Below are 57,671 nucleotides of genomic sequence, written 5' to 3'. Positions count from 1 at the left end.
ATGTCTGTGGCGATGCCAGGGAAGTAGATTCATCCAGCTTGGTTTCGTAAAATCGACAAGCAGCATACCCCAATGAATAGATCATCGTTGCATTTGAACTAGCTCCAATCACTGCACCCGCCAAGGGTACATTTCGCAGCAAGCCTAACCCCGCAGCTTTTAACAAACGACCTCCACCTAAAGCCAAGCCAAAAATTGCTAAAATTTCACCTTTACGGGCAGGATCTTTTAAATCTAGCCCGTAGACAGATGCAATTTGATAAAGCATTTCTGACTGCAATTTTGTTGTGGCTGTTAAATCAATTGCCAACAATGCCACTGCTATTCCTGGCAAAAAACTAGTGGCTAGTCCAACTGTGGCTGCTTTAGTTGCTTTTTCCACCATGATTCGGTGAGCAAGCTGGCTGGGTGATTCATTTGGATACTGTTTCTTGAGCTTGTTTACTGCCGCTTCTGCTTGTTCCAAATCAACAAGGTTAGTATCGCTAATCAGCCAATTGAGATTTAATACTCCAGATAGTTTTCTAATCAGCCAATTTTCGCTGAGGCGATTCACAACCTCACCGCTGGTTTGAGTTGTTTGCTCAATGAACTTGTGTGTTTCTTTCGCTGTTGCTTCTCCCACCCCGATTGCTGTGTCTAAAACTGCTTGGCCAGTCTCAGCAACAGTTTTAATCAAAGACTCTACTATAGACGGTTCATTTTCTATTGATGATTGAGCCTGGATTTTTACTTCTGAAGTTTCTCTGGGTGAATTAACTAATTTATTCACTTCTATTTCTTGGGGTTTATCTGCCATTGCTTGACACCATCTTGTAAAGCCTCTCTTTTTTGGTTGTATCGAAGTTTGAGGGGCTTGACATCTCCCGACAAGTACAAGTTATAGATCAACAATTCCTGTGACGCTTTTACCGAAAGTGACCTAACTCCCATAAAATAATCGCGTTGAGTATGGCGTTGAAATGGTCAATCTAGATACAGGTACTGTGTTTGCGTTTATTTCTGAAGGCTCACCTGTACGTTATGAATTACGACAATATGTACATGGGCAACAAATGGTAATTACTCAAACAGCGTTGAAAGAAGTCACTGATATTATTCAATGGTCAGGCGGAGTATCAGAACAGACCAGAGCAAGTAGATTATTGCAAAGATTAAATATCATACCTGACAATACCTCAACTCTAGCTCTAAACTTACAGCCGACTAGAAGTTTGGGGACAAATGATATCATCATTTTAGGAACAGGGGATCAGTTAGGAATTGTGACAATGACAGCAGATGCTAAAGCGGTCAGAGCAGCACTTTCTCAGGGTGCAAAGTTCAATGTGTATATCCATCTGCCTTGTCCTTTAAGAGGAAATTAATTATGCAAATTACTATTGCACCTTATCTTTTAAGTACCTATAAGCTGATTCAGTGTGCTTTTCCCAACGGAATAGAAGCACAAGACTATTTACCACTGTTGGCATTGCTTGATGATGAAATGTCAGATCGAAATTTGGCAGAAGTCGTGGCTCACTACACAACAAAACATTATGGCGTTGTTCTAAATGATGTGTATCGTGTGAGAACAACTGATGTGCCAAAGGCTGAAACTATTGATAAGGTGAAACAGCGTTTGCTTGTTTGTGGTTATGAAGAATGGCTCAAAGAATCTGAATAGCACTCATCTCTCACCTCTATTTCTGGTTGGGGTTTGTCTGTCATTGCTTACTTCACCCTATCCTCTCGCCTCTAGCCCTGTACCCGTATCAGCTTGACTTTCTAAAAAGTCGTTATCTTTAAGAATTTCATAGAGATTAGTATCTTGCTCTAGCAAACAAGCGTGTCCACAATTGGGCAACACTACAATCTTGTTATTTGGTAAGATGTTCGCTATTCGGTTGACTTCACTTACAGAAGGCAAAAGGCGATCGCTAGCACCAGCAATCAACAAAACTGGTTGAGTTAAGCAACTTAACTGCTCCTGATCAACATGAAACTCTCGCAGTAAAGACAACCGCCAAAGAACGGTTTTTTCCGGGACAGAACGCATAGTTTTCAACAAATCGTGGCGATCGCTGCGAGAAATGCGTTGCAAAGATGCTAGAAACGGCAACAATGCAAGTGCGCCAATATCATACAATCCTGATGGAATTAAGTAAGTTAGCTGGGATGCCCAACTTAACCAAGGGCGAAGACGAAAGGCCGAAGCTGGGTTAATTAAGATAATTCGCTTAAATAAATGGGGTGCTTGGATTGCCACTTTCATTGCCAAGCAACCACCAAAGGACTCACCACACAAGTAAACTGGCCTCTGAGAGCTTTTTTCTAATTCAGCGTCGATCAAGTCCAGTACACTCTTGGTGAGTACATCCCAAGTGTTCAGGTCTTTCCGGGGGAGCGCCAAACAACGGACATCAAAGCCAGCTTCTAATCCTGCGGTTTGCGATCGCAATAGTTGACCAGTTCCATCCATTCCTGGCAAATATACCAGCAACGGATACTCTGGCTGTACTCGTTTAGGAGTTAGAAAACAAGGGTTTAGCTCAACTTCTGTGATAGTCATTAGTCATTGATATAAAACTTTTGAACTGCTGATTGTTGCTTATAAAAGCTTCAGTGCTTTTGATTTTAATAGCAACCTTGACGCAGTAAATTACTAATTTCGCCGTGACAGTGTTCTGTCAGTTCAGCCACAACAGTTCTGGCTTGTTTGCCATGATATTTTTTATGATGTTGGGGTGTAATCCAATAAGGACGACCGATTAACACCGCAACCCGACGATAAATTACCAAAGGATGCCAACCACCTTGATTAAATAAAGGTTCTGAAGGGTCAAATACGCTCAAAACCTTTAAAGGGAAGCCATTCGTGTTTACCTCTTCTAAGGAGGCGATCGCGATCGGCAAAATAGCTAAATCCTGCACATTGGCTCGTAATGCCAAATGGGCAAATCCCCGCTGAAACTCACCCACCTGGCTTGGCTGAGTAAATTTCACCATTGGTGTAGTCCCTTCTGGAAATACTCCCACCATCTGCTTGGACTGCAATAGCACCTGTGACTGCGAAAAAAAGCTTTGCTGGCGGTTTTGAGTTTCTTCCAAGGGAAAACACCCCAATTGACCGGTGACAATCTCTCGCATGATTGGAACTTGTCCCATATAGTGATGGCAAGCAAAGCGAATTGGATTCGATAACGCCGCCATTAAAATCAGTGCATCCATAAAGCTGCGGTGATTGCTGACTACCAAGACGCTGGCATCTCGGGGAATGCGGTCTTCGTAATAGCGGAACATTTGCGTTGAGAATGCCGCCACCAAAGCGCGAGAAATCTCTAGGGGGCTATTTCCACTCATACCTAATCAATATATTTTCCGGTAAATATGGCAATTCGTCTTAATTTAATTTTTACATTTCTTTACTGTTGCCATGACCGTCTTAAGATAGAAATATCTAATCTCCAAAAGTAACTAGATTTTCTGGGTTCTCAATTATGTATTCTTGAACACAAGAATATCTAATATAAACTATTCAAAAAAATTATGATTAGTTTATTTCCATTTTTTAGGTAAAAATGAGTTTAATTGATGCATATTAAAAAAAAATTTTGGATTTGAGAAATTTGCTAGTATGAATATGTTATTGGAAAAAATAGTAATAATGTTGTATAATTACCTGGTTTTGTCTTTTGTCGAAAAAAGGTAAGATGTAAAACGTTTTAATAAGTTAATTTTTATTTTGCATGAATCTAGTGAATAAAAAAGAAAAGACATTTGCGCTGACCACACCCCTATATTATGTAAATGATGTCCCTCATATCGGCAGTGCTTACACGACGATCGCAGCCGATGTAGTGGCGCGATTTCAGAGGCTACTAGGGCATCAAGTATTACTAATTACAGGTACAGATGAACATGGGCAAAAAATTCAGCGATCGGCAGAAAGTTTAGGCAAAGCACCACAAGAGTTTTGTGATGAAATTGTCCCAAGTTTCGTGAGTTTATGGCAATTATTAGACATTCAATACGATCGCTTTAGTCGAACTACTGCACCTCGTCATGAAGCGATCGTTAAAGAATTCTTTGAGCGAGTCTGGGAATCTGGTGATATTTACCAGGGACAACAACAAGGCTGGTACTGCGTATCCTGCGAAGAATTCAAAGAAGAACGGGATCTGTTAGAAGGACACCGTTGCCCAATTCATACTAACAAAGAAGTGGAGTGGCGAGACGAACAAAATTATTTTTTCCGCTTATCCAAATATGAAACCAAGCTGACAGAATTTTATCAATCTAAACCGGATTTTATTCAACCAGAAAGTCGGCGCAACGAAGTTCTCAGCTTTGTCAATCAAGGACTGCAAGACTTTTCCATTTCACGAGTGAATTTAGATTGGGGTTTTCCCGTACCAGTCGATCCCAAACACACCCTTTATGTCTGGTTTGATGCGCTGCTAGGTTATGTCACAGCATTACTTGAACCAGATGCAGAACCGACTTTAGCAAATGCTTTAGAAACATGGTGGCCGATTAACCTGCACCTAATTGGTAAAGATATTCTGCGCTTTCATGCAGTTTACTGGCCAGCAATGCTGTTATCGGCTGGCTTACCCTTACCAGAGAGAGTCTTTGGGCATGGCTTTTTAACTAAAGATGGTCTAAAGATGGGCAAAAGTCTGGGTAACACCCTTGATCCTGTGGCATTAGTTAAGAGCTATGGTAGTGATGCCGTTCGTTATTACTTCCTTAAGGAAATCGAATTTGGCAAAGATGGAGATTTTAATGAAGTTAGGTTCATTAATGTTGTGAATGCAGATTTGGCAAATGATTTAGGTAATTTGCTCAATCGCACTTTGAGCATGGTGAAAAAGTACTGTGCTGAGAATAAAGTACCATCAATCGGCAATGAAGCGATTCCTGACGAAAATCCTTTGAAAGCCATTGGTTTACGTCTAGAGGAACAGGTGAAACAAGCATACCAGGAGCTAGCTTTCAGTCAAGCTTGTGAGGTTATCCTTTCACTGGCGCAAGCCAGTAATAAATTTATTGATGAACAAGCTCCTTGGTCATTATATAAACAGGGACAGCAGGAGTCAGTGGAAAAGGTTCTCTACGCAGTTCTAGAATCAGTTAGACTGGCAGCTTATCTGCTATCCCCAATTATTCCGAACATTAGTAGCGATATTTATCAGCAGCTAGGCTTCAGAATAAATTTTAACGATCAAAAACAAAGTTCAGTTACTGCTCCTTTTGCAACCCATGCTACATGGGGTCTACTATCGAGCAAACAACAGTTGGGTAAACACCAACCTGTTTTTCAGCGAATAGAACCCCCGAAAAACGATTAGTCCTTATCAAACTCTGATTTTGTTCAATCTTTTATTTTCTCACAAAATTTATCGTGGCTGAATTTAAATTAGCCGCAGAACATTATCATAAGCCGCTGTGACTAGCATCTAAAAGTTGGTAATTTGTATCAAAAATAACAGGGATAAAAATTGAGGTATCACAACGATGTTGAATAATTTGGAAAACGATTCAATATTTACCCCAGAACAAGTTTTGGAGAATCGGGGTAGGGTCGCCATATTTATTGATGGCTCAAATTTATTTTATGCTGCACTGCAACTAGGGATTGAAATCGATTACACGAAGTTATTATGTCGATTAACAGGAGGTTCTAGATTACTGCGTTCTTTTTTCTACACTGGTGTAGACCGGACAAACGAGAAGCAACAGGGGTTTCTGCTGTGGATGCGTCGCAATGGCTATCGAGTCATTGCTAAAGATTTAGTCCAGCTACCAGATGGCTCTAAAAAAGCTAACCTGGATGTAGAAATAGCAGTAGACATGATGGCACTAGTAGATTCTTATGATACCGCAGTTTTAGTCAGCGGTGATGGAGATTTGGCTTATGCAGTAAATTCAGTCAGCTATCGTGGCGTGCGGGTAGAAGTTGTGAGCTTGCGTTCGATGACTAGCGACAGCTTAATTAATGTAAGTGATCGCTACATTGATTTAGAAGCCATCAAAGAAGATATTCAAAAAACCCCTCGCCAAAGCTATCCATACCGCCCGTTATCTGGGATCGGTTTTTTGGAAGACCCCAGAACTAGTGATGGACACCTAGAAATCCAAGAATAATGGCATATCAATTTCATAAAAGAGGGAGATGGGGTAAGAGAAAAATTCAAAATTTCTCCTCCACTCCCTCCTTTCTTATTTTACCTTTGGCTTTTTTCTTGGTATTTGGTTTAATTGCCTGTGGGGGCAAATCCCCGCCAGCTTCTCAACAAAATACTGCGGCTTCATCTAATCCAGATAGCAATTTGACTTTCTTTGATGTCACCCTAGAACAAGCAGATGAAGTGGGAAGACCAATTTGGAAAGTCAGGGCTAAAACCGCAAAATACACCAAAGAAAAACAAATTGGTCAGGCTGAAAGTCCTTATGGTGAACTATATCAAGATGGTAAAATTGTTTACCAAATCAAGGCAGATGTAGCAGATATTGAACAAGATGGGAAACAGTTGTTTCTAAAAGGTAAGATATTTGCCACAGATCCTAATAATGGGATTGTGTTGCAAGGTAATGAATTAGAATGGCGTCCCAAAGAAGATTTGTTGATTGTTCGTAACAAGATTAACGGCATCCATAAAAAACTACAAGCAGTAGCGCAGGAAGTGCGAGTTAAAACCCGCGAACAGCGGATGGAATTTTCTGGAGGAGTAATAGCAAATTCTATCGATCCCCAGATGCAAGTGAGAACTGAACATTTAATCTGGAATATTAAAGAAGAAAAACTGATTGGCGATCGCCCCCTAGAAATTGACCGCTACAAAGATAATAAAATTAGCGATCGCGGTAAGGGAAATTCAGCCGAAGTCAACTTAAAAACAAAAATTGCCACTGTTCAAAAGAATGCTCAACTAGAATTACTAGACCCACCACTGCAAATAGCTAGTAACTCTATGACTTGGAACATGAACGCAGAAACTGTCACCACAAACTCACCTACGCGAATGTTCCAGCGTGCCGAAAATGTCACAGTGACAGCTAATCAAGGTGAAATGAAAATACCGCAAAAAACCGTTTATTTAACAGGTAATGTCAACGCCGTTGGTCAGCGTCGCCAGTCTCTAAGATCCAATACACTAACTTGGTATTTAGACAATAAGTTAGTTGAAGCTCAGGGAAATGTTGTTTACCGACAAATTGATCCCCCATTAAATTTTGTGGGTGAAACAGCAGTTGGTAATCTGCAAACAGAAAATATTCTTGTCAAAGGTGGCAGTTCTAGCGGTAGGGTAGTAACGGAGATTATTCCTCAAGAAAGAGCCAAGCGTTAGCAGTAAAATTAGGTGAATGAAGCCCACCTTCACCCAGAAATTTTGGGTTGGTCGAGTACTAGACTAGGATCTTAGTAATACAAGCCTTTTGATAGCCCATGAATGGATCAAACCGATTAGGTAACGAATCCTTGCCAACATCCCAGCAAACAGAACATTCTCACTATCACGATACAGACCACGAGCATACAGATCGGACTCATGGGACTGGAGAGTTGGCTCATCCTCACATCCATAGCGAAGAGTCTTTACGGCGAATTATCAATCGATTATCGCGTATAGAAGGACATGTTCGAGGTATTAAGTCAATGGTGCAGCAAAGTACCCCTTGTCCTGATGTTTTACTGCAAATTGCCGCAGTGCGAGGCGCATTGGATCGAGTCGCGCGAATTGTTTTGGATGAACATTTAACTGAGTGTATTGCTAGAGCCGCACAAGAGGGTAATATTGATGTTGAAATTAAACAGTTAAAAGCTGCTTTAGATCGATTTTTACCTTAAAAATTAGAAAATAATGTATAATGCATTTGCAAAACTGCTAATACACTAGCAGCGATACATCAAAATTTAATAGTGCATCGTGACATTCACCCCAGCAATATCATATTGTGAACTGGTAGACAAGCGATTTTTATAGACTTTCTTTTGTTCACTTTTTTTAGAAGGTAACGAGGTAAAATCTTATTTTATCAAATAATATGCTGTGCAACAATGATGGTTTTTAGCTAGACTATGATTCTAAAAAACTATCAATTTCATTATTCTTTAATTGGAACTCTAGATAAACCACTAATTCTTTTTTTGCATGGCTTCATGGGTAACATTGATGAATTTGATGAAGCCATAAAATTACTATTTAACGAATTTTCCTATTTAACACTTGATCTCCCCGGACATGGCAAAACTCAAGTTTTGGGTGAGGACGAATACTATACAATGGCAAATACTGCTCGTGCTTTAATCAACTTACTGGATGAGTTAAAAATTGCCAAATGCTTTTTAGTCGGTTATTCAATGGGTGGAAGATTGGCTTTATACCTAGCCCTGAATTTTCCAGAACGTTTTCATAAAGTTGTGCTAGAGTCAGCTTCCCCAGGTTTACCAACAGCAGAACGATTAGAACGGATTAAACTTGATACACAAATAGGTAGAAAATTAACAAGAATTTTTGAAAAAAGTGATTTTGCCGCTTTTTTATCAAATTGGTATAATCAACCAATTTTTGGTTATATAAAAAATCATCCAGAATACGATCGCATGGTAGAAAGTCGGTTGCAGAACAATCCACATGAGTTAGATAAATCACTGCGCTTTATGGGTACTGGATGCCAACCTTCTTTATGGGAAAAGCTAAAATGCAATACAATTCCCATGCTTTTACTAGTCGGTGAATCTGATAAAAAATTTATATATATTAATACAGGAATGGCTAAAATATGTGAATTTGCTAAGATAAAAATAATTAGCAATACTGGACACAATATCCACTTTGAAAATACTTTGGCATTTGTGGAAAATATCAAAAGTTTTTTCTCCACAGCAAGTTAAAAATTAGGATAACTTCACTACTTCTTTACTGGCTTGCTGGAAGGAGTTGGGGATGGGGTCAAATTCGGGGCTATTGGTTGTTTAGCTGCGGTTAATTCTTCTTGCAACATTTTCTGATAAACTTTAGGCAAAGAGTTACTAACAGAATTAGTTTCTATGCCATATCCCAGACTTGTCCAGGTGGGAGAGAGTCGCCGCAAAACATCATTTAACTTTCGCTGACGCAACAGTTGAGAAATATTAATTCCCCAAACTTTAGAATCATTTAACCAACGGTAAACTACTACATCTTGATATTCTGCTTCAAAACTATAAGTAGTCCAAAACATCATCTGCATCGGCTTTGGGTGATAACGAGGGGCTAAACGATACCAAGTAATGTTGATAATTTGATATCTGCCAGCAGCGGTAGAACAATTACCTGTGTTGGGACCTGTGATAATTGTGACGCATATCTCAGGATGTCGGCTGAGGTCGTTGACTTGCTGTCCACCGTATAAGAGCGAATAGGGACGGTTTCCACTAGCCTCACTTGCCGAGATGGTTCGCATTAAAGCGCGAATATAAGGGTCGCCCTGTTTCATGACCAAAGGCGGCTGTTTACTTTCAAAGATGGGATCGGAAGGCGATCGCAAGTCTCCAATATACCATTGCAACAAATACACAAAGCCGAGAAGCGCGGCTATTGGGCCAATAAGTTTTTCAACACCTTTGAATTCAAAGCCTTTCAGAGTCTAACTCCTTCAAATTCACTCTCTTTGCTAACAAAAATCATCGACGAACTGATTCCAGTAAAGTTCACACCTGATTGTTATACCAGTTCTGTATGAAGATCCGCCTTATGAACCCCCCTGTAGTCCCCCCAAGGCATCGGGGGGACGGCATTAGCCGGGGGGTAAAATATATTGCAGCTTTATCAAGAAACGGCATTAGTTATTATTTCCGATTTGCTCATTTTTTTTAGGAATTAGCAAAAAAGAGTATAAATACAGGAGTTTGTAAGTAACTGAGGTACAAAATGCAGGACTCACGCATCAAATATAAAAAGTTTCTACCTCCTGCCTCAAAACCCGTAGCTTTGTACTTCATACAAAAGAAAACTACTGTAAGTATAGCAAGCGAGATATTCTCAAAAATCTTGAATAAGTATAAATTAAATTGCTTATAGTAGCATCTGCTGTCAGTAATAATTGCTTCCTTACTCAAATCGGGCGATAAGTCGATACAGCCTCATTGCAAAGGTTTCGATTTAAGTTGACACCGATGCACATCTGTGATGCTCTACAGTCTATATTACAACCGATTGAGAACTGCAATCAGGGAGATTGGGTAATTAATGAGTCTTTTTCTCTAGCCCCGCGTCAACTTCGTATCTTAAAATACCAGGAATTTTCTGAAGACACCGTAGATAACAAATGTTACTGTGGTCTAGTTGAAAACCAAGAGGCAGATAGCCTTTACCAATATTGAATCTGCTTTGTGTTTTTACACAATAGTCATAGTCATGGGCACAATATTCAAGTAGCTTGAAATATGAAAATCACTCCTATTCACCACCAGTTTGAAAAACTATGGTTAACCGTTTTACTTCCGTGAGTACTGCTCTCACACTTAAGGTAGTTGGAATAATCTGCATTTTGTCCTTTTTCGTTGACTTTTTGATTCTGTTGTTACCCTTTCAACCCACCGATCGGGTATGGCAAATCAATTTGGGAACAGCGCTCGTTGATCGAGGAATTGTTCCTCTAGTCGGTTTGGGGCTTCTATTTGCTGCCTATTGGATTGAGAATGCTGATGCAGCAAGCGATCGCCCTCAAGGTATCGATTTAAGATTTCCCGCCGCGATTATCTCAAGTATTTTAGGGTTGATGTTCTTGCTGATTTTTCCCCTGCACCTAAATAACGTCAATCAAGCCAAGACTCAAACACTCAACCGAATCACCCAAGAAGCAGATCAGGCAGAAAATCAACTGAACACTCGGTTATCGCAATTGCAAGCACAACTGAATACTGATCAAGGAAAAGCGCAACTAGACCAGTTGCGAAACCAAACCAAAGCTCAGTTTAGTGAAATCCTCAAAGATGACCAAAAATATAAGCAAGCAATTGAAAGCCCTCAAATTCCCGCAAATATAAAAGAGTTACTGAAGAAGGCTAAAACAAATCCCCAAGTACTTGACAAAGCTATCGAACAACAAACAGATATTCAAACACTGCAAACTCAACAACTGAGCCAACTTCGCCAGCGCCGAGACGAAGCACTGCAACAAGCTAAAGATACTGCTTGGAAGTCTGGACTGCGGATTGGTATTAGCAGTTTACTATTGTCCATTGGCTACATTATCATCGGCTGGACAGGCTTAAGAGGTAGGGGTGCTGTACAAGGTGGTAAACCTAGAGCTACCGCACGCTAATCCACTATTTGCATGGCAGTAGGATGTATCCAAAAATTATTGACGGATTATACTGCCATGCGCCTGATAGCTAATAACAATAACAAGGCAATTATCACTGAGTAAAATCGCTATAAAACTTGAGTAATGTTCTCAATTTACATACTGACATATAACGAAGAACTAGATATTGCTGCTTGTATCGAATCGGCAATGTTATCAGATGACATCATTATTGTGGATTCATGCAGTAGCGATCGCACTGTGGAAATCGCCAGTCGCTATCCCATCCGCGTTGTCCAACACGCTTTTGAAAGCCACGGCCACCAACGTACCTGGATGTTAGAGTCTATACCCCCGAAGCATCAATGGGTTTACATTCTCGAAGCTGACGAGCGCATTACACCAGAACTGTTTGCGGAATGCGAAAAGGCAAGTCAAAACCCAGATTATATCGGTTACTACGTGGCTGAACGCGTCATGTTCATGAATCGTTGGATTCGCTACAGCACACAGTATCCCCGTTACCAAATGCGACTCTTCCGCCACGGAAAAGTGTGGTTTACAGACTACGGTCATACTGAGCGAGAAGTTTGTGAGGGTGCAACTAGTTTTTTAAAAGAAACATACCCACACTACACTTGCAGCAAAGGTTTGAGCCGCTGGATTGATAAGCACAACCGTTATTCTACGGATGAGGCTCAAGAAACATTGTATCAGCTAGAACAGGGTAAGGTTAACTGGCAAGATTTATTCTTTGGCAAATCGGAAGTAGAAAGACGGCGTGCCTTGAAGGATTTATCTTTACGTTTGCCCGCCAGACCGTTGCTACGGTTTGTATATATGTATTTTATCTTAGGTGGATGTTTAGATGGACGTGCCGGAGTCGCTTGGTGTACATTGCAGGCATTCTACGAATACCTGATTTTGCTCAAAGTCTGGGAAATGAAGTATCTACCAAAACCTAATTTAGATGCAACAGCAATTTTGGTACAAGAGAGTACGCAACAGTTGCAGTGCGCGGATTCTGAAACTACACAGGTTGATGTGGCGTGAAGGGGGCTGGAGATTAGAAGGATTTCCTGTATAGCGATCGCAAAATCATAGGGCGTATAGATATGCTACACAGATCCTTAACTTCGTAAAAGTTGTCAGGGATCTTGTTTTTCATAATTCAAGACTAGATAAAAAAGACTTCCAAATAAAAAACATCCCAAATTGTCTAGTGGGATGGGTGTCTCCATTTCTTCTATATTCAGGGCAAGCAGAATACTCACCCCACAAGATGGATAATTTATTTCTTGGAAATCCCTAAAGCACCTGCCTGATTGCGATTGCCTTCTCGCTTCTGAGAAAGTGCGAACGGGTTGTGGCAGCAAGCGCCTTATGAGTTATTAGTCATGGCCAGAGCGATTAACTAATGTGGAGCAAAGCTGCCTTATGGCAGCTTTGCGAAAGTGCTTGCTGATTTATTTATTGGATCTCCCTTAAGAGATGGGGCTGGAATTAAAGAGTAAGGAAATTCAAACCTGCTGCATACCAAGAACTACCATCTAAACCTACGTTATCAAGAAAGTTGCCTATAGTTGCATACGAATCAAATGTAGAATTCGCAAAGCTCTCATAATCAATGTAACCACCATTGACCTTGCTGGCATCTTCATCAGTAAGTGCGGTCAGAAAAGATAAGTTTCCAATGTCCATGATTTACTCCTAAAATAATAACCTTTGAAGTAACGAAAGCAAATACAAGAAGATTGTTATTACTATTCTTGTATGTTTTGTTTTTAGTTGCTTTCAATACTGTTGCTCGCTTGTTTAATAAATAAGATAAAGAAAAATATTTGATGAATCAACCATCTTTTGTGTATATACAGATGCAACTATAAGCATTACTATTTACATAATTGTGTACCGGAATATTCAGAAAAGTGCAATTATAGCGATTCTATTTGATTTATGAACTTACTTGTGGAGTCAGGCAATCTGACTTTTCCCGTTATCTCCTTGATTGAGCGATGTCTACAACGGGCTGCGCCAACGCTTACTATACCCCTAGCCCAAAATCCTATTCTCTGCTGATTTATTATCATTAATCTTAATTTATTGAGAATAGACTCTAGTCTGAAACCCATGCTATTTCGTGCTTTTAAGACTTAACGGGAAAAGTCAGTTATAATTAGATGCTTAAAAATTAATTTTTTGGACAATTTATTCTTTGGAAGTCCCTTATTACAGGCAATTCCTTTAGCAGGACAGGTATACAAAACTCTCAAACAGCTTTTAAAAACAATACTGAAAGATTCTAATGGCAAGTTTCCCCAGGTAATTTTGGTAGAGTATCCTCGTCAAGGAATTTGGGCGATCGCTTTTGTTACCGATGCAATCAGCAGTGATATCCAAGCCCAGATGTCTCTTCCTGTACTAAGTGTCTTTATCCCCACCACCCCAAATCCGACTACCGGATGTACGCAGTCGTTCCTGAAGACGAAGTGGTGATCCTCTCCATGTCGATTGAAGACGCCTTTAAAATAGTTGTATCAGGTGGCATTGTCGCCCCCAATACGCCTTTGGTTTTTTCCAAAGAGTCTACATTGGAAGTGAAACACGACAAAATCAAGCAGCAGGTTATTCCCGTTGAAGAAACTTAAAATCAATCTGGCATAGTCACAAGCAAATGCGTAATGTTGTTGTTTAACTGTGCCAAAATTGATAGGCTTGTAAGTTTGTCTTGCCCAGTTAATCAGTTCTTGCACAATCACCCCTCAGTTTTATGCAACCTCGTAAACCCCAGCAAATTGCTCGTGAATTGGCGCTTTTAAGCCTTAGCCAATTGCCAGTCAACCCAAAGAAATTAGATAAATTGGAAGACGATCAACTAGTATCCAAGTTAGTACTAGGTGCAGTACGCACTCTGACCTCAGAAGTACAAGATACCCTCGATAATGCTGCAGGTGAACTGCAACGCAGTAACGATCGCCTTTTAAGCAGCCAAACTCGCGCCTCCGACCTCAATACTGCCAGAACAATGCTCCAAGAAGCGATCGCCTGCACCCAGACAGCAATCAATCAGTTGGGTACGGCAGTTGATTTCCCAGTATTGATTCAGTTAGCTAATCAGGACAAGGGAGTTCGGAATTACGCTAAAGAGCTTGTAATTAGCGTCAACGAAAATCGACACATTATAGATGAACTCATTTCTGCTGCCTTAGTAGATTGGCAAGTAACTCGCCTCGCCCAAATTGACCGCGATATCTTGCAAATCGCCGTAGCAGAAATGAAGTTCTTAGGAGTTCCAGACAGTATCGCCATCAACGAAGCTGTGGAGCTAGCCAAACGCTACAGTGGAGACGATGGTCATCGGTTTATTAACGGTGTTTTACGCCGAGTCACTGAGCAGAAAAAAACTGCGTAGTACTGCTGCGGAATTCATAATTTCTATACTGCCGTGGAAAAAAGTCTATAGCCGCTTCTGCGGCTTCCTCCAAGCGAAACTTCTCACTTTGGGAGTAAGGGGAAACGCTGCACAATCGCAAAAAACTCTCTGTTATAACAATTCTCCTCAAACTGGCGCTGAAAGGTGAGGATAACCCGGAAGTTTTCACCCCAAGAAAAAGTGCAAAGTTAAATTAAACTCATAACTTATAACTTATAACTCATATAACTAATACTGCTGCAATGGTTTTTAATTGGTTCCGTCGTCAACCTAACGATTCCTCTAACACTCCCTCTGATAAGAAACAGGAAGAAACTCCTCCTGCACAAAAACCCCAACCAGAGCCAGCCGAAACCTCAACACCAACTGCTGAAACTGCACCAGACACAACGGCAGACTTATTGGCATTTGCGAAAGCAGCCTACAAAAATATTCAGCAAAAACAGCAAGTTGAGGTAGTAGAAACCCCACCTGATTCAGCAGATACCTTAGCATCATCAATACAACCTGAAACCGCAGAAACGGTAACTGCGGAAATCACTGAAGCAGAAGCAACTGAGGAACCTGCTAGTACAAACGTAGAAACTACACAGGCAGAAGTTATCCAAGCTGTTAGTGAGGAAGAAATTACAGAAGATTCCTCAGTGGCAGCAATTGCTGATCAGCCAGATGTTTCCGGTTCAGAACTCACGGCAAGTGAAGTTGAACCAACACCCACCGAACCACTAGCTAACTTATCCTTCTTAGAACGTGCGGCGGCAGAACGGCAAGCAAAGCTAGAACAACTAATAGCCACCGCCATAGAAGTTCCAGAACCGGAGGTAGTACAGCCAGTAGCGACAACCTCAGAAACAGGAGAGGAAATTCCCGGATTGGTATTTGATGATGGGTTTGTCTGGTCGGCAAAAGTTCTAGCAGCTCAAGGTAGAAGTGCAGAAGACGTTTCTATTGAAGAAATTACCTGGCTGAAAAAGCTCCGGCAAGGATTAGACAAAACTCGCCGTAGTATTCTCAATCAACTGAAGGCGATCGTTGGTCAAGGGCCGCTAAACCAAGCTGCTGTGACGGAAATTGAGGCATTGCTTTTGCAAGCGGATGTAGGTGTAGAGGCGACAGACTTTATTATCAATGCCTTACAGACAAAACTTCGAGAAGAAGTTACTGCACCTGAAGAAGCGATCGCTTACCTGAAAAAAATCCTCCGGGATATGCTGGATGCACCGAGCAAAGCATCCCAAAAAACTACCTTTACCCCAGAAAAAGAAACCTTGAATATTTGGTTAATTACTGGGGTGAATGGTGCGGGTAAAACCACCACCATCGGCAAAATTGCCCACCTGGGACAAAAATCTGGCTATAAATGCTTGATTGGGGCAGCAGACACATTTCGCGCCGCCGCCGTGGAACAGGTGAAGGTTTGGGGTAGTAGAAGTGGCGTGGATGTAATTGCCAATCCGGGAAAGAATACAGATCCGGCAGCAGTTGTATTTGATGCGATCGCAGCCGCCCAAGCGCGTCAAACCGAATTGCTTCTGGTAGATACAGCTGGGCGACTGCAAAACAAAAAAAATTTAATGGACGAACTCGGTAAAATCCGGCGAATTATCGATAAAAAAGCCCCAAATGCCAAGGTAGAATCACTATTGGTTCTAGATGCCACTTTAGGCCAAAATGGACTGCGGCAAGCCGAAGTTTTTTCCCAAGCTGCCCAACTCAGTGGTGTTGTCTTAACTAAGCTAGATGGCACTGCCAAAGGCGGCGTTGCTCTTGCCGTTGTGCAGCAGCTAGGTTTACCCATTCGCTTTATTGGTGCTGGCGAAGGAATTGAAGACCTACGCCCCTTTTCGAGCTATGAGTTTGTCGAAGCTCTCTTGAGTGGTTAGTTGAAAAATTTCGAGTTAAAAATTTTTCTTAATAAACTTAGGACTTACGCAATACTGTATGATTCTTCTCTGGGAGACACTGCGCGTTGGCGTAAGCCTCTGACAGAGAAGGAGATTCGATAAATTAAGCTTTTTAGCTATTTTTTCGTAAGTCCTAAAGCTGATAAATTTAGGCATGACTGATCTGTTATTATCACTTGAACTAACTAGAAATAGCTCAAGTCCTAAAATTATGAATTTGTCACAATAAATGAGTGACTTTTGCTAAAATTTCTAGCTAATGCCCTTTTTTAAGTCTTAAAGGGCCTTTTTAAATGTAGTAGTACGGTATTTATAGCGGTTCCCAATTGCATGGAATACAGACCTAACCCCCAACCCCTTCCCTTGAAGGGAAGGGGAGTAAGATTCAAAGCCTCTCTCCTTTTAGGAGAGAGGTCAAAACTGTACTGCACCTAAGCGAGAACCGCTATAGTGCGACATACAAAAGCCCTTAGACTTTCATCTTGCAGCAATTAAAAAAGGAATAGAGACGCTCACCCTCACAAATACAACTATTATATTGTGGGATGGACAGCAGTCTCAGGGGTGAGCAGTGCGTTGGGGAAGCAGCGCGGGTCATTTCAGTGCTGCGGGAGGTTTTCCCTCCATAAATGTCAATGTCTGATATTGGCTATGGCGACTTGTACCCCTCCGGGGAAGCAAGCTACGTGCAACGTCTCTCGATAGGTTTGAATTGTGATGGTTAAATGAAAATACTCTTTCTGGCTTTTGACTTAAAGTTTTTGGAAGATATTTCTTCTATTTTTAGTGTCATCTCTTCTATTCATATCTTACACTTACCAAATGACTCACTTCTAGAATAAATTATAGGCTAATGGTTTAACTCTGTTACATCTGACTAAGAAGATAGAATTGCTTCACTTTTATCTCGTTTGGATGGGTTTAAATTTTGCGTATTCAGCAACTCAAAATTCACAAAACGAGAAATTAAAAATGGAAAAGCTCAATCTTGGCAATTATCCCAGCAATTATGGTATACAAATTAAGTATTTGAAAACTTATTTACATATTCTCAGGTTTGGGAACGGGTGTAAGTCTGTTTTTTAGCAAATAAAGCTCGATTTGAGTGCTTATAGAGGTTTTCACTCAAAAGACTTCTAGTCTCCTAGTTGCTTCTGCCCAAACAGTCCCTCTGAAAGCGTTATATCATGTCCGTATAATTAGTTATAATTCCCACAGTCATTGCACCCCACCCCTTAATCCCCTCCCCGCTCTTCGGGAGGGGAGACAAAGCGTAGCTTTGGCGGGGTGGGGTGATTCGGGTTTTATAAGTAATCAAGTGGACATGATATTATAAATTATTCTTTGAATAAAGTATTTTTATGACTTTAGAGATATGCTTTGGTAGTTAAGTTATGAAAAAATGAAAAGCTTTCTGATATATCAGCAAAGCTAGTAATTTTTACGGGTAGAATTTGGACTAAAAATACATGATTTGAAATTACTAATATTCCATCAGAAATACAATAAGCAAATAAAATTTGTCTGTTACGTCTTTATACTCTTGCTAAAATGGCAAGTCTTGTCTAAATATGGTTTAGCAATGCCAAAGCCAAAAGATTTATAAGTAATCTAAAATCTGCCAATATAAAGTGCAATAATACCTGTGCCTGTGTCTCAACTGCCCTCTCAACCCACTGATAATAATAGTAGTGCCACCACAGATGTCACACCAGTCGTGGCACTCAAAGAACTCGTGGCAAGGTTGCACCGGGAACAGAACAAAATTCAAGATTTGCTAAGTTCTTTAGGATTTGCCCTGAGAAGTTTCAATAATTTGAATCAGTTTTTGGAACTGATTCCGCTGATGGCAACAAGAGTCACAGATGCAGACGGTAGCGCCCTGTTTCTCTACAAACCTAATGGTCAAGTCAGGTTAGAACAGTTACATTGGCAAGATAGTGGCCAGCGCAAGAATATCCGCAAAGCGCTAGAAATAGCCAGTAGTCAAATCACGCTTTTGCCCAATACTGCCCCCCTAACGAAAGCCACGGGGATTTTGGATGACCAGATGCATCGCTATTTGGGGCCAGATGTGCAAATCTTTGGTACGGCGATTCTGGTAAAGCATACAGAACGGGGATGGCTCTATGTCTTGAGCCGCGATCCAGAATATAGTTGGACAGAAACCAGGCAAAAGTTAGTTAGGTTAGTGGCAGACCAAACAGCAGTAGCGATCGAAAACGATGAACTAGCTGTAGAACTAAGAAAAAAAGAACGCCTAGACCAAGAACTAGAAATTGGCGCAGAAATTCAACGCCGACTTCTACCACGTCAATGCCCTACAATTCCTGGTGCAGTTTTGGCAGCACGCTGTAAACCTGCCAATCGGGTCGGCGGAGACTACTACGACTTTATTGCTACCAATCATAATAAGATTCAGCCCAAGATCAAACGTGGAACCGAAACTAGTTGCTGGGGTTTGGTTATTGGAGATGTGATGGGCAAAGGTGTCCCTGCTGGGCTGATTATGACGATGATGCGGGGAATGCTACGAGGAGAAGTTCTACATGGTAATTCCCCCGCCAGAATTCTACAAAACTTAAATAGAGTTATGTATGCGGATTTGGAAAATTCCCACCGCTTTGTAACGCTATTTTACTCAGAATATAATCCCCATAGCCGAATTCTGTCTTATAGCAATGCGGCACACAATCCTCCCTTGTGGTGGCACGCAGCTACAAAAACTGTCACCCGTTTAGATACTTTGGGAATGTTAATCGGTTTGGATGCTAACAGCCAATATGAAGATGCCCAGGCACAGCTAGAGCCTGGAGATACAATTATTTACTATACAGATGGCTTAACTGATGCCGCTGCTGCTGGTGGCGATCGCTTCGATGAAGACAATTTTGTTGCTGGTTTCAATACTGCTTGTAAATACTGCAATGGGCCAGAGGAGATTGTGGATTACCTATTTGACCAAGTTCAGCAATTCATCGGTGCTGATAAGCAAAACACCGATGATATGACACTAGTTGTTCTGCAAATCTTATAATCATTGGCTATTTATACTCGCTCAAGTCATGAGTCAATGCTTGAGTTTATGGTGACAGAAGATTCACCACAGTGATTCCACTAAATTTAATTTTTTATTTCTTTTTCTTTGAGTTTCCGTAGCGATCTCTCAAACCTTTGCACATCAACCTTTTTTGGTGACTGTTTGTATTTAGCCTTTAGGATAAAAATATAAAAAATGATCGTTAGAATACTTTTCTGTTCAATTAAAAACTATATATTTTGCACATCTAGCACAGTAGGAAACGCCAAGGGGGAGAGCAGGTAAAAGGTAAAATGTACAAGGTAAAAAGTAAAAGGTAAATTTACTTCTTCATTTTTGCTTTCTTTCTATCCTTGTGACGCAAGCATTTGGTCTGCTCACTTTTGGCGTTTTAATTTTTTCTTTCTCCGCCGTAGTAAGTTCACAACAGCTACGACGGAGTTTTGCTTTCTTTGTTTCTTCGGTCTAGATTTAGTTTTTTTAAACTTCCTTGGTATTTAAGCTGCTAACCTTCATTTAATAATTTGTCAAGATATTTCTGAAAATATTTTAGATGAAGAAATTAGATTGCTATTCTTGCGCCCCAGCTTTTTGCAGACTCCACACCACATTCTTATAACCATTAAATTCTGCAATCATCAAAGCAGTATAACCACCCCGGTTTTTCAAATTCACATCTGCCCCAGCTTGGAGTAATAACTGCACAATTTCGCCATAACCTGCTGAAGCAGCCCACATCAATGATGTGGCCCTCGCTGAGTCTTGAAAATTCACATCTGCCCCCTTTGCCAGCAGCAAATGTACGATCTCTTTGTGTTTGCGTTCGGTTGCCTTGATCAAAGCAGTTTTGCCATCATCCCCTGGAATGTTGACATCAGCACCATAGTCTAACAACACTTGCACCGTTTGCGTGTGTCCTTGTGATGCAGCCAACGTTAAAGGTACTTCACCAAGATTTTTCCCATTTATATCTCCGCCAGAACATAGCAGTGCCTCGACAATATGGCTATGTCCCTGCAATGCTGCTACAAGCAGTGGTGTATCGCCCAGGTGGTTGCTAATTTGGACATCTGCACCCCTGTTAAGTAATATTTGCATGACATCAATGTAGCCTTCCACAACGGCAAGGTGTAAGGCAGTTTCACCATCTTGATCTTGAAGATTAATCTGGGCATCTCGATCTAGTAAAGCTGCTGCGATCGCACTGTGTCCAGCCGCTGCTGCTGCCGATAGGGCAGTTCCACCATCAGCGTTTTTCACATTCACATCAGCCCCTGCTGCTAGCAGTGCTTCTACAATCTCCAGATGTCCCAAGTCTGCCGCTAGCATTAAGAGTGTCTCACCCTCTTCATCGTGGATATTGACATCGACACCAGTTTGGAGAATTGCTTCTATAATTTCTATTTTTCCCTGCTTAACAGCGAGTTTCAACGCCGTATCGTCATCTTTATCAGCGATATTAACTTGGGAACCAGCAGCCAATAAAACTCGCACTACATCAAGATGACCTTTGAGTACTGCTGCCATTAAAGCTGTACTGCCATCTTCATTAGTGGCATTAGCATCTGCACCTCTAGATAGTAAAAGTTGCACAATGTCAAGCTGTTTTGCACTAACCGCTAACATCAAAGCCGTCAAACCATAAAGTTTTCTGGGCAAGTTGATATTTGCCCCAGCATCCAGCAGCGATCGCACAATTTCGGTATAGCCTAAATTAGCAGCAAACATTAACACCGTAGTGCCTTGGCGATCGCACGCGTCCACCCTCGCACCAGCAGCCAATAGCGCACACAGACCCTTGATATCGCCACTTTTAGCAGCTTTTAGCAGCAAAGTATTGTTGTTTTCAGTCATGAATGAGATCCCACACAGGGGGTTTTGTTCGTCTACCCTCAAAATTTAGTCTGAGATTGTTTATCCACTTTGGCAAGAGGGCAAAGAAAAATAGTCGGGGGAGATGGGGGAGTCTCTTTTAATTTGTGCAAATTTAAGTACAGAAAATAGAGTTATGCTAATTTTTATGAAGATTTAATGATTAGGCGAGAACACGATGAGTCTGGAACTTTCTACGTCGGTTAAATATTGGCTGAACTTCATTCATCCTGTGCTGATGTGGGCGCTATTAGCACTTTCAATTTATGCTGCCTACTTGGGGCTGCAAGTACAGCGTACCAGAAATGCTCAGGGGGAAGAAAAGAAAGAACTGATTAAAGGTAGATATAACGTCAGACACTACCAAATGGGGTCTATACTCCTAGCTTTGATGGTAGCAGGTGCGATCGGTGCTATGGCTGTCACTTACATCAATAACCAAAAATTATTTTTCGGTTCTCACTTACTAGCAGGACTGGGTATGACGAGTTTGATTGCATTTTCTGCTGCTTTGTCTCCTTATATGCAGAAAGGGGCAAATTGGGCGCGTGCAACTCACATTTTGTTGAATTTTATCCTTTTGGGACTTTTTGCTTGGCAGGCTGTTACTGGCGTGCAAATTGTCCAAAAAATTCTGACTCAAGCATAGTTAGGAGTTAGGAGTCCAGAGTTTTTTTTGACTCTTGATTGGAGGCGGAGCGTCTTTGGCTCCGCTTTTGACCGGAGGCGGAGTGTCTTTGGCTTTGTTCTTAAATTACCGCTTTTGTTTAGAATTAGCAGGAAAGGGTATTTCCAAAGATTTATGAAAATCTTCCTGAACTTTGCGAGTTAAGCGGCGGGAGACTTGGCGGACAATTTGGTTAAGTAAGCGATCGCCTGTAGATTGAATTATAGATTGGGGTAATCGCTGAATAAACCTGGGAAAGTGAAGATAAACTATCAAATCCAATTCCCATTCAACTCTTGTAACCTTGCCAATGCTAGTGGAAACATCAGTTTCTTTTAACTGTAGAGATGCACGATAGTCTACGTCATAACCAGGCGGTTGGTAGTCAGGAATGGGGATTGTACGGATGCGGTAAATACCCTCCTCTGGGGGCAACAATTCCAAACCTATTTTCGGTTCTACTTCATAACCAAAAGAACCAAAACGACCAATTACTAAAGCATAGCCATTTTCCCCAAGTGATTGTACCTTCATGGGTTCAGCACAGCGCGAAAACCATGAAGCGTGAGCATTGAGATACTCAGCAACTTTCTCTACTGGGGCAGCCATTTCCATAAAATCTTGATAACGACCGTAAAATTTTGTGAGCGTCGCTACATTTGGTTCTGTTAATGTGTCCTCGGCTTCTTGGCTAGACACTACAGGTAAAACTGCTTCTGTTATTTCCCAGGATTTATATTCGCCTTTTCTTGAAAGCATAAATGCATTACTGTATATTTTGGCGTTGGTCTATATTAATGATTCCCCATACACCTGGGTCATTTCGCATTCAGATCCCATTTTGACCGAAACCTCATTAATCTGCGATCGACTCCATAGAATTACTAAAATAAAGAACTGAACAAGCACACAATAGTTTCCCAGGATAGCATTTATTATGAAAGCATTTGTAGCAGGGGCAACAGGTGAAACAGGTCGCCGGATTGTGCAAGAGTTGATAGCGCGGAATATTCCCGTCCGAGCCTTGGTGCGGGATATAGAGAAAGCTAGGGGTATTCTGTCTCCTGAAGCCGAATTAGTGGTAGGCGACGTATTACAACCAGAAAGTTTAACTGCTGCGTTGGGAGATAGTACAGTTGTGTTGGTTGCGACTGGCGCAAGACCTAGCTTTGACCCCACTGGCCCCTATAAAGTGGATTTTGAAGGGACTAAAAATTTAGTAGATGCTGCTAGGGCAAAGGGAATTGAGCATCTCATCTTAGTTTCTTCTTTGTGTACTTCCCGGCTTTTCCATCCGCTGAACTTGTTTTGGCTAATTTTGTTGTGGAAAAAACAAGCTGAAGAGTATATTCAGAAAAGTGGTCTTACTTATACGATTGTCCGGCCTGGGGGGTTGAAGAATGAAGACAACTCCGACCACATCGTGATGCAAAGTGCAGATACACTGTTTGATGGTAGCATTCCCAGGCAGAAAGTCGCCCAAGTTGCTGTTGAGGCGCTGTTTGAAGCAGATGCACGCAATAAAATTGTCGAAATTGTTGCTAAACCTGAAGCAGTCTCAAAAAGCTTTAAGGAGCTATTTCAGCAGTGCTGATATTCCACAGGATTTTATTGCTTCTGTCTGTTAATTCTCATCCCCAAGATCATCGGCTCACATCTTTATGGAAAAATAATGCCTACGCACTTTTTTAATTAGCTTGCATTATCTAAATTGACCCCCCTTTGATTCCACTTCCTAAAGCGATCGCTCCATCTTTCCTGCAAGGGCTTGTTCCCAAATTGACAGATCCTCGGGTCGGTCAATATCAGCTAAGGGCAACAAGTCCACGTATGATAAATTAAGTTTCTGGGCAATATCCACGGTTTTCTGGAATACTTGAGCAGTTCCCCACTCGATGTTAACGAATAGCTGCGGGATGGGTTGGCGCAAACCAATTAAGTAATATCCACCATCGAGCGCAGGCCCAAGTACGAGGTCAAAGGCGTGTAACTTCTCAAAGGCTGTTGCTAAAATCTGGGCATTCACTCCAGGACAATCTGTACCAATGATAATTACTTTTTCTGCACCAGATTGAAAAGCATCAAAAAGCGATCGCACCATCCGCAAACCTAGATCCCCTTCACCTTGAGACTGGTAAACCAAATCCAACCCCAGCCAGTCTTGCATAAGTTGTGAATCACCACCTGCAAACCGCACTTCTACAGATATGTCAATGGCTTTTTGCAATTCTTTAACCTGAAATATTGTATGCTCAGTCATTTCCCGTTGAAGATTGGCAGCACCAACATTTCCCAAAACAGGTATCAATCGAGTTTTTGTCCTACCTGGTTCTGGATAGCGAGTGAAAATAATCAGGTGCTGTTTTGAGCTTGCTGGTAAGTTCAGCACAAAATACCTTATTTAAATCAACTAAAAATATCTTAATAGCAATACTTGTCGTTTTCGTTGGCTCTAGGATGATCTTTTCCCGTTCGCATAGCCCCCAAAATTGTAGAAACATAGACACAACGTCTAGCTTTCCCACCATTCAAGCTGTAGAATGTTATTTGTCCTAATCCGCCTACTGTACATTGATTTCCAATTTCAGAGATAGGACAACCGTGATAGTTAAATAAAACTCGCCACATTTGCTGTGAAGGGTGTTTTAGTAAAGTTGTCTCTTTTTTTCCTTTATTGTTTTCCTCTTCATCAATGCTAATGTTTGGCTCAAGGTTATGCCATAGGTTGCCATTGTTTTTAACAGTATCAGGAATGAATTGTCCTGCTTCTGCTTGATGAACTGCCCATTGCACGACACCATTTTGTATGCGAAAACTAGTTTGCCTGGTCAATTTATCTTTAGTGGCTTGGCTTTGCGCTTGGCGCATAGCATAATAAACCTCATTTTGGGTAACGTTGAGACGGCGAGTCTCCACAAAAGCCAGCCAATTGGATATTCCAATCGTAGCTAATATACCAATTAATACAATAACTACTAACATCTCTGGTAAGGTAAAACCACTGTTAGAATGATTATTCTTCAAGAGATTTTTTGCAGAAACTAAAGGTGGTAAATGCACCAGGCTATCCATTTTTATTCTGATAGTTTTTCAGCTACCTAGCTGTTAAACAACGTTTCAGTTTTTTTAGCTTTTTACTTCGCGCTGGTTAGTAATATTGTCGAGCAACGTAGGCATTATAAGGATTATGAAAATTTTTAATAATAATTTTAAAGTAAAATTTATACGCTGAAGTCTTAAAGAATTATTCAGAACATAGTTCCATAAAAATTTAGCCGCAGTTAAAGCTTTTTGCCGATTAAACGGCTTTTGTAGGGCTTTGCATGTCAGGTATTTGTATAAATTTGTCAGGCTTAGATTCCAAGTATGCTTAAGTACTAAAGGTCTTTCCTTATATGCTCTCTCAAGCACCTGCAAGCAAGCTTTTTCTTGCCTTACAAGATTAGAAGAAACTGAATTAGCACTTATTCTGTACAATATTTTTACAGATGGTACGCATACAAAATCAAACTGGCAAGCTAATCGCAACCACATATCCCAATCTTGAGCAGCACTTAGAGATTCATCAAATCCACCTAATTTAATTAAAGCTTCTCTACGAATCAAAGGATTGGAGCCATTTTCTAAAAAGTTTGTCACCAATAACTTTTCATAAACGTCTCCATTGGCTGTACTGTGTGTACCAGAGAGTACTATTTCACCATTTTCATCGATGTAATCAGTCCAACTGTAAGCAACTGTCGCAGTAGCGTTTTCTTGCAGAGCTTTTAACTGAGACTGAAGCTTATCAGGTGTCCAAAGATCATCCGCATCTAAGAAACTAACAAATTCTCCAACTGCAAGCTGTAGACCTCGGTTACGACTAACGTTTCCGCCAGCATTGGCATAGGACAATATTTTTATTCGGGGATCTTTAATTTGCGTAACAATATCTAAAGTTGAGTCTTCTGAACCATCATTAATTACAATTAATTCTAGGTCACTCAAAGTTTGATTTAGAACAGACTTAATTGTGTGAGTAATAGTCTTTTCACTATTATAAGCAGGGATAATTACAGAAATTTTTGGTATTGTTTTGCTGGCTTTCATCACGTTATCGCGCTAGCTTATTTTTTAATACTCTACCTAGATGACATTTTAAGTAGTAAAGAGGACTCATCATACTAGCCAAGTAAAACTCTATCTCAAAAAGAGCAATTAGATTATTTTTTAATTGCCCTCTATGCTGAATTAGGTGCTGTAATACTCGGCGTAAATTCCCTAAAATAGTTTTCACAAAAACTATTGGTTTTTGCCAATTTTTAGCATTTATCAAGCGTAACTGGAAAATACAGAAGCCACAGCCGCGTGCCACAGTTAGTAGATAATCTCTCTCAAGCCGCCAATGTGGTATCTGATGATAAGTATGCATAGTGGGATTATACCAAATTTGCCAGCCTGCTTTGTGTAAATATAACAGTGGTTCTAAATCTTCACCACCTATCATCGACTTCCCCAGTCTGCCCTTAAGAATTAGTACTTTAGGAACACTTTCATACCATGCTTGTTTACGGACAACAAGCGCCGCACCAGGAGGAAGTCTTAAATTGCCTGCATCAAACAAATATGGATTTGAACCATGTTCTCTGATAGCTAAAAAAGCTTGAATTCTTTCAAAATTTTCTGGCGGCTTTACTTCAAAACTACCATGAATCTGTCCACTCCAAGCACCTGCTTGAGGATGCTCTAACCCAAAGGTATATGCTTCTGATAACCAATCAGGAGCAGGTAAGTTATCATCATCTAAAAATGCGATTAGCTGCCCTTTGGCTTCACGTACTGCTCGCAATCTGGCAAAAGCTGCTCCCTGTTCGGGTTCTAAAAAATATCTTAAATGACAGTTTCCATTATATATTTTTTGGTAATTCTGAATTATTTCATACGTATTATCAGAACTATTATTATCCACAATAATAATTTCCCAGCTAAATTGTTCTACTCCTGTCTGGGCTAATAGCTTATCCAAAATTTTAGGTAAACGGGTTGCTCCATTGTATGCAGGAATGGCTACGCTAATATCTAAATTTTCGGCTGTTAATTCAGTCATAATACCTAATATTTTAATAACTTATTTTTTGAAATATCCATTTTTCCAAAGATAAAAAGGACTAATGAAACTACTTAAAAAAAGTTCCATTTCGCAAGCAGCTACCAAATCATCTTTCAGATTAGTTCGATATTTGAGTAAATGGAACGTGATTTTACGCAAGTCATTTATCATATAAGACAAAAGAGCAAATGGTCTATATATTTGTTTTGTATTTACCATTCTAGTTACACAACGGCTAAGTCCAATACCTCGGAAGAATGGAATAAGATAATCTTTTTGCAAACGCAATTTTGGGATTTTGTGTGATATTTCCATTTCTGGGTTATACCAGATTTCCCATCCTAATTTTTGGATATAAGACAACATTTCTAAATCTTCACTGGTAAGCATATTGCCTTTAACTCTACCAGTTAAAATAGACTTATCTGGTACACTTTCTAACCATGCTTGTTTACGGACAACAAGTCCGGCAGAAGGGGGTAGTAATTTTTTAGATGCTTCATATAATAGCGGTAGATTACCTCGCTCTGTAATTGCTAAGAATGGAGCAATTCGCTTAAAGTTTTCCGGTGGTTCTACTTCCCAGTCTGGGTGAATTTGGCTGCCGTAAGCTCCCGCTTTGGGATATTTTTTACCAAAAGTATAAGCTGCAACTACCCAATTTGATACTGGGTAGTTGTCATCATCTAGAAAACCTATGAATTTACCTTTAGCTTCTAAAACTGCCTTTTTTCGAGCATAAGCTGCACCTTGTTTTGCTTCAAAGCAATACTTTAAAGGGTAAGGACATCGCCAATCTTTTTGATAGGTTTGAACAACTTTAGCTGTATTATCAGTGCTGTTATTGTCTACAACTATAATTTCCCAAGATAAACTTTCGGTGTGAACTTGGTTTTGTAGTCGTTCTAGTAGTTCAGGCAAACGACTTTCACCGTTATAAGTTGGGATAGCTATAGTAAAGTCAAGGTTCTCAGTCATTTTCCGAAAAGTATATTTTGATGATGACGCTTTTTATTATGTTCAGGCAATGGCTAATTTATCAATGGCTCTTAAATAACTCTATCAAATATTAAAACTGCACATGATGTTTCAATTTTGCTATCAATGTGCAGTTTTATGTTCAGCAATATTACGTATTTTTAACCAAATACTGGTATTTAAATTACTTAACTGCATTTATCATCTTTTGCTGTCAGCATTGAGCCTAAGAGAGTTTTCACAATAACACATCGCTTTACGTTACTAGCCAATGCAGGATTTGTAGAGCTTGGTACAGCTACCACTATTTTTAATCCAGGTGGCTCTGTCGAGGGGGCTATAGGTGTTCCAAAGCTTGCATTGGGTAAAGTTCCCATATAGTCAAAAGTAATTTTTGCTGATGCATTTAAAGAATAGGATAAAGTAGAATCGGCAGTGTTTTCAGTAGTGCTATTTAGATTTGTACCTAGCAAAAATTTATCAGAGCTAACGCCTATATCCGTTCCTAAAGGTTTCCATGTGCTGATTCCAGTATCGGTACGAAAAATAGCAACCTCTTGGGTTGTGCTATTTTTCCGAAAACTGACACTGTAGCTAAGTTTTTTGTTTTTAGCTTCGCGCTGTGCTTGTTGCAGTGCAGCAAAAACGGCGTCGTTAAACTTATTTATACGTTGCCGATTTACAAAAGCAGCCCAACCAGGAGCTGCGATCGCTGCTAAAATTCCTACTAACAGCAGTACTACTATTAACTCTATAAGACTAAATCCACCATCTTGTTGATTATAGCCATTAGTAGAGGGTCTTTTTGCTAAATATTGCTGCTTTAGCTTTGTTTTTCGGCTGTGCAACTGGAAATAATCTAATAGTTTTAAACTAAGAATATTCGGCATACTATCCTGCTTTTATTAATATTTATCAAAGATAGAAGCTATTTTGTAAAGATGAAACTGCTTCCTTGAACCTTAATGTTTGCACTCAGAAAATAACTAGATTTGCTCTGCGCGTAACGTACTTTAGTTTCATCATTTTGTATTAAACGAGCTTGTGCATTACCCCTTAAATAAACTTCCACAGCACTTCTATTATCTGTACCAACCGAATTTACACAAGCATAGAAGCCTGTTCTAACAATGGTTGCTGCTGTTGGAACTTGATTAAAGCCAGTAGAGCATGTCACTGCTGGGGCTCCCTGTGCTATTGTTGTTTGATCTATAAAATCAACCAACACCATGGGAACTTGATCGTAAGTCCCCCCTCCTGCCCAACTATTCATTTTTGCTTGTAATGTTATGCCTTTTTGTGATAAGTCAAATGGTTTAAAACCTTTATCTGGACATGGGAGATATTTTTCGGTTGCAGCAAATCCAGAACAAGCCACTGTAGCAGCAGTATTTGGAACGCCATCTTTAATTTGCCATCTAGCGATGCGGGCAGTGTTAGACCAAGTAGTACTAGTGTCTTTAATTAAATAGTAGGCAACTAATGAGTAAACAAAAGTATCATCTTTTTGAGTGCCTGTAATTGTAATTGCTTGGTTAACTAATTCTCGTTTCCAAAAGACAAGTACAGGAACTTTATCTGTTCCACTAGGTAGTTGATTCCCAGTTGTACTTGCATTTGGGCAAGTCTTATCGGTACTAGTATCAACAGTACCGCTTAGACAAGCAATTCCAGTAGCATCATAAATATATATCGCTTGTTGGAGATCGCGAGTAATATAATCTAGTGCAGTTTTAATTTCTTGCTCAGAGGTTGCTTTGGCTTGTTCCTGACCATCAGTGTTTAAAACACTGATCATAAAACTTAGTAACGGCGTAATTACTAAAAATGCAATAAGCATAGCCACCAGTAATTCAATCAGCGTGAAGCCACTATTTTTGTTTTGCTTGTGAGAGGGTTTTAGCTGAGTAATTAACAGCCACCTCAATATATTCATTTTGCTACAGGTTCTCCTTAGTGACTGATACTGAGTTATGAAATTATTTATGTTTAGCGGGTTAACTATGGTTGACAACCACCAAGGCGATCGCACAAAGCGCTATAGGAGCTTTGACCCCTGACAATTTCAGTTGTCATTTCTACTAGAGGCGCTTTGCGATCGCCTAGTCCCCCTGTGAATGTTGCTGCTTTTTTTCCACTACTACCCGCAGTTAAAGAACCAAATTCAGCATCTGAACGATATACCCGAACTCCCAAACGATAGCCTTGACCTTTATCAGCGTCGCTACCTGTGACAGCAACGCGAATAGCCTGAATATAAAACAAATCGCTAGTACAGTCGGGACTAGCAAGGCTGCCATTTTTGTTAAAGCAATATAAACCAGTGCTAGCAGTAGGAGCTAACGTACTACTCAATAGATAGTCACTGCTTGAACTAGATACATTTCTACTTGTGCTAGCAGCCAGTGTAACGGTGATTGTCGGATCTGAGATTGTTTTTGACCTAATAGCATCAATGAAGGCTTTAGCCGCTCCTGTTGCCAATTCCACCCGTTTAGCTTGCACACGAGTTGCTGTTGACATTACTAGGACAGGTGCGATCGCTACCAGCAAAATGGCAACTACGAGGATCGCCACAAGCGACTCAATGATCGTAAAACCAGATTCGTTAGACTGGGCAGATAATTCTTGTAGTTGGCGTGGGTTCATACTCAATTTCTTAATAAGGCTATGTTTTAAAGTAATTTGCGCTCATGTGTAATACACTTGTAATCTCTCTCCAAACCTCTCCTCTACAAGAGGAGAGGCTTTGAATTTTCCCCTCTTCCCCATTAGGGAAGGGGGCTAGGTCTGTTAACGTGGTCTATTCACCTAAAAAGTGCTGTAAAAACTCTCATTCAGACACTTTAGGATGGTTGGAGTTGGCAGTTAGTAGGACGTTCAGTTGCTGGTAGTGCAAATTTGAAACCGCTGCCGAAGTAAGTAGTGTTTGCAGTATCAAATCCATCTGCTGCTTGAGTTTGGACAGCACACAACAGAGTTTTCACCCAAAGGTCATCGCGGCCTACTTCTCTGAAGTATTCACTCGGAGGATCTGTTGCTGGAGTTACAAAGCGCTGGGCAAACAAGTCGGGGTTTTGCGCTAATAACGCCACATCAAAGCCCCAGTTACGGTTAGGAGGGTTATAATAAGGCACTTCCCCACTAGCATTAGTAGCGTAACTACTATCTGATGTGTAACCAGGTCTGTCAGAATGCAGAACTCTGAAAAAGATACTGTTATTCTTGGCAAGGCTAGCAGCGTCAGTATTATTCGGGTCAGAAGTGGTTGCAGGAGAAGTTGTTGGCCCTGGTCTAACAAAAACTTGGAATGGTGCGCTAGCAAAGATACTGCGCTTAAATTGGATGAATGAACCGTTGATATTGGCATCAACCCCATTCCAGTTTTCCAAGAAGCGCACAAAGTTATGCAAACCCCCATTGAGTTCGTAGATACTTGAACCCACACGAGCAGGAGTATCACCACCCGCAACTACTAGATTAAAATTGGTTGCACTTGCCTGAGACAACCATCTGGTGTTTTTAACGAGACTAGATGATCCTGCTAAAGTGGCGTAACCTTGATCTTGAGGTGCTGCGGTTGTTACCTGTAATTGCAATACAGGTTCTAATAACGGCTGGTATGTCGCATCTATGGGTGTAGGAATAAATCCTGTTGTAGTTCCAGGAAAATCCCTTAAACTAGAAGCTGGTGATTTGTGGTATCTGAAGAATAGACGATTAGTGGCGTTGTATTTTATCTTATCAAGTCCTGACCCTGGTGCTTTAGTGTAATCAGTATCTGTTGTAGTTGCAAACCATAGCGCATTACTTGCTGTTTCAGGTATGGTGCCGTCACTAAATTGGTTTACTACCTTCTTTCCGCTCACTGCTGTTTTTATGCCCAGTACAACCGGAGTAGCGGTATTAAAAGGTATCAAAACACCAGAAGCATTAACTATTTGACCCAAAATATTTCGTTTGTAGGCAACACGGCGGGCAAATCTTTCAAAACCAGACTGTGCCGATTGGGCGGTAGTACCAGCTAAGAGTTTGCTACGCTCTGTATTTGTTGGAAGATTATAGGATTGTATTGTTTGATCGCCATCGTAACCAATATACCAATCAGTTACTCCACATTCCGAAACTGGTATTTTGAAGCACATCTCCATTACATACTCTGGGAAAGTTCCTCGGCGTTGAATGGGTGTGACAAAATTATTCAAGTAAGAACTGTTGTTTGGATTTGGAACAAGACGAGTAGTATTATTAAAGTCATTTGTAGTATCTGCTGGTCCACCCTTGTAGTAAGTATCATCATTAGAGGCAGTGAAGAAATTAGATGAAGTGACAAAGTTATTATTCCAAAAACCTACCTTTAGTCGGCTGAGTATGAGGTTAGGATCGCTCCCTTGGTTATTTCGCAAATCGTAATCACCCTCATTGCGGAAACCTTCGCGGAAGTTACCAGACAGCAAGGTGACAGCATCAGCAATTACTGATGCTGGTCGCCAGGTTTCGCCTGTTGTGCAATTAGGTAGTCTAGAGTCATTCGGCCGACAAGCAAAGTCAGGATCGCGATTTGCCGCAGCACGAGTATAAAATTTAGTATCGTAAGTACTATCACTGGGAGCAGGTAAAAGATCCGCACCTTTAAATTCTTGTTTAGTATGCAGATTAAAATTGCCTTTAACATACGCTGGTAGCTCAGTTGCTAGAATCAAGCCTTTTTCTTCGGGTCTGTAATCATTCAGACGACTCAAGTCACTGCCATTAATCAACATAATGGCGTTGGGTCGACGTTCTGGATCTAGCTTGTAGTCACTGGCACTGGCATTATCACTAGTTAAGTCACTGCGATCTTTTTGAGCATCATCACGAGAGGCATAGATAATGCCGCTATTGGGCAATAGATATTCTTTATCCGATGCAGCGCCGATTGGTTGTGTGCGAAGCTTACTTAAATCTATGGTAGTGGCACGAATTTCTAGAGGCTGACGCTGTTCGACTTCCAGATTGTAGTTTCCAGTTAATGTACCACCTTTATCTATAGCTTTAATTTGTCGGGCATCAAGAAATGCAGTTTCTTTGATTGCGCCATCAGGAACGTAGGTAATACTTGTACTCAGACTGCCATCAGCAATTTTGATTGCACAGATGGTAGAGTCAATTGCTGATTGCTCAGAGAGAGTGAGTTTGCTATCTGTTGCTTTGGCCAGTGCTTGCCGTAATAGTGGATTGACAAGGCGACCATTAGGAAATACTAAGTTGGCTTGATGTTTCAAGCGATCTAGCAAAGCTACGCTAGTGTTAGTAACATCATCATCGTTAGTCGCAGCTGCAAAAAAACCATTACTATTTACTGCCTGTCCTCTAATTATACCAGCGGCTGTAGTCGCGGGAGCAGCGTAAACAATCCCATTGTTAGATGCTGCTACTGTTGTCAAATCAAGGGGATTGTAGGTATTTGTAGTTGCTGTTGCCTGATTGGTAGGGTTATAGTAGCTACTGACACAAGCCATAGGTGTCTGATAATCGTCTGCTGTAGCCGCTAGAGGATTGTAGGAATCAAAATTGTAGTGATACACTGCCGTGGCACGCATTACCAAATCACCACGTTTTTGTTTACTCGCATTAAGAGGATCGGTCGGATCGGGTACAAGCATAGGCATACTATCAGGCCAGACTACTGTGCCAGCATTTTCGTTGACACCCGACGTACTTGGATCGTTAGGGACTGTTGTTGGACGAGTAGGTAGTCCAGAACCTGTAGGTTTATATATTCCAGCACCTGTAATCACCCTCAATCCACCGACCACATCAAGGATATTAGTTCGCGGTGAAGCTGCTGAAATTTCCCAAAAACCATCACGCCCTGTTACACCTAAATCTGATAACTGTCTAACCCGAGTGCTACGAGTACGATTTTTGGTAGTGCTACTTGTCCACTTCACCGCAGGAGTGATGGCTTGGGGAGTATCCTCTCCTACAAAATCTCCTTTTGTACTGTCCCATATAAGTTGAGGCAGATTGTTGCCTACTACGATGCGATCGCCTAACTCTGTTTCTGTTACGGGAGTATTATCTACAATGTCTGGATCTCTAGTAGGTAGTTGCGCTGTATTTAGTGTTAGTGTTGTATTAGCATCTGTTGGATAAATCCAGGCATCCATTGGACGTAGTGTATTAACAGAACCTTTCATAAAAGTTGCTGCATCTGCTGTGGTGTAATCGACACCAGTAGATTTTTGAATGCCAGAAGTACCATAAGGAACTTCTTTAAATGGTACACGCCTAGTACGTTTACGGAACCAATTTCCCAATTCTTCCTTACGTACTTTAGTCGCATCCAAGCTTGGATCGCTTAGAAGCCGAATATTTATATTAGTTTGGATTTCTTGAGGATCAGTATTAGCTAATTGTGCGTTCACTAATAAGTCTATGCGTTGATCATAAGCCTGAGTGTTATAAGCAATGTCATTCGAGTTATTTGAAGTGGTTTTATTAGTACCTGCTAAAGATTTATTTGTAGTAGGCGCACCATTTTCTACAAATAAATCTACGTATGTTCCACCTGTATTACTTGTACTAATTGGACCACTAGTTGCAATATTACCGCCAACAACTATCTTGCTATTTTCTCGTTCGTAGTAACATGAATCACTACTACTGACTTGAAATAGAGTTATATCTTGACTACTTTTAGCAGTAAATAAGTTACTGTTGGTAAAGATGCGTCCATTGAGACGGAATCTCGGCCCTGGTGTAATATCTAAGTCATCTTCATAAACAACAGCATTATTAGTAATAGGAACTTGATTACGATCTTGTTGCATTTCTAATGCGGAAAAGCCCTTATTACCTCGATACTTCTCATATTTGGTTGTATTAAGAGAAGTAGCTTGAGCAATATCACTAATGGGAACTGTTACTGCATAAACGAAAAAGCTTTTTTTCAATTCGCCAGTAGGTAGTTTATACCAACCCGAACTACCTACTAAGCTGGCACTAGTATCACCAGCTACGTCACAAGCTCCACCTGCCTTAGTTGGTAGCATAGGAGGAGTTCTAGCATCTAATGGGCTTCTACTTCTGGTTTGGGTTGTACCAGTTTGGGGGGGAGTGCGGAAGTAGAGACCATAGAGAATAAAGCTATCAAATTTACCGTTATTATCTGTATCAGCAGGAAATTTCCAGGCTGTTTGTATGGTTTCTTTATTTTCTAAAGCCACACTACTACCTGCTTCAATCATCGGAGTTGAAGTACTTTTATTAAGGTTATAAGCCAGGGTTATAGGAGTTTCATCACCAAATGTATAGATAGAAAGTTTATTAATTAAGGTATTGTATAGTGTTACATTTGATGGTACAGATCGTGGTAGAGTCGGGTCAGCAAACAGTGCAGTTATTTTGGCTTTAGCTCTGTCTAACGCAGGGGTGGCAGCTTGTATTGTCGCTTCATTCACACGGACGTTACTAGCATTTTTAGAACGCTCAAAAGACCGAAACAAAATTGCAGTTGTTAACAGTACGACTACCAAAACTACCATCGCCACTGTTGGCAACACAAAGCCAGAATTAATCGAGCTGCGTCTTCTTTGAGTACCAGAAATAGTTTGCAAAAGCAAAATAATTTGCTTATTAATTGCAGATAAAAACTGCTTACTAATTTGTCTGAAAGTTTTTTTAATTATCTTGAATAGCTGACGTTTTCGTGGCATAGCTGCTTCCTGGTCAAGTGGATTATAGCTGGTTTTCTATTTTTTAAACTTCTTTCTTCATGCCTATCAAGTACTTTCTAGGTATGATTATGAAACTATTTTTATCTAACTACTGCATTTGGCTTTACTAACTTCCAAGGAAAGTAGCTATAACAAAAAATAATTTATTAAATTTATATCATTTATTAATTTTTATTTTTATCCGGTAAACACTGATTTTTTCAAAATTATTTAGTTCAAGTCTGATAAAGAATAAAAGCATTACTTCACAGTATATTTGCGTAAATGTATTTTATTTGAAGGCAAATTTATGAAGATGTTGTCACCAGAGTAGGCTTATAATACCCATCTGTTAAAGAAAAGATATCAGTGAGATGCAAAATAATCAGATGTGCGGCTTAGATTCCCGACTTCTTTAATTAAGAAGTCGGGAATCTTGTTGTTCACATTGCTTTGATTAATTACTAATTACTCACTAGTACACCTTGGCGTAAATCGCACTACCACCTTTAAAGGCAAGCAAGCTTCTGCCACAAGGTACGAAAAATTAGTACCCTGTGGCAGAAGCTACTAGGCATCAGAGATGCAACACGCAGTCACATTAAGTGCTACGGTGTATACACAAGTCAAATTACCCCCCTTAATCCCCCCTTATAAAGGGGGGAAATAAGAAATCTTGTCCCCTCCCCAATACATACGAGGAGGGTTAGGGTGCGGTAAAACCCTGGTTAATCAGCTATTTCAGACTTGTGTGTACACCGTAGCCTTTTGGGTGAAGGGGAGACTCAGGTGCTATGTAGCAATCTGTGGTACTGACACCTTTACCAGCACTTTTTTGCTAAAAGACAGACCGTTTTCATTTTTGTCAATGATAATCGTGTCTCCAGAGATAAAAGTATTCTCCAATAACTTGGTGGCGAGGGGGTTTTCTACTTCTCGCTGAATTGCCCGTTTCAGTGGGCGGGCACCGTAAACTGGGTCATAGCCTGATTCAACAAGGTGATCGCAGGCTGATTGGGATATCTCAAAGAAGATTTTTTGCTCGCGGAGGAGATTTTCTACCCGTTTGAGTTGAATGCGGATGATATGCCGCATTTCCGTGCGATTTAGTGTATGGAAGAGAATAATGTCATCGACGCGGTTGAGAAATTCGGGGCGGAAATGCGATCGCAAGTTTTCCATTACTCGCTTCCGCATCGTTTCATACTTGGAATCATCACCAGATACATCCAAGATATGTTCGCTACCAATGTTACTGGTCATCACAATGACGGTGTTACGAAAATCTACCGTCCTTCCTTGAGAGTCAGTAACTCTCCCATCATCCAACACCTGCAATAAAATATTGAACACATCGGGGTGTGCCTTTTCCACTTCATCCAACAGCACCACTGAGTAAGGACGGCGACGAATCGCCTCGGAAAGTTGACCGCCTTCTTCATATCCTATGTATCCTGGAGGCGCACCCACTAAGCGAGAAACTGAGTGTTTTTCCATATACTCAGACATATCCAAACGCACCAATGCATCTTCAGAATCAAAGAGAAACTGAGCTAAAGCACGGGCAAGTTCGGTTTTACCCACACCTGTAGGACCCATGAACAAAAATGAACCAATAGGACGAGAGGGATCTTTCATCCCTGCACGGGCGCGGCGAATTGCGGCTGCTACTGCTTCTACAGCCTCTTCTTGCCCAATGACTCGTTGATGCAAATGACTTTCTAATTGCAGTAATTTTTGCCGTTCCGATTCCAACAAGCGATTGACGGGGATTCCTGTCCACTTTGCGACAATTTCGGCAATATCGGCTTCGGTGACTTGTTCTCGCAGCAATGTGGAACCTTGGTTTTGAATTTCTAAAAGGTTCGCTTCTTTGGCTTCGCGCTCGTGCTGCACTCCCTCCAATTTGCCATACTTCAATTGGGCAGCTTTATTTAGATCATAGGCGCGTTCTGCCTGTTCAATTTGCACTCGCAGCGCATCTTCTTCTTTCTTTAAGGCGCTTATAGCCTCCAATATCTGCTTTTCACCTTGCCATTGCTCATTAAATATTTGCTGTTTTTCCGTTAAATTGGCAATTTCTTGCTCAATGCGCTCTAAACGTTCTTTCGTTTGGGGAGTACCCTTTTCTTCGCCAGCTAATGACAGCTTTTCCATTTCTAACTGCATGAGGCGGCGATCAATGGTTTCCAATTCGGCTGGTTTGGAGGTAATCTCCATTTTCAACTGTGCTGCTGCTTCATCTACTAAGTCAATAGCTTTATCTGGTAAGAAGCGATCGCTAATATAACGTGCTGACAGGGTTGCTGCTGCTACCAAAGCCGAATCAGAAATTTTGACGTTGTGATGCACTTCATAGCGTTCTTTCAATCCCCGCAGAATCGAAATAGTATTTTCCACACTTGGCTGATCGACAAATACTTGCTGAAAGCGGCGTTCTAGGGCGGCATCTTTCTCAATGTGTTTGCGGAACTCGTCGAGGGTTGTCGCGCCAATACAACGTAGTTCTCCCCGCGCCAGCATTGGTTTGAGCAAATTTCCCGCATCCATAGCCCCTTGTTGGCTAGAACCTGTACCGACTACGGTATGTAGTTCGTCAATAAACAAAACAATGTCACCGTTAGATTCAGTAACTTCCTTGAGAACCGCTTTTAGACGTTCTTCAAATTCACCTCGTAATTTTGCTCCAGCAATTAAACTGCCGATATCTAACGAGATCAACTTGCGGTTTTTCAGAGATTCAGGAACATCACCGTTTACCATCCGTTGTGCTAATGCTTCTGCGATCGCTGTTTTACCTACTCCAGGTTCACCAATCAGTACGGGGTTATTTTTACTACGACGAGACAATACTTGAATTACCCGCCGAATTTCATCATCCCGCCCAATTACCGGGTCGAGTTTTCCAGCTTTTGCCTGTTCTGTCAAATCTCTACCAAATTTTAGTAAGGCGTCATAGCGGGATTCTGGGGTTTGATCTGTCACCTTTTGGCTACCGCGAATAGTTTTGATAGTAGCTTCGAGTTTAGGTGCATCTGCGCTAAAGCCTTTGAGTATCTTTCGTCCAATGCGATCGTCTTCAGCAAAGGCCAAAAGTATGTGTTCCACGGAAATGTAGGAGTCTTTCATCCTGGCTCTAGCTTCCTCGGCTCGGTCTAGTAAAATATCTAAATTACGGCTAAGGTAAAGCTGATCGCTTTTACCAACTTTCGGCTGGCGTTGGGTAAAGGCTTCTAGTTGCTGCTGCAAGCGGATTGGATCGACCTCAGATCGAGCCAGGATACGTATTGCTAGACTAGTGGGTTCTTCTAACAGGGCAATAATTAAATGTTCAACATCTAGTTGCTGTTGTTGATAAGCACGGACTATATCCTGAGATTTAACAATTGCTTCCCAGGCTTTATCAGTAAATTTATTTGGATCTGTAGGTTGCATCTTTAGAATTTTGGAATTTGGATTTTTAGTTTAAGGATTGGGGATTATTAAAGGGAGTTGGGAGTTGGGAGTGGTTGTAACCCTACTCCTTAATACCCAGATAATTATCCAAACATTCTCAGCGTATATCCGCGTGTATCTCCGGTGGCAATTTGGGATTGGCAATTGATGATAATTTAATCCATTACCTATTTCCTAATTTAAAACGAAAACACTGTTATGAGCAGACTTTCCCCGATGGTGTTATTGGAGCGATGTTTACGACGGACTATTCGACTTCGCTATTAATGTTGCTCATCAAGGACAGTATTGGAGTAAAACTAATAGGATTTACGTAGAGGAGATCCCTTAACCCGCCTAAAAGGGGAAAAGTCTTGCGCGTCTGGGTTTACTGACACGAGACGACAGTGTGCAGGAAGAATAAATCTCTCTCCAGCTCAACTTTTTAAGACATCTGTGTGGATTTTCCTATGGCTCTTAAGCACAAGTTGCTGCCCAGATTCTCGGCTTATTGAAGAAGTCGAGGATCTGAATCCAGCTTAAATAAATGACATTCCACCCTACCGGATAATTAATTTTTTGGAAATCCCTGATAAAAATTACTGACTCACAAGTTGCTCTTGTGATTCTTGTTTAACTCCCAATCCTTGGGTTCCCAGTTGAATCAGTTCAATTTTATACCCATCTGGATCTTCCACAAAGGCAATTACTGTCGAACCATGTTTCATCGTCCCTGGTTCGCGCACGAGTTTACCGCCCTGATTGCGAATTTCTTCACACGTAGCGTAAATATCATCAACGCCAAGGGCAATGTGACCGTAAGCATTTCCTAATTCGTACTTTTCCACACCCCAATTGTAGGTTAGTTCGATCACCGAGTTGTCGCTTTCATCGCCATAGCCAACAAAAGCCAGGGTAAATTCTCCCCCTGGAAAATCTTTCCGGCGCAGCAGTTTCATTCCTAGAACTTCACAGTAGAACTTTAAGGATTCTTCAAGGTTGCCCACCCGCAGCATTGTGTGTAGTAATCGCATATTGACCTTTTATCTGTGATTGATTTAGTGTTATTCTCTGCAAACATTTTACCTAGCTCAAAGTCTTAAGGTAAAAATGCCGTCACAGAAAGAATTAAAAGCCGAAAGGACAGGATAAACAATTACCCATTCTTGGCATTGCTCACTATCCCGATAATGGAAATCTTCTTTAATCTCAGCCGAGAAAGTCTCTTAACCGCCTATGCTAACGATTGGGTTAGGCAACTGGACTGGATGCGTAACACACTCGAATAAAGGATAAAGTACAGATGAGTAAATTTCTAGATACTGCCATTGAGGCGATCGCAGCCCGTGAAATTCTTGATTCACGCGGTAGACCGACAATTGAAGCCGAAGTGCATTTAGCTAACGGCGTTGTCGGACTGGCACAAGTTCCCAGTGGTGCCTCTACTGGCACTTTTGAAGCTCACGAACTGCGTGATGGTGATAAAAGCCGTTATGGGGGCAAAGGCGTACTCAAGGCAGTACAAAACGTCAGAGAAGCACTTGCACCAAAATTGTTAGGCTTGGATGCCCTTAATCAAGAACTGCTAGACCAGACAATGATTGCGATAGATGGTTCTGCTAACAAATCCAATTTGGGGGCTAATGCGATTTTGGGGGTTTCTTTAGCAGCTGCTAAAGCTGGTGCTGAGTCTCTAGAAATTCCTCTATATCGCTATTTGGGCGGACCTTTAGCGAATTTACTCCCAGTGCCGTTGATGAACGTGATTAACGGTGGCGCACACGCCTCAAATAACGTGGATTTTCAAGAGTTTATGATTGTCCCAATTGGCGCAACTTCCTTCCGGGAAGCATTGCGCTGGGGTGCAGAGGTGTTTGCTACCCTCAGTCAAGTGTTAGATGAAAAGGGTTTGCTTACTGGTGTCGGTGATGAAGGTGGCTTTGCCCCTAACCTAGAATCTAATCAGGTGGCTTTGGAATTGCTAGTTGCTGCCATTAAGAAAGCTGGTTACAAACCAGGGGAACAAGTAGCTTTGGCGTTAGATGTGGCGGCTAGCGAGTTTTACAAGAATGGTCAGTATGTTTACGATGGTAAACCTCACGCATCGGCTGAATTTATTGATTATTTAGGACAACTAGTTGACCAATACCCAATTGTGTCAATTGAGGATGGCTTACACGAAGAAGATTGGCAAAGTTGGCAATTGCTCACTCAGAAGTTAGGTTCTCAGGTGCAGTTGGTAGGAGATGACTTGTTTGTGACTAACGCTACTCGCTTGCAAAGAGGCATCCAGGAAAAAGCCGCTAATGCCATTTTGATTAAACTCAATCAAATTGGTTCACTCACCGAAACCTTGGAAACGATTGATTTGGCAACTCGCAACAGTATCCGTTCAGTAATTAGCCATCGTTCTGGTGAAACTGAAGATACAACGATCGCTGATTTAGCTGTAGCAACCCGTGCCGGTCAAATCAAAACAGGTTCTCTGTGTCGTAGCGAACGAGTAGCAAAATATAATCGCTTGCTGCGAATTGAAGATCAACTAGGCGATCGCGCCGTTTATGCTGGTGCTGTGGGGTTAGGGCCGAAGTAGAGAGTAGGGAAGTAGGGTATTTCCCCATTCCCCACTTCCCACTCATCACGGATAAAACCCCAACTTGGGCAACCCCAAGGTTTCATCCCAGCCCATCATCAGGTTTAGACACTGAATAGCTTGGCCCGCCTGTCCTTTGATTAGATTGTCAATTGCTGACATGACAATTACGCGACCTGTGCGTGGGTCAACTTCTACACCGATGTAACAAAGATTGCTGCCGTTAGCCCACTTGGTTTGGGGGTAAACGCCGCTACCGCAGACTCTTACCCAAGGAGAGTTGCGGTAGAAAGCCGAGAAAATTGTAATTAAATCATCTCGCACTAGACCTGGGTCGCTCATTGTGGCATATACTGTTGCCAAAATACCGCGTACCATTGGGATAAGGTGCGGTGTAAATTGGATCATGAGTTCGTGACCGGCTAAGTCACTGCAAATTTGCTCAATTTCTGGGGTATGACGGTGACGACCAACATTAAAAGCTGCTATGGAGTTGTCTGCTTCAGCTAGTAATAAGTTGGTTTGAGCCTGCCGTCCACTGCTAGATGTGCCAGACTTGGCATCGATAATAGCTGTTTCTGGCCTGATTAAGCCTTGCTTTAAGAGTGGCGAAAGTGCAAGGAGACTGGCAGTAGGATAGGAACCAGGACAGCCAATAAGTTGAGCTTCGGCAATGCGATCGCGATACAGTTCTGGTAATCCATAAACTGCTGTAGCTGCAATTGTGCGATCGCTTCTCTCTATACCATACCAATTTGTATAAGTTGTCAAATCACTGAACCGATAGTCTGCACTCAAATCTAGTACTTTACATCCTTTTTCCAACAATTTGGGCGCGATTTGGCAAGCCAGACCATTTGGTAAAGACAAGAAAACTACTTCACAACGGTGAGCAATTATTTCTGGTTCTACTGCTTCTATTAGCAGGTTAGTTGCATGAGCCAGATGCGGGTAGAGATCCCCAAAAGATTTCCCGATACTACTTTCACCTCCTAAATAAACTATTTCGACTTCTGGGTGATCCATCAGTAGTCGTACTAACTGCACTCCACCATAGCCCGACGCGCCAACAATCCCAACGGGTACGCGTCTAAATTTGCCCATGATCTGAAATCCTTATCCCATGAATGGTTAATTCGTTCTCAGCTATCAACAATATCAGCGACCAGACGCACAGCGCACAAAAGGTCTTAAACCCCTCTACTTTGTTCTGAGAAGATGGGGGAGCAAATAAACGATTATTATTCTTCTTCATCCCCTTCATCCTTTTCTGTCGCTGCACTTTATCCCCACTTTTTATGACAAAAATTTTTGCTCGGTTATCAAATCATTGCTAGTCTACTTCTCTGCCTTATAAAGGAGCTACAATCTAAAAGAAGAAATTGTTAAAAAAATTTACGTTTATAGCTGGAAATCTTTCTGTGTCACAGCCTAATCCTACCCAAGCTTTTAAATTTGATTCGATTGATGCCGCTTTAGCAGACCTAAAAGCTGGTCGCGTCATTGTAGTGGTAGATGATGAAAATAGAGAAAATGAAGGCGACTTAATTTGTGCTGCCCAATTTGCCACACCCGACACGATTAATTTCATGGCGGTGGAAGCAAGAGGACTAATTTGTTTGGCAATGACAGGCGATCGCCTAGACGAGCTAGACTTACCCTTGATGGTAAGCAACATTACAGATACTAACCAAACTGCCTTCACTGTCAGTATTGATGCCGGGCCAGAATTAGGTGTCACCACAGGCATCTCAGCAGAAGACCGCGCCCGAACTATCCAGGTTACTCTCAACCCGGCCACAAAACCTACCGATTTACGTCGTCCTGGTCATATTTTTCCCATTCGGGCTAAGGTTGGAGGCGTACTCAAACGCGCAGGACATACGGAAGCGGCTGTGGACTTAGCTAGACTAGCAGGGCTATACCCGGCGGGGGTAATTTGTGAAATTCAAAACTCCGATGGTTCAATGGCGCGGTTGCAGCAGTTGGTTGAATACGCTAAACGTCACAATTTAAAAATTATTAGTATTGCGGATTTAATCAGCTATCGCCTACAGCACGATCGCTTAGTGTATCGTGAGGTTATTACCAAGCTGCCTAGTCAATTCGGTCAGTTTGAAATTTACGCCTATCGTCATACCCTAGATAATACAGAACACGTTGCAATTGTCAAGGGCGATCCAGCTAACTTCAAAGATGAGCCAGTGATGGTGCGAATGCACTCAGAATGCTTAACTGGTGACGCTTTAGGTTCTTTGCGCTGCGACTGTCGGATGCAGCTTGTAGCTGCACTGAAAATGATTGAGTCAGCTGGTCAAGGTGTAGTTGTATACTTGCGTCAAGAAGGGCGGGGAATCGGCTTGATTAACAAGCTGAAAGCCTACTCGTTGCAGGATATGGGACTAGATACAGTGGAAGCTAATGAGCGTTTGGGATTTCCTGCTGACTTGCGAGACTACGGTATGGGGGCACAAATGCTCATGGACTTGGGTATCAAAAAAATTCGTTTGATTACCAATAATCCCCGCAAGATTGCTGGTGTCAAGGGTTATGGGTTAGAAGTAGTCGATCGCGTGCCATTGTTGATTGAGGCAAACGACTACAATTCCTATTATCTAGCGACAAAGGCGAAAAAGCTGGGTCATATGCTGTTACAGACTTATCTGGTAACAGTAGCAATCCACTGGCAAGATGACCCGGAAGCTGTGACGGAACGTTATGAACGCTTAGAGAAACTGCGACATTTAGCGAAAACTAACGATCTATTGTTGCAGGAAGAAGCGCGTCCCTTGGCGATCGCTATATTTGATGAGCCATCTTTAACAGTACACTTGGGTTTCGATCAGGCAAAAGTTGCTAGCTGTGATTGGTATCAGCAGAGTGGTCATCCTTATATACAAGCTATCTTCCAAATTCTGGACAACCTCGCAACTTTGCCATACATCCAGAAACTAGAATTTCTGATTTCTTCTGGTTGCGATCCTTTGAGTAATTTACAAGTCCAACTAGATCGGCAGACATTCGCACATGGTACATTGCCTTCATCGATTAGCGATCGCTTGGAGACGCAGCAAATTTACAGCTTTGGTAAGTAGCCACGAATTAAGAGAAAACTTTTTAAGGGGGTTGGAGATTTATTGTGCCTAAGTTTTACCTTCCCCCGAACTTTTCAGGCATTCTGCTACATCAACCGATTTCTCATCTCTTTCGGTAATAGTACTGGAATCGGCGAACCTGTGAATCCATCTACATCACGAGTAATGATCGCTTCCAACCCCAACTTCATCGCAGACGCTACTTGCACCGCATCTTCACTCATCAGTCAACCTCAATGCGATCGCCTGTTCTAGGACATTGCGATCCACTGCACAAATTTCCATCAGTGCTAACAATTGAGTCGCTGCGGCAATCGCAACTTCAGCACTTTTGGTCTGGCGTCTAACTAAATAATGTATATCCGTAACCGTTGTTGCCGACATAAATCCTTCAACTTGCCCCGATTCAACTGTCTCTAGCAAAAAAGCAGCATCCGCCACAAAAGGTTCACGCGCTAGCAAAGCATCCAGCAGAACATTCGTATCAAATAAAACTCGCATTACAGATACTTTTGCACCAACCGCTCATCTAGCATGGTTTTTACTTCTTCATCTGTAAATGGCTGGGTATTAGTCTTGGCAATACCGATTAAACTTGCAGCTAAACCCTTTGGCTTTAACGTTGGCTGAAGTTTTGGTTGGAGCGATCGCATCAATGTATTGATTAACTGCCAACGATCCTCGGCAGATAATCTCAGCACTTGATCTTCAAGTTCACGTAAGGTCATAGCATTTACAAAGTCAATTTCAAAATTGTCAGTCTTTTCCCAGATTACCTAAAATCAAAACACCTCTCCCCAAAAGCGAGAAGGGAAACAATTGTACTAGAAAAAATAGGGTGGGGTCGAAAATTGGTGATGACTAATTAATAATGAGTTGCCGACTTGCGATGATGCACAGCTGTCACGCCATCATTATCCAACAATTTGCCATTCTCGACAGTCGCATAAACTAGCCAGTGGTCGCCAGATTCCATCCGGTTTTGTACGGAACATTCGAGATATGCTAGAGCATCGGTAAGTATGGGAGAACCGCTTTCCGTTTCTTTGGCAGCGACATCAGCAAATCGGTCTTGTCCTGGCCCAAAAGGTTTAAGGAAGTGCTTCATCAATCCCAAGTGATTCCCCTCTTTAAGAATATTGAGGACAAATTTGTTTCCTGTATGCGTCAGTGTTTCTACTGCGCGGTCTTTGGCGACGGCGATGGTTAAACCAGGTGGACTAAAGCTGGCTTGAGATACCCAAGAAGCTAACATGGCACTGGAGCGATCGCCTTCCTTGGCTGTGAGAACGCAAAGAGAACCTACAATCCGACCAACTGCTTGTTCTACATTTGTTGCAGGTTGACTTGGCGATCGCACTTTTCTCGCTTTCTTCAGTGCTTGGGCAAAGTCGGTTCCGGCTTCTTCACATAATTGCAGGGTAGCATCGTCAGGTTTGAATTTTACGCGGATCGTATCAAAACCAAACCGATAGCCAGCATCTTTTAATTTACTCTCAATTAAATCAACCGCTTCCCCACTCCAGCCAAAGGAACCAAAAGCACCAGCGAGTTTATTGTTAGTAGCAGTGGATAGCACAATTCCTAATGCTGTTTGTACAGGTGTGGGTGCATGACCACCGAGAGTTGGAGAACCCATGATGAAACCACCGGCTTTTTCCACAGCTGCGCGGATTTCTTCTGGTTCAGTAAATTCGCAGTTAATCGATTCTACAGCGACACCAGCTTTGGTGATGCCACGAGCGATCGCTTGGGCTAATGTGGCTGTATTTCCATAAGCTGATGCATAAATTAACGCTACTGTCAAGTCAGCAGATGTTTGCTGTTGACTCCATTCTCGATAAGCCTTGGTCAATTCGATTAAGCCATAGCGTACCAAAGGTCCGTGTCCAGTGGCATACATTCTCACTGGAAAATCAGCTAGTTTATCCAGCGCTGTTTCAACTTGACGGGCGTGGGGAGCCATCAAACAATCAAAATAATAGCGCCGATCTTCGTTATATACTTCCCAACCTTCATCAAATACCTGATCTCCACAAACGTGCGCCCCAAATAACTTATCTGTGTACAGAACTTCTGTTTGCGGATCGTAGGTGCAAAGTTGATCTGCATAGCGGGGATTGGGGGTGGGAATAAATTGTAAATTATGCCCGTTACCCAAATCTAGAGTTTCTTCGCCCCGCATGACAAGAATTTGCAAGTCTGGATTTTCCAGCGCTGCACGTAAATTTATCGCCCCTGGATTAGAACACACAAAGGTGATTTGCGGAGCAATTTCTAACAAAGCTTTTAAAGTTGCAGCGCGGTTAGGATTTACGTGTCCCAAAATTACATAATCTAAATCTTCAAGATGGAAACGTTGCTGTAAAGCTTCTAAATAAATTTGCGTAAACGTTTCCCCTGGAGGATCGATTATGGCAGTTTTCTCACTTTCGATTAAATAAGAATTAGCAGTTGTACCCTTGGCAAGAGCATATTCAATTTCAAATCTGAGCCTTGACCAACTGCGCGATCGCAGTATTCTTGTATCTGTAGCTATTGGATAAACTTGAACGTCACGGGGTTTATTTTTTGACATGGCTGAAAGAAGAGTTATGAGTTATGAGTTATGAATTATGAGTTGAAGAAAGTCGTTAATCTAAATATTTTAACTTCCGTTGTGCAGACGATATTTTTATTAAACTCGTCTCTACAACTCCTAATTTTTAACTTCTAACTTCTAACTCCTAACTCCTAACTTTTTAGTAGTGATTACCAACTTTACGATGATGCACAGCAGTCAAACTTTCTGGCTTAGAAACCCGTCCGGCGTAGACTGTGCTGTATACTGCCCAGTGGTCACCGCAATCCATTCTACTGATGACTTCACACTCCATATAGGCGAGGGCATCGTTGAGGATGGGCGCACCATTTTCGGCTGGCTGAGTTCTCACACCTTCAAAGCGATCTGCACCAGGGGCGAACCGTTTCAAAAAGTGTTTCATTAATGGTTGGAAATTGCCTTCTTCTAAGATATTGAGAACAAAGCGATCGCCTACTTGCATGAGTGATTCTATTGCCCGATCTTTAGCGACTGCAATGGAGAATCCCAATGGTTTAAAGCTGGCTTGAGCAACCCAGGAGGCTAGCATGGCACTGGAAACATCGCCTTTTTTGGCAGTAATAATATATAACCCACCACTGATTCTACCTAGTGCTTTATCTAAATCAGCACCAAGGGATTTCATCGCTTTGATGCTGCGATCGCGTGTTACCCATTGAGCTAAGTCTGTACCCGCTTCTTCACACAACTTGTAAGTGTTTTCCGTGGGTGTTTGTTTAATCCGAATCGCTGGAAAAACTGTTGTCAAACCCAAATTGCGGAATTTACTCACCAAAGGATCTATTGGCTCATCATCACCACCGCCGGTTTCAAATACGCCGATAGCTTGCTTTTCTTTGGCAGATCCTAAAACTGTGCTGAGTGCAGCTTGGATGCTAGCAGCGCCCGAAGCCGGAGATAGACCAACGATTAGCCCAGCACAACGGCTAACTAATTCCCGCAGTTCTTGTAAATCGACTTCAGATCCCAAATCGACAATTTCCACGCCGACACCAGTTTTACCGATACCGTTGGCAATTGCTTGAGCTAGGCGATCGCTATATCCGTATTCGGAAACGTAAAATATTCCAACTGCCGTTTCTGCTTTGGTTTGGCTTTGGCTCCAAGTGCGATAACGTCCAACTAATTCCTCAACATTGTGAGATAATAATGGCCCGTGTCCTGTGGCAATCATACCGATGGTTTTCAGTTCCGCCATCCGCTTCAGCGCAGACAAAACTGACCGGGCATTTGGCCCCATCAAGCAATCGTAGTAATAATGAAAGTCTTCTTCAATCGCCGCTAAGTCTTCATCAAAGGTGCTATCTGAGCAATAGTGCAGCCCAAAAGCATCGCAGGTGTAGAGAGTTTTGGTTTTGTGGTCGAAGCTGAAAATGGTATCTGGCCAATGTAAATTTGGAGCAATTACAAATTCAAATTCATGACCATTCCCCAAATCTAAGCGATCGCCATTTTTCACAATCCGCCGTTTGAATGGCTGATGTACCAAATCCTCAAGAAACTGAATCGCCACTTTAGAACCGACAACAGTAATTTCTGGAGCCATTTGCAGCAAATCTTTAACTAAACCGCTATGGTCTGGCTCGGTGTGGCTGATAATCAAATAATCAATCTCTGTTGGATTAATTAGTCCGGTGAGCGTATCGAAGTATAGTTGACGAAACTTTTCATGGGAGGTATCAACTAACGCAGTCTGCTCCCCACGGATGAGAAACGAGTTATAAGTAGTACCGTTTTGCAGACCAAACTCAATATCGAAGCGATCGCGATCCCAATCCAAAGAGCGAATAGCCGTCGTCTCTTGAGCAATCTCTACAGTCTCTATGGTGAGCCGTTTTTCAGTTTTTTCGGTGAGCGCTACCATAACTCCCCTCCTTGACAAATTGAGTATTTATTCCTCTAGGCTTATTGTTACACGGCTTGAATGTTAATTTTTATTAAAAAACCTACAACTGACTTAAAAAAGTTAAAAGTGTGAAACTACAAAGGCACAGAGAGGAAATTTGGTTAGCCTTGGAAATTGGTAATTCTCGACTGCATTGGGCATTCTTTGTAGGCGAGACGCTTTACTCAGCTTGGGATACCGACTATCTTTCTGAGTCTGTCATACAACACCTAGCTGAATGTCAAACCCTAGATGATTTCTTACTGGCAATTTCTCCAACCCATCAACAAAGTAATTTTCTCACAAATACTTCACCCATTTGTGCTTTTGTCTCTCTGCCCCCCTGCCCTCTTATCCTCGCCTCTGTAGTTCCCAGCCAAACTGCTATTTGGCAAACTTACCCAAATACTTGCGTTATTAGCTTAGACCAAATACCACTAATAGGTGTGTATCCTACATTAGGAATTGACCGCGCTTTAGCTTTGTGGGGTGCGGCGAAAACTTGGGGTTTTCCAATGTTAGTGATTGATGCTGGGACAGCGCTAACTTTTACGGCTGCAGATGCTAATGAGTGTCTAGTTGGAGGTGCAATTTTGCCGGGATTAGGTTTGCAATTTGCAACTCTCGCTCAACAAACAGGACAATTGCCATTAGTGGAAATACAAAATTTTCCGTCTCTACCACGTTTTGCTCTCAATACGACAGAAGCAATTCAAAGCGGGGTAATTTACACTTTAATAGCTGGAATTAAATATTTTATTGAAGCATGGTGGCATTTATTTCCTGATGGGAAGATTGCAATTAAAGGGGGCGATCACACTTTATTACTAAATTATCTGCAAGCCTTGTATCCTGAAATTGCAGCACATTTGATTGTGGAACCAAATTTGATATTTTGGGGAATGCGGGAAATAGTAATGGAGCATAAAGAATAGGAATCCAAATTTTTACGGCAAAGAGACAATCTAAAACCCAGATAGCATAGAATTAAAAGAGAAGTTTCCCCCTAAATCAACCATGCCCAAAACTTCACAGCTAGATGTCATTATGCAGCAATTGGATGCCCTTTCTTCAGCCGAATTACTAGCAGTTAGGGCAAGAGTCGATGCCTTGATTGAGGGACAATCGTTGCCATTGGGCAAAGGAATATGTGTAGTGGATTGGCAACAAACCCTGAATGAGCTAGTTTAACTTGTTGAAATTATTATTTTTTTAAATACCTTGAATAAACTCCCGAATGTCAACCGCTACAACCCCAGCACAAGATTGTGGTAAGTCATTTCCGGCATGAGCAATCATTTTCAACTCAACTTTCGGCATCAGTTGAGCATAAACCCGACTCTTAGCTAAAGCATCTGGTGTATCTTGCCCACCTTGTAAAATAAAAGCTGGGACATCTATCATATAAAGCTGCTTTTGCAGTAATTCCGCCTCAATTTCTACTTGTCGCCTTTTGAAGAGTAACTGGCAACCTATGGGATACGGCAATAGCGATTGACGCAACTGCAAGTCTTGTGCAATTTTTTCATGCCAACCCAGGATTTTAGTGAAGGGAGTTAGCGATCGCAAAAATTTAACTATTAGTGGTGGATAATTCAATAATCGCCGCATCTTCTGGCAATACTCTTCTTGTCCTGCTATCTCTACGCCCTCTGGTGCTAGCAGTACCACACCATCAACTTTCTCTGGATACTTTAAAGCATAGCTAGCAGCAATCCAACCCCCAAGAGAATGCCCCACTAAATATACTTTTTCTAGCTTCACAGCTTGCAAAAATTCAGCTATACATTCAACTTGTAAATCTATCGAATGGTGGATATTAGGATTTTCTGATTCACCAAACCCTAACAAATCAGGTGCAAAACAATGAAAATCTTGTGCAAGGGATTCCATCACAGATAACCATTGACTGCTCTCATTCCAAGCACCATGTAAAAAAATTATAGGAGTTTTTTCACCGACTTCACGCCAGAATAATAGCCCTTGAGAGAGCTTTCTCCGGGAGTTACGGAATAGTGTATCCATTTTATTTAGTAGTTAACTTTTAGCACCATAATAAATAGTCATTAGTCATTAGTCATTAGTATCTGACAAATAACTAATGACTAATGAAAAAAATATTGTTATGCCAGTGTTGTCAAGCCATTCAAGTAGTCTTGCAACTGCCGAGTATGGTCGTGAGACATCTTTCCTGAAGGTAGTAAACTGGGAGAGAAAGCTTGGATTTCCATGACTTCTAAAGTGTCTTGAATCTCCATTGTCCCATGCACCTCGGCTTCAACCACAATACAAATTGAATGGATTCTGGGATCTCGGTCTGGTGCAGAGTAAACTCCTACTAAACGGTTAATTTTCACCAATTCTAGCCCGGTTTCCTCCATCAATTCCCGGCGGACTGTATTGGGAATATCTTCTCCCCAATCTACAATCCCTCCAGGCAATGACCAAAGACCATTGTCACGCCGCCGGATCAGTACAATCCGACCATCGGGTAAAATTGGGATGATACTAGTGCCAGTAATGGGATGACGAAATATAATACCCAATACTGTTTGTCCAATACGCCATAAGCTACGTGTGGACTCTACAGCTGCCGGAAAAAAAGCAATAACGTTCAATCTTCAAAATTTATGTGTTGTATTCTATAGTTCCCTACCACTTACATCGGCTCAACTAATAAAATTTTTGTTGAGTTTTGTTTTATACAAAAGTGTTTGTGGATTGAGATTTTATTCTCACGATTTACGTAGAATATTATCAATTCTAACATCAAGTTTCATGAGAAGCACTGTATTTATATATACATAATATTTCTTGAACCAGGTAAATTTTCAGTTTCTAGCTAGCATTAGTGCTGCTGAAACTAGCTGTTACTAATAGATTTTTATAACACATTAAAAAAAATAAGATGAATAATAAGTCAAAATCCCAAATTCTGAATTCTGAATTTATAAGAGGTAGTTAAGTAGAGTTTAAAACTTACAATTAATTAAAGACCACTAAATCAAAAATTAGACTCTATGCTTAAACTTACCTATGCCTCCTGAGTTTTGATGACCGACTCCTGAATTATTTCTTGATAATATTGGTTTGTTTCAAGAGCAACAACTAATGAGCTAATTTACAATCATTTGACAGATTGGAATCTCAGAAAAGATATTTTTCATCTTACTGGCGGGGATCAGTCATAATTTTATTGACAAAGTTAGGTATAATGCGATAGACTAGTACACTGTTTAAAGCATATTTATTGCTGCACTAGGCTAAAAGTATATCAATAACATTGGTAGCTCATATTGCCTACGTGATGCCTAGTTGCTAGTTTTTTGTTGTTTATTAATAGAGGTGAACATGGCCAAGCGCCGTAACCCGAAAAAAGAAAAGGCGCTACGTAACCAGGCGTATGCCAGAAAGTTTCGTAAACGGACTACGACAGGAAGAATGCAGAGAAGGTTCCAACAAAGACCACCAAAGAGTGAGGAAGAAGAAGGCGCAGCAGCAGCTGACACTGAATAAGTTGTCTGCCTAATTCCTTGTTATTTGGTTTATTTAGTTTTTAGGGCGCACATTTGTACGCCCTTATTTATTTTTGGGGATTGGGGATTGGGGATTGGGCATTGGGCATTGAGAAAAGACAAGGGAGAGATTTATTCAATTTGTATCCGTTATCCCCACACTCTCCACTCCTCAATCTCTCTATTGAGCAATTTGAGCACGGGCGGCTATGAGTGCTTTGCTTACCTGTACAAAGCCAGTACCTCCGTAACTGTTGCGGGCAGCAACAACTTGACGGGGGGATATCGCCTCATAAATATCTGCTGCAAATGCCGGGTGTAGTTGTTGCCACTCTTCCAATTTCAAATCTTTTAGGAGTTTACCTGCGGCAATACTAGTTTTTACCACCTTACCCACAAGGTTGTAAGCTTCCCGAAAAGGAACGCCCCGTGCTGCCAGATAATCTGCTACATCGGTAGCATTAGAAAAATCTTCTGCCACAGCTGATGCTAACCGCTGGGTACGAAATTCTAAGCCTTCCCTGAGCAAAATCGTCATCGCTTCTAGTGAGGCTTTGACTGTGTTAACGCTATCAAATAGACCTTCTTTATCTTCTTGTAAGTCTTTGTTATATGCCAGGGGTAGCCCCTTCATGATGACTAACATCGCCTGGAGATGACCGAATACACGTCCTGTTTTCCCCCGCACCAATTCTGGGACATCAGGATTTTTCTTTTGGGGCATGATACTTGAACCAGTAGCACAGCTATCTTTGAGGGTGACGAAGCGAAATTCTTCAGATGACCAAAGAATGACTTCTTCTGCAAGGCGGCTGAGGTGAACCATAATCAAGCTAGCAGCACACAAGAATTCGATCGCAAAATCGCGATCGCTCACTCCATCAAGGCTATTAGCATAAATATCATCAAAATTCAAGAGTTTGGCTGTGTAATGGCGATCGATAGCGAAAGTTGTGCCCGCTAAAGCACCACATCCCAAAGGTGAGATATTCACGCGGCGAGAAACATCTCCTAAGCGTTCCCAGTCACGTTGCACCATTTGAAAGTATGCCAAGAGGTGATGAGCTAAACTCACGGGTTGGGCGCGTTGGAGGTGGGTATAACCAGGAATCAGAGTTTCAACGTGCTTTTCGGCTATATCCAATAAAACACCTTGAAATTCTCGCAATTCACTTTTGATTTGTTGGATTTGGTCGCGGAGGTAGAGTCTGGTGTCGGTGCCAACTTGGTCATTACGCGATCGCGCTGTATGCACCTTTTTACCCACATCGCCAACAATTTCTGTCAGTCGGCGTTCAACTGCAAAATGTACATCTTCAGCATCGACACCGGGCTGAAATTTCCCCTGGCGGTACTCTTGGCGAATTTGTTCTAAACCGGCAACCAGTTGCTCTCCTTCTTCTGGGGAGATGATGCCCGTGTGAGCAAGCATTTTGGCATGAGCTTGAGAACCAGTAAGGTCATATTCGATTAATTCAATATCAAAACTTATACTGGCATTAAAACGAGCGATCGCTGGATGCAACGCTGATTCAAACCGCTGGCTCCAAGTTTCTTTTTTGGTCATAAATTATGAAAAGAATGGGCGAGAGTTAAGAGTTAAGAGTGAGGAGTTATGAGGTTTTGACTCCTAACTTCTCACTCCTGACTTTCAACTCCTAACTTTTAAATTTAACCGTAGCTAGTTAGATTCCGAATCATATAGCCAATGACTAAACCAATCAACAATGCCCACACTTGACCTGTTTGTATAAAGTGGCTCCAAGCTTTTTGCATCTGACCCATAACGTTTGGATCGGTGATTGTTTGTGCTAAGGCTGTCCAATTTACAGGCAAATGCCAAAGTAACTGAGATGTCAAATCGCTGTAATTGCTCATCTTTGGTGATTAAGAAGTTAGGGGTGGCAAATTTCAGCATCAGTTTATTATTTACATTAATTACTGATATTTACTGAAATATTGGATATAACTTCAATGTCTTAACTCAAGATGCAGCCGATGCCAACCGCAATTTCTCGGCAGTCCGCAAAATTTGCCCCGCTAAAACTGCTGCACCAAAACCATTATCGATATTTACTACGCCTACTCCCGCAGCACAAGAGTTAAGCATTGTCAATAGTGGTGCTAAACCACTAAAACTTGCGCCATAACCAATGCTGGTGGGTACAGCAATTACAGGACAACTCGCTAAACCTGCGACAACGCTGGGTAAAGCGCCTTCCATCCCCGCCACAACAATTAATACCGATGCTGACTCAATCAGGTGGCGGTTACTTAGCAAACGATGAATCCCAGCAACACCAACATCCCAAAGGCGCTGGACGCGAAAACCAGAAAGTTCAGCAGTGACAGCAGCTTCTTCAGCAACGGGTAAATCGGCGGTACCAGCAGAAAGAATGCCAATTTCACCCTGGAATTGTGGTTCGATGGTAGGGGGAGCGATCGCACAAATTCGCGCTGATTCGTAATATCGCAAACCGCTAACTTTTGATTGCAGTGCGGCATAAACTGCTGATTCAATGCGAGTTGCCATTACCACCGGGTTGCGGAGGCGCATCACTTCCATAATTTGAGCAATTTGTTCGGGCGTTTTACCAGGCCCCCAAATCACCTCTGGAAAACCAGTTCTTAGCTGGCGATGGTGGTCAATTTTGGCAAATTCACCTACAGATTCATAAGCTAAATCTTTGAGTGAGTCTAATGCCGTATCTGGGGTAACTTTACCATTGGCAACCGCTTCTAGGAGCGATCGCAAAGTTTTTTCATCGGTCATGATAAGGATGATGAGAGGGATGAAGCAGATAAGGGAGATAAGGGAGATGAGGTGTAATCCATGCCCAATGCCCGATGCCCTATGCCCTATGCCTAATCGGTTACTTTCAGTTCGTAGAGATTCCAGAATGGCCCACCAAGAGCAGTATATTGAATTCCTTGGAAGCGATCGCGCACTGCTTGCAGATTCAACCTCTCCACTAAATGAATAAACGGCAACTGTTCTGAGGCAATGCGCTGATATTCATAATAAACTTCTTTGCGCTTGTTTTCATCCAATACCTGTGCGCCTTTAATGTAAAGCCTGTCAATTTCCTTTTCCCAATCGGAAACTTCCCAGCCAATTATGGGTGGATCTCCCGGTTGTGGCCCCAAATTAAATGCGTGGGATGCACCGGTAATTCTCCATATTTTGCTAGCGCCGTGGGGTTCAATACCGCCTTCAGTAAATCCTCCAAGGTAACAATCCCAATTATGCGTAACTTTGAGTTTTTCTAGATAGGAATTGAAGCTGAGAATTTGCAAATCTACTTGAATCCCAATATTACCGAGATCCCGCCTGATTTGGGATGCCATATCTCCTCTAACTTTTCTTTCCGAATTCGTTAAGAGTGTAAATCTGACTCTATTACCATCAGTATCTAAAAGCTGATTTTGGTCATTATATTTGAAACCAGCTTGTAACAATAATTTCTTCGATTTATCTGGTTCGTAATTATATACCTTTAGCCCTTTTTCTGGAGTCAGGAAATAGGGACTTTTGACATAAACAAATGAATTTTGCAGTTCCCCCAGTCCCCGATAAACATTTGTTTTCATCGTTTCGCGGTCCAGGGCGTAGGCTATAGCCTGCCTGAATTCCTTTTTATTAAACCATATAGATTTAATTGGGTCTACAAAAGGTTTACCCTGAGAATTCTTTGCTTTAATCAGATTGAAAGCAATAAAACTCGTACTTGTACTTGGCCCACCGTTATAAATTTTAAACTTTGCCCGTTTTTCTTCTCGCTTCAGCAAACTGAAACCTTCAGGAGGAACTTCTAAATTATCCAATTGCCCAGAGCGAAAACTAATCAACTGGTTTTCAGTAGATTCAATAATTTGCCAAACAATACGCTCAATGTAAGGCTGAGAATTACCCTGAGTATCTTTGCGCCAGTAATATGGATTACGCCGAAATATAATTCGCTGACTGGAAACGTAACTTTCCATGATATATGGGCCGTTACCAACAATTTGTTTCGGATCAGTGCCTGTTCCCCACATTGAGAGAAACCTAGGATTTCCATCAGATCCAACTGTGCGAATTGCTTTCTGTAGAGCATGGGCTGGCATAATTGGGAAACGACCTACATATCTTAAAAAAGGAGCAAAGGGTTCTAGTATACTGAATTCAACTCGGCGCTCATCGATTTTTTTGACCTTTGGCAAAGTTCCCTTATCACCAATTCTTAGGACATCCTTGGTAGAGGTGGGAATTTTGGGGTTGAGGTAGATTTCGTTATAAGTAAAGACAACATCATCAGCAGTCATTGGCTGACCATCTGACCACTTAATTCCTTCTCGCAGAGTGATTACAATCCGTTGACCATCTTCAGAAACTTCCCAGTCGTCTGCTAAAGCAGGCTCTAGTTTTGTGGTTAGGGGATTCTCATTAATCAATGAGTCATAGATGAAGCTAAAAACGCTATATGCTGATTCATTTAAAGCATAGTTAAAAGTTGAAGGCTCACTCAAAACTGCGGTGACGAGTTGCGGTACTTGAGCAGCTGCGCTTTTAAAGTTCGCTGGGTTGCAGGCGGTAAGTGTAAGTG

The 57,671-nt window shown here is 41.5% G+C and carries 50 protein-coding genes and 1 pseudogene (2 of these 51 cut by a window edge); 21 read left to right on the top strand and 30 right to left on the bottom strand.

What is annotated here, in order from left to right; all coding sequences use genetic code 11:
- Window positions 1–799, bottom strand: partial view of an EcsC family protein gene (locus tag V7K60_RS25155; RefSeq protein WP_334929381.1) — the 5' portion only. 368 nt of this gene lie to the left of the window's left edge; only the first 799 of its 1,167 coding nucleotides appear in the window; it begins with the start codon at window positions 797–799; its stop codon lies off the left edge, out of view.
- 163 nt (window positions 800–962) lie between these two features.
- On the opposite strand from V7K60_RS25155, the gene V7K60_RS25150 reads away from it, so the two are divergent.
- Both V7K60_RS25150 and V7K60_RS25145 read left to right on the top strand, forming a co-directional pair.
- Complete coding sequence (locus V7K60_RS25150) at window positions 963–1,367, top strand: DUF1308 domain-containing protein (RefSeq protein WP_334929379.1); 405 nt, start codon at window positions 963–965, stop codon at window positions 1,365–1,367.
- 2 nt (window positions 1,368–1,369) lie between these two features.
- Complete coding sequence (locus V7K60_RS25145) at window positions 1,370–1,666, top strand: DUF3349 domain-containing protein (protein WP_334929377.1); 297 nt, start codon at window positions 1,370–1,372, stop codon at window positions 1,664–1,666.
- Between the two features lie 57 nt (window positions 1,667–1,723).
- Here V7K60_RS25145 and V7K60_RS25140 read toward each other — a convergent pair whose 3' ends face one another.
- Both V7K60_RS25140 and V7K60_RS25135 read right to left on the bottom strand, forming a co-directional pair.
- Complete coding sequence (locus V7K60_RS25140) at window positions 1,724–2,551, bottom strand: alpha/beta fold hydrolase (RefSeq protein WP_334929375.1); 828 nt, start codon at window positions 2,549–2,551, stop codon at window positions 1,724–1,726.
- Window positions 2,552–2,616: 65 nt separating this feature from the next.
- Window positions 2,617–3,342 (bottom strand): lysophospholipid acyltransferase family protein, encoded by a 726-nt coding sequence (locus tag V7K60_RS25135; RefSeq protein WP_334929373.1) that lies wholly within the window; start codon window positions 3,340–3,342, stop codon window positions 2,617–2,619.
- Window positions 3,343–3,728: 386 nt separating this feature from the next.
- Between V7K60_RS25135 and metG the strand changes: the two genes are divergently transcribed.
- The 5 genes from metG (at window position 3,729) to menH (ending at window position 8,881) form a co-directional block, all read left to right on the top strand.
- A complete protein-coding gene (gene metG / locus V7K60_RS25130; protein WP_334929371.1) occupies window positions 3,729–5,333 on the top strand; it encodes a methionine--tRNA ligase in 1,605 nt (534 codons plus the stop codon).
- A 166-nt stretch (window positions 5,334–5,499) separates the two neighbouring features.
- Window positions 5,500–6,129, top strand: coding sequence for a LabA-like NYN domain-containing protein (locus V7K60_RS25125; protein WP_094348455.1), 630 nt, complete (start codon window positions 5,500–5,502; stop codon window positions 6,127–6,129).
- A complete protein-coding gene (lptC, locus tag V7K60_RS25120; RefSeq protein ID WP_334929369.1) occupies window positions 6,129–7,334 on the top strand; it encodes an LPS export ABC transporter periplasmic protein LptC in 1,206 nt (401 codons plus the stop codon). The genes V7K60_RS25125 and lptC overlap by 1 nt, the downstream gene beginning before the upstream one ends.
- A gap of 98 nt (window positions 7,335–7,432) precedes the next feature.
- Window positions 7,433–7,834: a metal-sensitive transcriptional regulator gene (locus V7K60_RS25115; RefSeq protein ID WP_334929367.1), complete on the top strand. Its 402-nt coding sequence runs from the start codon at window positions 7,433–7,435 to the stop codon at window positions 7,832–7,834.
- A gap of 231 nt (window positions 7,835–8,065) precedes the next feature.
- Entirely contained in the window at window positions 8,066–8,881 is an 816-nt protein-coding gene (menH, locus tag V7K60_RS25110; RefSeq protein ID WP_334929365.1) for a 2-succinyl-6-hydroxy-2,4-cyclohexadiene-1-carboxylate synthase, read from the top strand.
- A gap of 17 nt (window positions 8,882–8,898) precedes the next feature.
- Here the strand turns inward: menH and V7K60_RS25105 are convergent, their stop codons facing one another.
- Window positions 8,899–9,546, bottom strand: coding sequence for a glycoside hydrolase family 24 protein (locus tag V7K60_RS25105; RefSeq protein ID WP_334929363.1), 648 nt, complete (start codon window positions 9,544–9,546; stop codon window positions 8,899–8,901).
- A gap of 598 nt (window positions 9,547–10,144) precedes the next feature.
- On the opposite strand from V7K60_RS25105, the gene V7K60_RS25100 reads away from it, so the two are divergent.
- The 3 genes from V7K60_RS25100 to V7K60_RS25090 all read left to right on the top strand — a co-directional run bounded on the left by V7K60_RS25100 (window position 10,145) and on the right by V7K60_RS25090 (window position 12,330).
- The gene (locus V7K60_RS25100) at window positions 10,145–10,351 is read left to right on the top strand and encodes a hypothetical protein (protein WP_334929361.1); all 207 of its coding nucleotides are present in this window, start codon (window positions 10,145–10,147) and stop codon (window positions 10,349–10,351) included.
- A gap of 101 nt (window positions 10,352–10,452) precedes the next feature.
- Entirely contained in the window at window positions 10,453–11,295 is an 843-nt protein-coding gene (gene hpsJ-B, locus V7K60_RS25095; RefSeq protein ID WP_334929359.1) for a hormogonium polysaccharide biosynthesis protein HpsJ, read from the top strand.
- Between the two features lie 126 nt (window positions 11,296–11,421).
- Window positions 11,422–12,330, top strand: coding sequence for a glycosyltransferase family 2 protein (locus V7K60_RS25090; RefSeq protein WP_334929357.1), 909 nt, complete (start codon window positions 11,422–11,424; stop codon window positions 12,328–12,330).
- 450 nt (window positions 12,331–12,780) lie between these two features.
- Here the strand turns inward: V7K60_RS25090 and V7K60_RS25085 are convergent, their stop codons facing one another.
- On the bottom strand, window positions 12,781–12,978 hold the full coding sequence (locus V7K60_RS25085) for a hypothetical protein (RefSeq protein WP_334929355.1): 198 nt from the start codon (window positions 12,976–12,978) through the stop codon (window positions 12,781–12,783).
- 507 nt (window positions 12,979–13,485) lie between these two features.
- Between V7K60_RS25085 and V7K60_RS25080 the strand changes: the two are divergent.
- From V7K60_RS25080 to V7K60_RS25065, 4 genes and pseudogenes are all read left to right on the top strand, one after another.
- Window positions 13,486–13,925 (top strand): annotated as a pseudogene (locus V7K60_RS25080) (DUF502 domain-containing protein); the annotation flags it as partial.
- Between the two features lie 122 nt (window positions 13,926–14,047).
- A complete protein-coding gene (gene nusB / locus V7K60_RS25075) occupies window positions 14,048–14,689 on the top strand; it encodes a transcription antitermination factor NusB (RefSeq protein ID WP_334929353.1) in 642 nt (213 codons plus the stop codon).
- 263 nt (window positions 14,690–14,952) lie between these two features.
- On the top strand, window positions 14,953–16,593 hold the full coding sequence (gene ftsY, locus V7K60_RS25070; RefSeq protein ID WP_334929351.1) for a signal recognition particle-docking protein FtsY: 1,641 nt from the start codon (window positions 14,953–14,955) through the stop codon (window positions 16,591–16,593).
- Between the two features lie 1,666 nt (window positions 16,594–18,259).
- A complete protein-coding gene (locus tag V7K60_RS25065; RefSeq protein ID WP_334929349.1) occupies window positions 18,260–19,651 on the top strand; it encodes a PP2C family protein-serine/threonine phosphatase in 1,392 nt (463 codons plus the stop codon).
- 573 nt (window positions 19,652–20,224) lie between these two features.
- On the opposite strand, the gene V7K60_RS25060 is transcribed toward V7K60_RS25065, so the two are convergent.
- Window positions 20,225–21,508, bottom strand: a complete 1,284-nt coding sequence (locus tag V7K60_RS25060; protein WP_334929347.1) for an ankyrin repeat domain-containing protein — start codon at window positions 21,506–21,508, stop codon at window positions 20,225–20,227.
- 196 nt (window positions 21,509–21,704) lie between these two features.
- Here V7K60_RS25060 and V7K60_RS25055 point away from each other — a divergent pair, with 196 nt between their 5' ends.
- Window positions 21,705–22,175 carry a DUF4079 domain-containing protein gene (locus V7K60_RS25055; protein ID WP_334929345.1) on the top strand — a complete coding sequence of 157 codons (471 nt, stop codon included), beginning with the start codon at window positions 21,705–21,707 and terminating at the stop codon, window positions 22,173–22,175.
- Between the two features lie 105 nt (window positions 22,176–22,280).
- Here V7K60_RS25055 and V7K60_RS25050 read toward each other — a convergent pair whose 3' ends face one another.
- Window positions 22,281–22,952, bottom strand: coding sequence for a DUF1997 domain-containing protein (locus V7K60_RS25050; RefSeq protein ID WP_334929343.1), 672 nt, complete (start codon window positions 22,950–22,952; stop codon window positions 22,281–22,283).
- Between the two features lie 178 nt (window positions 22,953–23,130).
- Here V7K60_RS25050 and V7K60_RS25045 point away from each other — a divergent pair, with 178 nt between their 5' ends.
- Window positions 23,131–23,787, top strand: a complete 657-nt coding sequence (locus tag V7K60_RS25045; protein WP_334929342.1) for an NAD(P)H-binding protein — start codon at window positions 23,131–23,133, stop codon at window positions 23,785–23,787.
- 141 nt (window positions 23,788–23,928) lie between these two features.
- On the opposite strand, the gene V7K60_RS25040 is transcribed toward V7K60_RS25045, so the two are convergent.
- From V7K60_RS25040 to gloA, 11 genes are all read right to left on the bottom strand, one after another.
- On the bottom strand, window positions 23,929–24,582 hold the full coding sequence (locus V7K60_RS25040; RefSeq protein ID WP_334929340.1) for a TIGR04282 family arsenosugar biosynthesis glycosyltransferase: 654 nt from the start codon (window positions 24,580–24,582) through the stop codon (window positions 23,929–23,931).
- Window positions 24,583–24,614: 32 nt separating this feature from the next.
- Window positions 24,615–25,265, bottom strand: a complete 651-nt coding sequence (locus V7K60_RS25035) for a pilus assembly FimT family protein (protein ID WP_334929338.1) — start codon at window positions 25,263–25,265, stop codon at window positions 24,615–24,617.
- Between the two features lie 54 nt (window positions 25,266–25,319).
- Window positions 25,320–26,282, bottom strand: coding sequence for a glycosyltransferase (locus tag V7K60_RS25030; RefSeq protein WP_334929336.1), 963 nt, complete (start codon window positions 26,280–26,282; stop codon window positions 25,320–25,322).
- 4 nt (window positions 26,283–26,286) lie between these two features.
- The gene (hpsE, locus tag V7K60_RS25025) at window positions 26,287–27,279 is read right to left on the bottom strand and encodes a hormogonium polysaccharide biosynthesis glycosyltransferase HpsE (protein ID WP_334929334.1); all 993 of its coding nucleotides are present in this window, start codon (window positions 27,277–27,279) and stop codon (window positions 26,287–26,289) included.
- Window positions 27,280–27,300: 21 nt separating this feature from the next.
- Window positions 27,301–28,260 (bottom strand): hormogonium polysaccharide biosynthesis glycosyltransferase HpsE, encoded by a 960-nt coding sequence (hpsE, locus tag V7K60_RS25020; protein WP_334929332.1) that lies wholly within the window; start codon window positions 28,258–28,260, stop codon window positions 27,301–27,303.
- A gap of 188 nt (window positions 28,261–28,448) precedes the next feature.
- Entirely contained in the window at window positions 28,449–29,150 is a 702-nt protein-coding gene (locus V7K60_RS25015) for a prepilin-type N-terminal cleavage/methylation domain-containing protein (RefSeq protein WP_334929330.1), read from the bottom strand.
- Window positions 29,151–29,188: 38 nt separating this feature from the next.
- Entirely contained in the window at window positions 29,189–30,196 is a 1,008-nt protein-coding gene (gene hpsC, locus V7K60_RS25010) for a hormogonium polysaccharide secretion pseudopilin HpsC (protein ID WP_334929423.1), read from the bottom strand.
- A 65-nt stretch (window positions 30,197–30,261) separates the two neighbouring features.
- Window positions 30,262–30,909: a hormogonium polysaccharide secretion pseudopilin HpsB gene (gene hpsB, locus V7K60_RS25005; protein ID WP_334929328.1), complete on the bottom strand. Its 648-nt coding sequence runs from the start codon at window positions 30,907–30,909 to the stop codon at window positions 30,262–30,264.
- A gap of 197 nt (window positions 30,910–31,106) precedes the next feature.
- On the bottom strand, window positions 31,107–35,960 hold the full coding sequence (gene hpsA / locus V7K60_RS25000; protein WP_334929326.1) for a hormogonium polysaccharide biosynthesis protein HpsA: 4,854 nt from the start codon (window positions 35,958–35,960) through the stop codon (window positions 31,107–31,109).
- 792 nt (window positions 35,961–36,752) lie between these two features.
- Window positions 36,753–39,395, bottom strand: a complete 2,643-nt coding sequence (gene clpB / locus V7K60_RS24995; protein ID WP_334929324.1) for an ATP-dependent chaperone ClpB — start codon at window positions 39,393–39,395, stop codon at window positions 36,753–36,755.
- 599 nt (window positions 39,396–39,994) lie between these two features.
- Window positions 39,995–40,429 (bottom strand): lactoylglutathione lyase, encoded by a 435-nt coding sequence (gloA, locus tag V7K60_RS24990; RefSeq protein WP_334929322.1) that lies wholly within the window; start codon window positions 40,427–40,429, stop codon window positions 39,995–39,997.
- Between the two features lie 269 nt (window positions 40,430–40,698).
- Here gloA and eno point away from each other — a divergent pair, with 269 nt between their 5' ends.
- Window positions 40,699–41,988 (top strand): phosphopyruvate hydratase, encoded by a 1,290-nt coding sequence (eno, locus tag V7K60_RS24985; RefSeq protein ID WP_334929320.1) that lies wholly within the window; start codon window positions 40,699–40,701, stop codon window positions 41,986–41,988.
- Between the two features lie 45 nt (window positions 41,989–42,033).
- Here eno and argC read toward each other — a convergent pair whose 3' ends face one another.
- The gene (gene argC / locus V7K60_RS24980) at window positions 42,034–43,092 is read right to left on the bottom strand and encodes an N-acetyl-gamma-glutamyl-phosphate reductase (RefSeq protein WP_334929319.1); all 1,059 of its coding nucleotides are present in this window, start codon (window positions 43,090–43,092) and stop codon (window positions 42,034–42,036) included.
- A gap of 317 nt (window positions 43,093–43,409) precedes the next feature.
- Here argC and ribBA point away from each other — a divergent pair, with 317 nt between their 5' ends.
- Window positions 43,410–45,083 (top strand): bifunctional 3,4-dihydroxy-2-butanone-4-phosphate synthase/GTP cyclohydrolase II, encoded by a 1,674-nt coding sequence (gene ribBA, locus V7K60_RS24975; protein WP_334929317.1) that lies wholly within the window; start codon window positions 43,410–43,412, stop codon window positions 45,081–45,083.
- A gap of 86 nt (window positions 45,084–45,169) precedes the next feature.
- Here ribBA and V7K60_RS24970 read toward each other — a convergent pair whose 3' ends face one another.
- The 5 genes from V7K60_RS24970 to V7K60_RS24950 form a co-directional block, all read right to left on the bottom strand.
- Window positions 45,170–45,307, bottom strand: a complete 138-nt coding sequence (locus V7K60_RS24970) for a hypothetical protein (protein ID WP_334929315.1) — start codon at window positions 45,305–45,307, stop codon at window positions 45,170–45,172.
- The gene (locus V7K60_RS24965; protein ID WP_334929313.1) at window positions 45,300–45,584 is read right to left on the bottom strand and encodes a PIN domain-containing protein; all 285 of its coding nucleotides are present in this window, start codon (window positions 45,582–45,584) and stop codon (window positions 45,300–45,302) included. Before V7K60_RS24965 ends, V7K60_RS24970 begins: the two co-directional genes overlap by 8 nt.
- A complete protein-coding gene (locus V7K60_RS24960; protein WP_334929311.1) occupies window positions 45,584–45,811 on the bottom strand; it encodes a hypothetical protein in 228 nt (75 codons plus the stop codon). The genes V7K60_RS24965 and V7K60_RS24960 overlap by 1 nt, the downstream gene beginning before the upstream one ends.
- A gap of 137 nt (window positions 45,812–45,948) precedes the next feature.
- Window positions 45,949–47,661, bottom strand: a complete 1,713-nt coding sequence (locus V7K60_RS24955) for a diflavin flavoprotein (protein WP_334929309.1) — start codon at window positions 47,659–47,661, stop codon at window positions 45,949–45,951.
- Window positions 47,662–47,824: 163 nt separating this feature from the next.
- Window positions 47,825–49,549, bottom strand: coding sequence for a diflavin flavoprotein (locus V7K60_RS24950; protein WP_334929307.1), 1,725 nt, complete (start codon window positions 49,547–49,549; stop codon window positions 47,825–47,827).
- Window positions 49,550–49,659: 110 nt separating this feature from the next.
- Here V7K60_RS24950 and V7K60_RS24945 point away from each other — a divergent pair, with 110 nt between their 5' ends.
- Both V7K60_RS24945 and V7K60_RS24940 read left to right on the top strand, forming a co-directional pair.
- Entirely contained in the window at window positions 49,660–50,505 is an 846-nt protein-coding gene (locus V7K60_RS24945; RefSeq protein WP_334929305.1) for a pantothenate kinase, read from the top strand.
- Between the two features lie 82 nt (window positions 50,506–50,587).
- Window positions 50,588–50,761, top strand: a complete 174-nt coding sequence (locus V7K60_RS24940) for a hypothetical protein (protein WP_334929303.1) — start codon at window positions 50,588–50,590, stop codon at window positions 50,759–50,761.
- A 21-nt stretch (window positions 50,762–50,782) separates the two neighbouring features.
- Here V7K60_RS24940 and V7K60_RS24935 read toward each other — a convergent pair whose 3' ends face one another.
- Complete coding sequence (locus V7K60_RS24935; RefSeq protein ID WP_334929301.1) at window positions 50,783–51,595, bottom strand: alpha/beta fold hydrolase; 813 nt, start codon at window positions 51,593–51,595, stop codon at window positions 50,783–50,785.
- Window positions 51,596–51,693: 98 nt separating this feature from the next.
- A complete protein-coding gene (locus V7K60_RS24930) occupies window positions 51,694–52,188 on the bottom strand; it encodes an NUDIX hydrolase (protein WP_322669806.1) in 495 nt (164 codons plus the stop codon).
- A gap of 733 nt (window positions 52,189–52,921) precedes the next feature.
- Here V7K60_RS24930 and V7K60_RS24925 point away from each other — a divergent pair.
- Window positions 52,922–53,086 carry a hypothetical protein gene (locus V7K60_RS24925; protein WP_167407613.1) on the top strand — a complete coding sequence of 55 codons (165 nt, stop codon included), beginning with the start codon at window positions 52,922–52,924 and terminating at the stop codon, window positions 53,084–53,086.
- A gap of 180 nt (window positions 53,087–53,266) precedes the next feature.
- On the opposite strand, the gene argH is transcribed toward V7K60_RS24925, so the two are convergent.
- The 4 genes from argH to V7K60_RS24905 all read right to left on the bottom strand — a co-directional run.
- Window positions 53,267–54,652 carry an argininosuccinate lyase gene (gene argH / locus V7K60_RS24920; protein WP_334929298.1) on the bottom strand — a complete coding sequence of 462 codons (1,386 nt, stop codon included), beginning with the start codon at window positions 54,650–54,652 and terminating at the stop codon, window positions 53,267–53,269.
- Window positions 54,653–54,756: 104 nt separating this feature from the next.
- Window positions 54,757–54,963 (bottom strand): hypothetical protein, encoded by a 207-nt coding sequence (locus V7K60_RS24915; protein ID WP_292780927.1) that lies wholly within the window; start codon window positions 54,961–54,963, stop codon window positions 54,757–54,759.
- A gap of 106 nt (window positions 54,964–55,069) precedes the next feature.
- Complete coding sequence (larB, locus tag V7K60_RS24910; protein WP_334929296.1) at window positions 55,070–55,858, bottom strand: nickel pincer cofactor biosynthesis protein LarB; 789 nt, start codon at window positions 55,856–55,858, stop codon at window positions 55,070–55,072.
- A gap of 92 nt (window positions 55,859–55,950) precedes the next feature.
- Window positions 55,951–57,671, bottom strand: the 3' portion of a protein-coding gene (locus V7K60_RS24905; RefSeq protein WP_334929294.1) for an ABC transporter substrate-binding protein. It continues 70 nt past the right edge of the window; only the last 1,721 of its 1,791 coding nucleotides appear in the window; its start codon lies off the right edge, out of view; the stop codon is at window positions 55,951–55,953.

Source organism: Nostoc sp. (assembly GCF_036917555.1).
GTDB lineage: Bacteria > Cyanobacteriota > Cyanobacteriia > Cyanobacteriales > Nostocaceae > Nostoc.
The sequence above is the reverse complement of the archived record's forward strand: the minus strand, read 5'-3'. Positions and strand labels throughout refer to the sequence as shown.

What these genes read in the sequence shown, in the direction of transcription:
- hpsE (WP_334929334.1), bottom strand. Translation starts at nt 27,279, where the DNA reads ATGACTGAATTAACAGCCGAAAATTTAGATATTAGCGTAGCCATTCCT.
- V7K60_RS24940 (WP_334929303.1), top strand. Translation starts at nt 50,588, where the DNA reads ATGCCCAAAACTTCACAGCTAGATGTCATTATGCAGCAATTGGATGCC.
- V7K60_RS24925 (WP_167407613.1), top strand. Translation starts at nt 52,922, where the DNA reads ATGGCCAAGCGCCGTAACCCGAAAAAAGAAAAGGCGCTACGTAACCAG.
- V7K60_RS24970 (WP_334929315.1), bottom strand. Translation starts at nt 45,307, where the DNA reads ATGAGTGAAGATGCGGTGCAAGTAGCGTCTGCGATGAAGTTGGGGTTG.
- V7K60_RS25060 (WP_334929347.1), bottom strand. Translation starts at nt 21,508, where the DNA reads ATGACTGAAAACAACAATACTTTGCTGCTAAAAGCTGCTAAAAGTGGC.
- clpB (WP_334929324.1), bottom strand. Translation starts at nt 39,395, where the DNA reads ATGCAACCTACAGATCCAAATAAATTTACTGATAAAGCCTGGGAAGCA.
- V7K60_RS25035 (WP_334929338.1), bottom strand. Translation starts at nt 25,265, where the DNA reads ATGGATAGCCTGGTGCATTTACCACCTTTAGTTTCTGCAAAAAATCTC.
- V7K60_RS25140 (WP_334929375.1), bottom strand. Translation starts at nt 2,551, where the DNA reads ATGACTATCACAGAAGTTGAGCTAAACCCTTGTTTTCTAACTCCTAAA.
- V7K60_RS25125 (WP_094348455.1), top strand. Translation starts at nt 5,500, where the DNA reads ATGTTGAATAATTTGGAAAACGATTCAATATTTACCCCAGAACAAGTT.
- metG (WP_334929371.1), top strand. Translation starts at nt 3,729, where the DNA reads ATGAATCTAGTGAATAAAAAAGAAAAGACATTTGCGCTGACCACACCC.
- V7K60_RS25150 (WP_334929379.1), top strand. Translation starts at nt 963, where the DNA reads ATGGTCAATCTAGATACAGGTACTGTGTTTGCGTTTATTTCTGAAGGC.
- V7K60_RS25135 (WP_334929373.1), bottom strand. Translation starts at nt 3,342, where the DNA reads ATGAGTGGAAATAGCCCCCTAGAGATTTCTCGCGCTTTGGTGGCGGCA.
- gloA (WP_334929322.1), bottom strand. Translation starts at nt 40,429, where the DNA reads ATGCGATTACTACACACAATGCTGCGGGTGGGCAACCTTGAAGAATCC.
- hpsC (WP_334929423.1), bottom strand. Translation starts at nt 30,196, where the DNA reads ATGAATATATTGAGGTGGCTGTTAATTACTCAGCTAAAACCCTCTCAC.
- V7K60_RS25085 (WP_334929355.1), bottom strand. Translation starts at nt 12,978, where the DNA reads ATGGACATTGGAAACTTATCTTTTCTGACCGCACTTACTGATGAAGAT.
- V7K60_RS25145 (WP_334929377.1), top strand. Translation starts at nt 1,370, where the DNA reads ATGCAAATTACTATTGCACCTTATCTTTTAAGTACCTATAAGCTGATT.
- nusB (WP_334929353.1), top strand. Translation starts at nt 14,048, where the DNA reads ATGCAACCTCGTAAACCCCAGCAAATTGCTCGTGAATTGGCGCTTTTA.
- menH (WP_334929365.1), top strand. Translation starts at nt 8,066, where the DNA reads ATGATTCTAAAAAACTATCAATTTCATTATTCTTTAATTGGAACTCTA.
- larB (WP_334929296.1), bottom strand. Translation starts at nt 55,858, where the DNA reads ATGACCGATGAAAAAACTTTGCGATCGCTCCTAGAAGCGGTTGCCAAT.
- argC (WP_334929319.1), bottom strand. Translation starts at nt 43,092, where the DNA reads ATGGGCAAATTTAGACGCGTACCCGTTGGGATTGTTGGCGCGTCGGGC.
- hpsJ-B (WP_334929359.1), top strand. Translation starts at nt 10,453, where the DNA reads ATGGTTAACCGTTTTACTTCCGTGAGTACTGCTCTCACACTTAAGGTA.
- V7K60_RS24955 (WP_334929309.1), bottom strand. Translation starts at nt 47,661, where the DNA reads ATGTCAAAAAATAAACCCCGTGACGTTCAAGTTTATCCAATAGCTACA.
- V7K60_RS25030 (WP_334929336.1), bottom strand. Translation starts at nt 26,282, where the DNA reads ATGAAAGCCAGCAAAACAATACCAAAAATTTCTGTAATTATCCCTGCT.
- hpsB (WP_334929328.1), bottom strand. Translation starts at nt 30,909, where the DNA reads ATGAACCCACGCCAACTACAAGAATTATCTGCCCAGTCTAACGAATCT.
- ftsY (WP_334929351.1), top strand. Translation starts at nt 14,953, where the DNA reads ATGGTTTTTAATTGGTTCCGTCGTCAACCTAACGATTCCTCTAACACT.
- lptC (WP_334929369.1), top strand. Translation starts at nt 6,129, where the DNA reads ATGGCATATCAATTTCATAAAAGAGGGAGATGGGGTAAGAGAAAAATT.
- hpsA (WP_334929326.1), bottom strand. Translation starts at nt 35,960, where the DNA reads ATGCCACGAAAACGTCAGCTATTCAAGATAATTAAAAAAACTTTCAGA.
- V7K60_RS24950 (WP_334929307.1), bottom strand. Translation starts at nt 49,549, where the DNA reads ATGGTAGCGCTCACCGAAAAAACTGAAAAACGGCTCACCATAGAGACT.
- V7K60_RS24915 (WP_292780927.1), bottom strand. Translation starts at nt 54,963, where the DNA reads ATGAGCAATTACAGCGATTTGACATCTCAGTTACTTTGGCATTTGCCT.
- V7K60_RS25045 (WP_334929342.1), top strand. Translation starts at nt 23,131, where the DNA reads ATGAAAGCATTTGTAGCAGGGGCAACAGGTGAAACAGGTCGCCGGATT.
- V7K60_RS25115 (WP_334929367.1), top strand. Translation starts at nt 7,433, where the DNA reads ATGAATGGATCAAACCGATTAGGTAACGAATCCTTGCCAACATCCCAG.
- eno (WP_334929320.1), top strand. Translation starts at nt 40,699, where the DNA reads ATGAGTAAATTTCTAGATACTGCCATTGAGGCGATCGCAGCCCGTGAA.
- hpsE (WP_334929332.1), bottom strand. Translation starts at nt 28,260, where the DNA reads ATGACTGAGAACCTTGACTTTACTATAGCTATCCCAACTTATAACGGT.
- argH (WP_334929298.1), bottom strand. Translation starts at nt 54,652, where the DNA reads ATGACCAAAAAAGAAACTTGGAGCCAGCGGTTTGAATCAGCGTTGCAT.
- V7K60_RS24960 (WP_334929311.1), bottom strand. Translation starts at nt 45,811, where the DNA reads ATGACCTTACGTGAACTTGAAGATCAAGTGCTGAGATTATCTGCCGAG.
- V7K60_RS24965 (WP_334929313.1), bottom strand. Translation starts at nt 45,584, where the DNA reads ATGCGAGTTTTATTTGATACGAATGTTCTGCTGGATGCTTTGCTAGCG.
- V7K60_RS25090 (WP_334929357.1), top strand. Translation starts at nt 11,422, where the DNA reads ATGTTCTCAATTTACATACTGACATATAACGAAGAACTAGATATTGCT.
- V7K60_RS24935 (WP_334929301.1), bottom strand. Translation starts at nt 51,595, where the DNA reads ATGGATACACTATTCCGTAACTCCCGGAGAAAGCTCTCTCAAGGGCTA.
- V7K60_RS25050 (WP_334929343.1), bottom strand. Translation starts at nt 22,952, where the DNA reads ATGCTTTCAAGAAAAGGCGAATATAAATCCTGGGAAATAACAGAAGCA.
- V7K60_RS25055 (WP_334929345.1), top strand. Translation starts at nt 21,705, where the DNA reads ATGAGTCTGGAACTTTCTACGTCGGTTAAATATTGGCTGAACTTCATT.
- V7K60_RS25100 (WP_334929361.1), top strand. Translation starts at nt 10,145, where the DNA reads ATGCACATCTGTGATGCTCTACAGTCTATATTACAACCGATTGAGAAC.
- V7K60_RS25015 (WP_334929330.1), bottom strand. Translation starts at nt 29,150, where the DNA reads ATGCCGAATATTCTTAGTTTAAAACTATTAGATTATTTCCAGTTGCAC.